Annotated in this window: 46 protein-coding genes and 2 tRNA genes (1 of these 48 cut by a window edge); 30 read left to right on the forward strand and 18 right to left on the reverse strand. The window is 59.2% G+C overall.

Translation table 11 applies throughout. The annotated features are described in order from the left end of the window. From rlmE to BM026_RS19375, 16 genes are all read left to right on the forward strand, one after another. Positions 1-25, forward strand: partial view of a 23S rRNA (uridine(2552)-2'-O)-methyltransferase RlmE gene (rlmE, locus tag BM026_RS19300; protein WP_010206606.1) — the 3' end only. It extends 626 nt beyond the left edge of the window; only the last 25 of its 651 coding nucleotides appear in the window; its start codon lies beyond the left edge, outside the window; it ends in the stop codon at positions 23-25. Between the two features lie 200 nt (positions 26-225). Continuing rightward, positions 226-2,136, forward strand: a complete 1,911-nt coding sequence (ftsH, locus tag BM026_RS19305; protein ID WP_058427653.1) for an ATP-dependent zinc metalloprotease FtsH — start codon at positions 226-228, stop codon at positions 2,134-2,136. Between the two features lie 8 nt (positions 2,137-2,144). Then, on the forward strand, positions 2,145-2,996 hold the full coding sequence (folP, locus tag BM026_RS19310; RefSeq protein ID WP_071489995.1) for a dihydropteroate synthase: 852 nt from the start codon (positions 2,145-2,147) through the stop codon (positions 2,994-2,996). Positions 2,997-3,012: 16 nt separating this feature from the next. Further along, positions 3,013-4,350, forward strand: coding sequence for a phosphoglucosamine mutase (gene glmM, locus BM026_RS19315; RefSeq protein ID WP_093125940.1), 1,338 nt, complete (start codon positions 3,013-3,015; stop codon positions 4,348-4,350). Between the two features lie 66 nt (positions 4,351-4,416). Then, positions 4,417-5,172 carry a triose-phosphate isomerase gene (gene tpiA / locus BM026_RS19320; protein ID WP_058427650.1) on the forward strand — a complete coding sequence of 252 codons (756 nt, stop codon included), beginning with the start codon at positions 4,417-4,419 and terminating at the stop codon, positions 5,170-5,172. A gap of 4 nt (positions 5,173-5,176) precedes the next feature. Beyond that, complete coding sequence (gene secG / locus BM026_RS19325) at positions 5,177-5,560, forward strand: preprotein translocase subunit SecG (RefSeq protein WP_003194191.1); 384 nt, start codon at positions 5,177-5,179, stop codon at positions 5,558-5,560. Between the two features lie 22 nt (positions 5,561-5,582). After that, a tRNA-Leu gene (locus BM026_RS19330) sits at positions 5,583-5,668 on the forward strand. A 96-nt stretch (positions 5,669-5,764) separates the two neighbouring features. Continuing rightward, a tRNA-Met gene (locus BM026_RS19335) sits at positions 5,765-5,841 on the forward strand. A gap of 140 nt (positions 5,842-5,981) precedes the next feature. After that, a complete protein-coding gene (gene rimP, locus BM026_RS19340) occupies positions 5,982-6,440 on the forward strand; it encodes a ribosome maturation factor RimP (RefSeq protein ID WP_003235029.1) in 459 nt (152 codons plus the stop codon). 47 nt (positions 6,441-6,487) lie between these two features. Beyond that, positions 6,488-7,969: a transcription termination factor NusA gene (gene nusA / locus BM026_RS19345; RefSeq protein WP_025857112.1), complete on the forward strand. Its 1,482-nt coding sequence runs from the start codon at positions 6,488-6,490 to the stop codon at positions 7,967-7,969. 27 nt (positions 7,970-7,996) lie between these two features. After that, positions 7,997-10,522, forward strand: coding sequence for a translation initiation factor IF-2 (infB, locus tag BM026_RS19350; protein WP_071489997.1), 2,526 nt, complete (start codon positions 7,997-7,999; stop codon positions 10,520-10,522). 159 nt (positions 10,523-10,681) lie between these two features. Then, a complete protein-coding gene (rbfA, locus tag BM026_RS19355; RefSeq protein WP_003176137.1) occupies positions 10,682-11,077 on the forward strand; it encodes a 30S ribosome-binding factor RbfA in 396 nt (131 codons plus the stop codon). Between the two features lie 3 nt (positions 11,078-11,080). Beyond that, on the forward strand, positions 11,081-11,998 hold the full coding sequence (truB, locus tag BM026_RS19360) for a tRNA pseudouridine(55) synthase TruB (RefSeq protein WP_043051764.1): 918 nt from the start codon (positions 11,081-11,083) through the stop codon (positions 11,996-11,998). A gap of 115 nt (positions 11,999-12,113) precedes the next feature. Then, positions 12,114-12,383, forward strand: a complete 270-nt coding sequence (rpsO, locus tag BM026_RS19365; protein ID WP_003177875.1) for a 30S ribosomal protein S15 — start codon at positions 12,114-12,116, stop codon at positions 12,381-12,383. 194 nt (positions 12,384-12,577) lie between these two features. Further along, a complete protein-coding gene (pnp, locus tag BM026_RS19370; protein ID WP_092248380.1) occupies positions 12,578-14,683 on the forward strand; it encodes a polyribonucleotide nucleotidyltransferase in 2,106 nt (701 codons plus the stop codon). 295 nt (positions 14,684-14,978) lie between these two features. Further along, positions 14,979-15,599 (forward strand): BON domain-containing protein, encoded by a 621-nt coding sequence (locus BM026_RS19375; RefSeq protein ID WP_071489999.1) that lies wholly within the window; start codon positions 14,979-14,981, stop codon positions 15,597-15,599. A gap of 162 nt (positions 15,600-15,761) precedes the next feature. Here BM026_RS19375 and BM026_RS19380 read toward each other — a convergent pair whose 3' ends face one another. The 14 genes from BM026_RS19380 to dksA all read right to left on the reverse strand — a co-directional run bounded on the left by BM026_RS19380 (position 15,762) and on the right by dksA (position 35,171). Further along, positions 15,762-18,680 carry a DUF748 domain-containing protein gene (locus BM026_RS19380; protein WP_093529759.1) on the reverse strand — a complete coding sequence of 973 codons (2,919 nt, stop codon included), beginning with the start codon at positions 18,678-18,680 and terminating at the stop codon, positions 15,762-15,764. 88 nt (positions 18,681-18,768) lie between these two features. Continuing rightward, entirely contained in the window at positions 18,769-19,785 is a 1,017-nt protein-coding gene (locus BM026_RS19385) for a class I SAM-dependent rRNA methyltransferase (protein WP_092248390.1), read from the reverse strand. 57 nt (positions 19,786-19,842) lie between these two features. Continuing rightward, the gene (locus tag BM026_RS19390) at positions 19,843-20,712 is read right to left on the reverse strand and encodes an oxygenase MpaB family protein (protein ID WP_071490002.1); all 870 of its coding nucleotides are present in this window, start codon (positions 20,710-20,712) and stop codon (positions 19,843-19,845) included. A 16-nt stretch (positions 20,713-20,728) separates the two neighbouring features. Continuing rightward, positions 20,729-22,666 carry an acetate--CoA ligase gene (gene acs, locus BM026_RS19395; RefSeq protein WP_093529761.1) on the reverse strand — a complete coding sequence of 646 codons (1,938 nt, stop codon included), beginning with the start codon at positions 22,664-22,666 and terminating at the stop codon, positions 20,729-20,731. Between the two features lie 105 nt (positions 22,667-22,771). Further along, positions 22,772-24,436, reverse strand: a complete 1,665-nt coding sequence (gene pgi, locus BM026_RS19400; protein ID WP_071490004.1) for a glucose-6-phosphate isomerase — start codon at positions 24,434-24,436, stop codon at positions 22,772-22,774. A 224-nt stretch (positions 24,437-24,660) separates the two neighbouring features. Beyond that, complete coding sequence (gene panC / locus BM026_RS19405; protein WP_092248396.1) at positions 24,661-25,512, reverse strand: pantoate--beta-alanine ligase; 852 nt, start codon at positions 25,510-25,512, stop codon at positions 24,661-24,663. Then, positions 25,509-26,309 carry a 3-methyl-2-oxobutanoate hydroxymethyltransferase gene (panB, locus tag BM026_RS19410; protein ID WP_093514393.1) on the reverse strand — a complete coding sequence of 267 codons (801 nt, stop codon included), beginning with the start codon at positions 26,307-26,309 and terminating at the stop codon, positions 25,509-25,511. The genes panC and panB overlap by 4 nt, the downstream gene beginning before the upstream one ends. Positions 26,310-26,523: 214 nt before the next feature. Then, positions 26,524-27,021: a 2-amino-4-hydroxy-6-hydroxymethyldihydropteridine diphosphokinase gene (gene folK, locus BM026_RS19415; RefSeq protein WP_092248403.1), complete on the reverse strand. Its 498-nt coding sequence runs from the start codon at positions 27,019-27,021 to the stop codon at positions 26,524-26,526. 2 nt (positions 27,022-27,023) lie between these two features. Continuing rightward, on the reverse strand, positions 27,024-28,418 hold the full coding sequence (locus BM026_RS19420) for a polynucleotide adenylyltransferase PcnB (protein WP_071490008.1): 1,395 nt from the start codon (positions 28,416-28,418) through the stop codon (positions 27,024-27,026). A 708-nt stretch (positions 28,419-29,126) separates the two neighbouring features. Then, positions 29,127-30,557, reverse strand: a complete 1,431-nt coding sequence (locus tag BM026_RS19425) for a sigma-54-dependent transcriptional regulator (protein WP_092248406.1) — start codon at positions 30,555-30,557, stop codon at positions 29,127-29,129. Between the two features lie 22 nt (positions 30,558-30,579). Next, the gene (locus tag BM026_RS19430; protein WP_166794333.1) at positions 30,580-33,534 is read right to left on the reverse strand and encodes a sensor histidine kinase; all 2,955 of its coding nucleotides are present in this window, start codon (positions 33,532-33,534) and stop codon (positions 30,580-30,582) included. Further along, positions 33,518-33,694 (reverse strand): hypothetical protein, encoded by a 177-nt coding sequence (locus BM026_RS19435; RefSeq protein WP_003176118.1) that lies wholly within the window; start codon positions 33,692-33,694, stop codon positions 33,518-33,520. The genes BM026_RS19430 and BM026_RS19435 overlap by 17 nt, the downstream gene beginning before the upstream one ends. A 62-nt stretch (positions 33,695-33,756) precedes the next feature. Continuing rightward, positions 33,757-34,644 carry a tRNA glutamyl-Q(34) synthetase GluQRS gene (gene gluQRS, locus BM026_RS19440; RefSeq protein ID WP_092248409.1) on the reverse strand — a complete coding sequence of 296 codons (888 nt, stop codon included), beginning with the start codon at positions 34,642-34,644 and terminating at the stop codon, positions 33,757-33,759. Positions 34,645-34,727: 83 nt separating this feature from the next. After that, on the reverse strand, positions 34,728-35,171 hold the full coding sequence (gene dksA / locus BM026_RS19445) for an RNA polymerase-binding protein DksA (protein WP_058427634.1): 444 nt from the start codon (positions 35,169-35,171) through the stop codon (positions 34,728-34,730). 319 nt (positions 35,172-35,490) lie between these two features. On the opposite strand from dksA, the gene BM026_RS19450 reads away from it, so the two are divergent. Next, on the forward strand, positions 35,491-36,663 hold the full coding sequence (locus tag BM026_RS19450; RefSeq protein ID WP_093514394.1) for a pyridoxal phosphate-dependent aminotransferase: 1,173 nt from the start codon (positions 35,491-35,493) through the stop codon (positions 36,661-36,663). After that, positions 36,663-37,373 (forward strand): DNA/RNA nuclease SfsA, encoded by a 711-nt coding sequence (gene sfsA, locus BM026_RS19455; protein WP_093514395.1) that lies wholly within the window; start codon positions 36,663-36,665, stop codon positions 37,371-37,373. The genes BM026_RS19450 and sfsA overlap by 1 nt, the downstream gene beginning before the upstream one ends. Here sfsA and BM026_RS19460 read toward each other — a convergent pair. Next, on the reverse strand, positions 37,370-37,687 hold the full coding sequence (locus tag BM026_RS19460; RefSeq protein ID WP_071490014.1) for a Rieske (2Fe-2S) protein: 318 nt from the start codon (positions 37,685-37,687) through the stop codon (positions 37,370-37,372). The two genes, sfsA and BM026_RS19460, sit on opposite strands and share 4 nt — an antisense overlap. 155 nt (positions 37,688-37,842) lie before the next feature. Here BM026_RS19460 and BM026_RS19465 point away from each other — a divergent pair, with 155 nt between their 5' ends. Genes BM026_RS19465 through BM026_RS19475 form a run of 3 tightly spaced genes read left to right on the forward strand, consistent with a single transcriptional unit; the run spans position 37,843 to position 40,522 of the window. Then, positions 37,843-38,721 carry a heme/hemin ABC transporter substrate-binding protein gene (locus BM026_RS19465; protein ID WP_092248415.1) on the forward strand — a complete coding sequence of 293 codons (879 nt, stop codon included), beginning with the start codon at positions 37,843-37,845 and terminating at the stop codon, positions 38,719-38,721. Then, entirely contained in the window at positions 38,718-39,755 is a 1,038-nt protein-coding gene (locus tag BM026_RS19470) for a FecCD family ABC transporter permease (RefSeq protein ID WP_071490016.1), read from the forward strand. Before BM026_RS19465 ends, BM026_RS19470 begins: the two co-directional genes overlap by 4 nt. Next, positions 39,755-40,522, forward strand: coding sequence for a heme ABC transporter ATP-binding protein (locus BM026_RS19475; protein ID WP_093125991.1), 768 nt, complete (start codon positions 39,755-39,757; stop codon positions 40,520-40,522). Before BM026_RS19470 ends, BM026_RS19475 begins: the two co-directional genes overlap by 1 nt. Before the next feature lie 245 nt (positions 40,523-40,767). Here BM026_RS19475 and BM026_RS19480 read toward each other — a convergent pair whose 3' ends face one another. From BM026_RS19480 to BM026_RS19490, 3 genes are all read right to left on the reverse strand, one after another. Further along, complete coding sequence (locus tag BM026_RS19480; RefSeq protein WP_092248424.1) at positions 40,768-41,040, reverse strand: TfoX/Sxy family protein; 273 nt, start codon at positions 41,038-41,040, stop codon at positions 40,768-40,770. Between the two features lie 192 nt (positions 41,041-41,232). Continuing rightward, positions 41,233-41,577, reverse strand: a complete 345-nt coding sequence (locus BM026_RS19485; RefSeq protein ID WP_093514396.1) for a pentapeptide repeat-containing protein — start codon at positions 41,575-41,577, stop codon at positions 41,233-41,235. A 93-nt stretch (positions 41,578-41,670) separates the two neighbouring features. Beyond that, a complete protein-coding gene (locus BM026_RS19490; protein WP_093529763.1) occupies positions 41,671-43,227 on the reverse strand; it encodes a bifunctional aminoglycoside phosphotransferase/ATP-binding protein in 1,557 nt (518 codons plus the stop codon). Positions 43,228-43,345: 118 nt separating this feature from the next. On the opposite strand from BM026_RS19490, the gene mrcB reads away from it, so the two are divergent. The 9 genes from mrcB to msrQ all read left to right on the forward strand — a co-directional run bounded on the left by mrcB (position 43,346) and on the right by msrQ (position 53,164). Continuing rightward, positions 43,346-45,670: a penicillin-binding protein 1B gene (mrcB, locus tag BM026_RS19495; protein WP_071490021.1), complete on the forward strand. Its 2,325-nt coding sequence runs from the start codon at positions 43,346-43,348 to the stop codon at positions 45,668-45,670. Positions 45,671-45,686: 16 nt separating this feature from the next. Beyond that, entirely contained in the window at positions 45,687-46,421 is a 735-nt protein-coding gene (locus tag BM026_RS19500; protein ID WP_093126001.1) for a tetratricopeptide repeat protein, read from the forward strand. Further along, a complete protein-coding gene (locus tag BM026_RS19505; protein ID WP_071490023.1) occupies positions 46,421-46,750 on the forward strand; it encodes a YqcC family protein in 330 nt (109 codons plus the stop codon). Before BM026_RS19500 ends, BM026_RS19505 begins: the two co-directional genes overlap by 1 nt. 431 nt (positions 46,751-47,181) lie before the next feature. After that, positions 47,182-48,906 carry an acetolactate synthase 3 large subunit gene (locus BM026_RS19510; RefSeq protein WP_071490031.1) on the forward strand — a complete coding sequence of 575 codons (1,725 nt, stop codon included), beginning with the start codon at positions 47,182-47,184 and terminating at the stop codon, positions 48,904-48,906. Positions 48,907-48,908: 2 nt separating this feature from the next. Then, positions 48,909-49,400 carry an acetolactate synthase small subunit gene (gene ilvN / locus BM026_RS19515; RefSeq protein WP_003176102.1) on the forward strand — a complete coding sequence of 164 codons (492 nt, stop codon included), beginning with the start codon at positions 48,909-48,911 and terminating at the stop codon, positions 49,398-49,400. Positions 49,401-49,447: 47 nt separating this feature from the next. Continuing rightward, positions 49,448-50,464: a ketol-acid reductoisomerase gene (gene ilvC, locus BM026_RS19520; protein ID WP_003176099.1), complete on the forward strand. Its 1,017-nt coding sequence runs from the start codon at positions 49,448-49,450 to the stop codon at positions 50,462-50,464. Positions 50,465-50,609: 145 nt separating this feature from the next. Continuing rightward, positions 50,610-51,467, forward strand: a complete 858-nt coding sequence (gene pssA, locus BM026_RS19525; protein ID WP_058427621.1) for a CDP-diacylglycerol--serine O-phosphatidyltransferase — start codon at positions 50,610-50,612, stop codon at positions 51,465-51,467. 63 nt (positions 51,468-51,530) lie between these two features. Beyond that, positions 51,531-52,544 carry a protein-methionine-sulfoxide reductase catalytic subunit MsrP gene (gene msrP / locus BM026_RS19530; RefSeq protein WP_093126009.1) on the forward strand — a complete coding sequence of 338 codons (1,014 nt, stop codon included), beginning with the start codon at positions 51,531-51,533 and terminating at the stop codon, positions 52,542-52,544. After that, positions 52,544-53,164, forward strand: coding sequence for a protein-methionine-sulfoxide reductase heme-binding subunit MsrQ (gene msrQ / locus BM026_RS19535; RefSeq protein WP_093529765.1), 621 nt, complete (start codon positions 52,544-52,546; stop codon positions 53,162-53,164). The genes msrP and msrQ overlap by 1 nt, the downstream gene beginning before the upstream one ends. Positions 53,165-53,602: the final 438 nt, after the last annotated feature.

The raw sequence follows: 53,602 nt of genomic DNA on the forward strand, positions 1-53,602 counted from the left end.
CGCCGCCAGTGATGAGCGTCTTTGAGGGTTTGAAGGGAGTCGATAGGTTTTTTTATATCGCTTTCGTCACGAAGCTTTACGAATATTGTGTAGTCAAAGTTTCACAAAGGGTTACAGACGGCGCCTGCCAGTGTTGTAGGTAATGTAGTAAGTTAGGCCGGTGAATATCATGCGAAGCGCGCGCCAGTAGCGGAGCTTGCTTCAGAGGGTAGTTAATTGAACGATATGGCAAAGAATCTGATCCTGTGGTTGATCATCGCGGCTGTCCTGGTGACGGTGATGAACAACTTCTCCAGCCCTAACGAGCCGCAGACCCTCAACTATTCCGACTTCATCCAGCAAGTTAAGGATGGCAAGGTCGAGCGCGTAGCGGTTGATGGCTACGTGATCACCGGTAAACGCAACGATGGCGACAGCTTCAAGACCATTCGTCCGGCCATCCAGGACAACGGTCTGATCGGTGATCTGGTGGATAACCACGTGGTCGTCGAAGGCAAGCAGCCTGAGCAGCAGAGCATCTGGACCCAGTTGCTGGTAGCCAGCTTCCCGATCCTGGTGATCATCGCGGTGTTCATGTTCTTCATGCGCCAGATGCAAGGTGGTGCGGGAGGCAAGGGCGGACCGATGAGTTTCGGCAAGAGCAAGGCACGCCTGCTCTCCGAAGACCAGGTGAAAACCACGCTGGCTGACGTTGCCGGTTGCGACGAAGCCAAGGAAGAAGTGGGCGAGCTGGTCGAGTTCCTGCGCGATCCGGGCAAGTTCCAGCGATTGGGCGGCCGCATTCCTCGTGGTGTGCTGATGGTTGGCCCTCCGGGTACCGGTAAAACCTTGCTGGCCAAGGCGATTGCCGGCGAAGCCAAGGTGCCGTTCTTCACCATTTCCGGTTCCGACTTTGTCGAGATGTTCGTCGGTGTGGGCGCCAGCCGTGTTCGTGACATGTTCGAGCAGGCTAAGAAACATGCGCCTTGCATCATCTTCATCGATGAAATCGACGCCGTCGGTCGCCATCGTGGCGCCGGCATGGGCGGCGGTCATGATGAACGTGAGCAGACCCTCAACCAGTTGCTGGTTGAGATGGACGGCTTTGAAATGAACGACGGCATCATTGTGATCGCTGCTACCAACCGTCCGGACGTGCTGGACCCTGCATTGCTGCGTCCAGGCCGCTTCGACCGTCAGGTTGTGGTGGGCTTGCCGGATATCCGTGGTCGCGAACAGATCCTGAAAGTACACATGCGCAAAGTACCAATGGGTGATGATGTGGCTCCGGCCGTGATTGCCCGTGGTACTCCTGGCTTCTCCGGTGCCGATCTGGCCAACCTGGTCAACGAGGCCTCGTTGTTCGCTGCCCGTACCGGCAAGCGTATCGTGGAGATGAAAGAGTTCGAATTGGCCAAGGACAAGATCATGATGGGCGCCGAGCGCAAGTCCATGGTCATGTCCGAGAAAGAGAAGCAGAACACCGCTTATCACGAAGCCGGTCACGCCATTGTCGGTCGTGTTGTGCCTGAGCACGACCCGGTCTACAAAGTGTCGATCATCCCGCGTGGTCGGGCGCTGGGTGTCACGATGTTCCTGCCGGAAGAAGACCGTTACAGCCTGTCCAAGCGCGCACTGATCAGTCAGATCTGCTCGCTGTACGGCGGTCGGATTGCCGAAGAGATGACCCTTGGCTTCGACGGCGTCACCACCGGCGCTTCCAACGACATCATGCGTGCCAGCCAGATTGCACGGAACATGGTGACCAAGTGGGGCTTGTCGGAAAAACTCGGTCCGCTGATGTATGCCGAAGAAGAAGGCGAAGTGTTCCTGGGGCGTGGCGGTGGTGGTCAAAACGCCAGCTTCTCCGGTGAGACAGCCAAGCTGATCGACTCCGAGGTGCGCAGCATCATTGACCAGTGCTACGGCACGGCCAAGCAGATCCTCACGGATAACCGCGACAAGCTGGATGCCATGGCGGATGCGCTGATGAAGTACGAGACCATTGATGCCGACCAGATCGACGACATCATGGCCGGCCGCACGCCGCGTGAACCTCGCGATTGGGAAGGCGGTTCTGGCACCTCTGGCACTCCACCCGTGGTTCAGAATGAACGCCCTGAAACCCCGATTGGCGGCCCGGCAGCTGATGTCTAAGGTTTGAAATGACTTCTGTGTTGTCCTCCACCCGGTTGCCTTGCGGCAACCGGGTTCTTGATTTGGCCCATACGCATGTCATGGGCATTCTCAATGTAACCCCCGACTCTTTCTCTGATGGCGGCCGCTTCAGTCAGCGCGATGCTGCATTGCGTCATGCAGAGGCCATGGTGGCGGCGGGAGCGACCCTGATTGATGTCGGCGGTGAGTCGACTCGGCCTGGTGCTCGACTGGTTTCTCCCTTGGAGGAGCTGGAGAGGGTCGCGCCAATAGTTGAACGCATTGCGCGTGAACTGGACGTGATCATCTCGGTTGATACATCAACCCCGGCGGTAATGCGCGAAACTGCACGCCTGGGGGCGGGAATGATTAACGATGTCCGCTCCCTTCAGCGTGACGGTGCGCTTGATGCGGCAGCGGCCACCGGTTTGCCGGTGTGTCTGATGCATATGCTGGGTGAGCCGAGCAATATGCAGGACAGTCCTCACTATGATGATCTTGTTGGTGAGGTGAGTGGATTTCTTGCCGAGCGGGTTGCGCACTGCGTTGCCGCCGGGATTGCTGTGGAAAAGATCGTCCTCGATCCCGGTTTCGGCTTTGCCAAGACCCTGCAGCACAATCTAAGTCTGTTCAAGCATATGGAGTCCTTGCATGCCCTTGGTCGGCCTCTTCTGGTCGGCGTTTCGCGCAAGAGCATGATAGGGCTTGCGCTGAATCGCCCGGTGGGTGAGCGACTGTACGGTGGTCTTGCACTGGCGGCGCTTGCAGTCACCAAGGGTGCGCGTATCTTGCGGGTGCATGATGTTGCCGAGACGGTGGATGTGGTGCGTATGATTGCCGCGGTAGAATCAGCCGAATAAGAATGATGGAGCACTTATGACTAAAAAATATTTTGGCACCGACGGTATTCGCGGTCGGGTCGGCGAGTTTCCGATTACTCCTGATTTCATGCTCAAGCTCGGCTGGGCCGCAGGTATGGCGTTCCGCAGCATGGGCGCGTGCCGCATCCTGGTGGGCAAGGACACTCGGATTTCGGGTTACATGTTCGAGTCGGCGCTGGAGGCGGGGTTGTCTGCCGCGGGTGCCGATGTGATGCTGCTGGGGCCGATGCCGACGCCGGCCATCGCTTACCTGACGCGCACCTTTCACGCTGAAGCCGGTATCGTGATCAGTGCTTCGCATAATCCTCATGATGACAACGGCATCAAGTTCTTCTCGGGTCAGGGCACCAAGCTGCCGGACGAGATCGAGTTGATGATCGAAGAGCTCCTGGATGCGCCGATGACGGTGGTTGAGTCCAGCAAGCTTGGCAAGGTGTCGCGTATCAACGACGCCTCCGGCCGATACATTGAGTTCTGCAAAAGCAGCGTGCCAAGCAGCACCAATTTTGCCGGCCTGAAGATTGTGGTCGATTGCGCCCATGGTGCGACCTACAAGGTGGCGCCGAGCGTATTCAAGGAGTTGGGCGCAGACGTGACAGTGCTGTCGGCCCAGCCTAACGGGTTGAACATCAACGAGAACTGCGGCTCCACCCATATGGAGCAGTTGCAGGCCGCTGTACTTGCCGGGCATGCCGACCTGGGTATTGCCTTTGATGGTGATGGTGATCGTGTACTGATGGTGGATCACACGGGTGTCATTGTTGATGGTGATGACCTCCTGTTCATCATTGCTCGCGACCTGCACGAGCGTAACAAGCTGCAGGGCGGTGTCGTCGGTACGCTGATGAGTAACCTGGGGCTTGAACTGGCCCTGGCGGATCTGGGTATTCCGTTCGTGCGTGCCAATGTCGGTGACCGCTATGTGATCGCGGAACTGCTTGAGCGCAACTGGCAGGTAGGTGGTGAGAATTCCGGACACGTAGTCTGCTTCCAGCACACCACGACAGGCGATGCGATCATTGCTGCGCTGCAGGTGCTTATGGCCATGAAGCGTCGTGAAGAAAGTCTGGCCCAGGCGCGCCAGGCCGTGCGCAAGTGCCCGCAAGTATTGCTGAACGTGCGTTTTGCGGGCGGCTCAAATCCTATTGAGCATCCGGCTGTCAAAGAGGCATGTGAGCGTGTAACCCTGGCAATGGAGGGGCGTGGCCGTGTGTTGTTGCGCAAGTCCGGCACAGAGCCGTTGGTGCGTGTCATGGTCGAAGGTGATGACGAAACACAGGTTCGCGGCCATGCCGAAGACCTGGCAAAACTGGTAACTGAAGTTTGCGCCTGAATTCGGCTTGCCAGTGATGATGTGGTTGGGTAACATCTGCGCCCACTTTGACCGACGAGGTACAGCATGCGTCGCACTATGGTAGCTGGTAACTGGAAGATGCACGGTACCCGCGCCAGTGTCGCTGAGCTGATCAATGGCCTTCGTCACTTGGCCTTGCCGAGCGGTGTTGATGTCGCGGTTTTCCCGCCTTGCTTGCATATCACCCAAGTGGTTGATGGCTTGAAGGGCAAGTCGATCCAGGTCGGCGCGCAGAATTCTGCGGTGGAAGCCATGCAAGGCGCATTGACCGGTGAGATTGCACCGAGCCAGTTGGTCGATGCGGGTTGTTCCTATGTGCTTGTCGGGCACTCCGAGCGCCGTCAGATGATGGGCGAGCGTGATGGAACACTCAATCGCAAGTTCGCAGCAGCACAGGCTTGTGGCTTGATTCCGGTGTTGTGCATAGGGGAAACCCTGGAGCAGCGCGAATCGGGCAAGACTCTTGAAGTTGTCTCGCGTCAGCTGGGCAGCATCATCGAGGAGTTGGGTGTTGGTGCGTTTGCAAAGGCAGTAATCGCTTACGAGCCGGTCTGGGCCATTGGTACCGGGCTGACTGCTACACCGCAACAAGCGCAGGATGTGCACGCAGCCATCCGCGCGCAGTTGGCGGCAGAGAATTCTGAAGTCGCACAAGGTGTGCGTCTTCTATACGGCGGCAGCGTGAAGGCGGCCAATGCGGTCGAACTGTTCGGCATGCCGGATATCGATGGGGGGCTCATTGGTGGAGCTTCCCTGAATGCAGATGAGTTCGGTGCGATCTGTCGCGCCGCGGGAAACTGAAAAAATGCTGGAAACAGTCGTAGTCGTTTTTCATCTGTTGGCTGCTCTGAGCGTAGTTGCTCTGGTTTTGCTGCAACAGGGTAAAGGTGCGGATGCTGGTGCGTCTTTCGGTGCAGGTGCTTCAAATACTGTGTTCGGAAGCCAAGGTTCCTCTACCTTTCTTAGTAAGTTTACTGCTATACTTGCCGCCGGTTTCTTCATAACCAGCTTGGGGTTAGGTTACTTTGCTAAAGAGAAAGCTCATGTGCTGACTCAAGTAGGTCTCCCGAACCCAGCAGTGTTGGAAGTACCAAAAGCAAAACCGGCTTCTGATGATGTCCCGGTGCTTCAAGAGCAAAAGTCGGCTACTCCAGCGACTGACGTGCCTCCAGCTCAAGAGCAGAAGTAAGAAGGGTTGTAAACGCTGTATTGCCGAGGTGGTGGAATTGGTAGACACGCAACCTTGAGGTGGTTGTGCCCATAGGGTGTAGGGGTTCGAGTCCCCTTCTCGGTACCAATTGTCAGGAGAGCCCGCTGTTGCGGGCTTTCTTGTAGGTGGAAGGTTACATTGACCCTGTAAGGGATCGGTCGTATACTTCCGCCCCAGCTTTGTCGCGGGGTGGAGCAGTCTGGTAGCTCGTCGGGCTCATAACCCGAAGGTCGTCGGTTCAAATCCGGCCCCCGCAACCAGTTTTAGCGGAGCCCCTTTTAAGGGGCTTTTTGTTAGCTGGACACTTTCAACGCCGCTGTTCGACGGCGTTTCAAGGATGGGCGTTTCGCCCATTTTTTTATTTTGCACAGCATGCACATACATGCACGAGGGGGTTCAGGTGTCGAGCAAGCTAGAAGAGTTGCAGGCCTTGTTGGCCCCGGTGGTCGTGGCCCTAGGCTATGAATGCTGGGGTATTGAGTTTTCGGCTCAAGGTCGCCACTCAATGTTGCGCGTTTATATCGATAAAGAGGGCGGCGTGCTGGTGGACGATTGTGCCATTGTCAGCCGGCAGATCAGCGGTGTGCTGGATGTTGAAGATCCGATCTCCGTTGAATACACCCTCGAAGTTTCCTCGCCAGGCATGGAACGCCCACTGTTCACTATTGATCAGTTTGCAAAATTTGCCGGTGAACAAGTGAAGATCAAGCTGCGATCTCCCTTTGAAGGGCGACGCAACTTTCAGGGCCTTCTGCGCGGTGTAGAAGAACAGGATGTCGTGGTGCAGGTAGAAGACCATGAATTCCTGTTGCCGATCGATATGATCGACAAGGCCAACATTATTCCCAGTTTTGACTGAGACGCGGATCCCGCGGATCCAATGGCTTGCGAAAGGCGAGGCGTACGATGAGCAAAGAAGTACTGCTGGTTGTTGAGTCGGTATCCAATGAAAAGGGCGTACCGGCAAACGTGATTTTTGAAGCGCTGGAGCTGGCCCTGGCCACTGCTACCAAAAAGCGTTTTGAAGACGAAGTTGATCTGCGTGTGGAAATCAACCGCCACACCGGTGCCTATGAGACTTTCCGTCGCTGGACGGTCGTCGAAGAAGCCGATCTTGATGATCCGGCCATCGAAACCTGGCCAAGCAAGGTTGCCGAAACGCATCCTGGTGCCAAGGTCGGTGATGTCGTCGAAGAAAAGATCGAATCGATCGAATTCGGCCGTATCGCTGCACAGACCGCCAAACAGGTCATCGTGCAGAAGGTTCGCGAAGCCGAGCGCGCTCAAGTCGTTGACGCCTATCGCGAGCGCCTGGGTGAAATCATCTCCGGCACCGTGAAAAAAGTCACCCGCGATAACGTGATCGTCGACCTGGGCAACAACGCCGAAGCGTTGCTGGCTCGCGAAGACATCATTTCCCGCGAAACCTTCCGTGTCGGCGTGCGCCTGCGTGCGCTGCTCAAGGAAATCCGCACCGAGAACCGCGGCCCGCAGCTGATCCTGTCGCGTACCGCACCGGAAATGCTGATCGAGCTGTTCCGTATCGAAGTGCCGGAGATCGCCGAAGGCCTGATCGAAGTCATGGCTGCGTCCCGCGATCCGGGTTCGCGCGCCAAGATCGCGGTCCGCTCCAAGGACAAACGCATCGACCCGCAGGGCGCGTGCATTGGTATGCGCGGTTCGCGTGTTCAGGCAGTGTCGGGCGAGTTGGGTGGTGAGCGTGTGGACATCGTGCTGTGGGACGATAACCCGGCGCAGTTCGTCATCAACGCCATGTCGCCGGCTGAAGTGGCGGCAATTATCGTTGACGAGGATGCCCATGCCATGGACATCGCCGTTGGCGCAGACAATCTGGCTCAGGCCATTGGTCGTGGTGGTCAGAACGTGCGTCTGGCCAGCCAACTGACCGGTTGGACCCTGAACGTGATGACCGAATCGGACATCCAGGCTAAGCAGCAAGCTGAAACCGGTGACATCCTGCGCAACTTCATCGAAGAGCTCGAAGTCGATGAAGACCTGGCGCAGGTGCTGGTAGATGAAGGCTTCACCAGCCTGGAAGAGATTGCCTACGTACCGTTGGAAGAAATGCTCAACATCGACGGCTTTGACGAAGACACCGTCAACGAGCTTCGCGCTCGGGCCAAGGATCGTTTGTTGACTAAAGCCATCGCTACTGAGGAAAAGCTGGCAGACGCCCATCCGGCCGAAGACCTGCTCTCGCTTGAGGGTATGGACAAGGATTTGGCGATGGAACTGGCGGTGCGCGGCGTAATTACCCGCGAAGACCTGGCCGAGCAGTCTATTGACGATCTGCTCGACATCGACGGCATTGACGATGATCGTGCCGGCAAGTTGATCATGGCCGCCCGAGCCCATTGGTTCGAGTAACTAGGCGCGGCCTGAGGAGAGAAGTGCATGACGCAAGTCACGGTGAAACAACTGGCCGATGAGGTCAAAACACCGGTAGAGCGCCTGTTGCAGCAGATGCGTGAGGCAGGTCTGCCGCACACCGCCGCCGATGAAGGTGTGAGCGATAGTGAGAAGCAGTCTTTGCTGACTCACTTGAAGAGCAGCCACAAGGCGAAAGTGGAAGAACCGCGCAAGATTACATTGCAGCGCAAAACCACCAGCACCCTGCGTGTTGCTGGTAGCAAGAGCATCAGCGTTGAAGTACGCAAGAAGAAAGTCTTCGTACAGCGCAGCCCGGAAGAAATCGAAGCCGAGCGCAAACGCGAACTGGAAGAACGTCGCGCAGTAGAAAATGCTGCTCGTCAGAAGGCTGAAGAAGAAGCCAAGCGTCGCGCCGAAGAAGAAGCGCGTCGCCAGCCTGCTGCTGCGCAACCTGCTGCCACTGAAGCGGTCGCCGCGCCTAGCGCTCCAGTTGAAGCTGTGCGTGAGGCCGCTCCGGTTGCCGCTGCACCAGCACCGGCTGCTGACGCCCGTAAACGCGACGAACCTCGTCGTCCGGACAAACCACGTGCCGACGATAACAATCGTCGCGGTGGTGGTGGCGATGGCGAGCGCAAAAACGCTCCGCATCGTGCCTCGGTCAAAGAGAAAGCGCCTGCTCCACGCGTTGCCCCACGTACTACCGACGAAGAAAGCGATGGCTTCCGTCGTGGTGGTCGCGGCAAGGCCAAGCTGAAGAAACGCAACGCCCACGGTTTCCAGAGCCCAACCGGCCCTGTCGTGCGTGAAGTGAAGATCGGCGAGACCATCACTGTGGGCGATCTGGCCCAGCAGATGTCGGTCAAGGCTGCTGAAATCATCAAGTTCATGTTCAAGCTGGGCACACCGGCCACCATCAACCAGGTTCTGGATCAGGAAACTGCCCAACTGGTTGCTGAAGAACTGGGCCACAAAGTGACCCTGGTCAGCGACACCGCCCTGGAAGATTCCCTGGCCGAGTCCCTGAAGTTTGAAGGTGAGGCGGTTTCCCGTGCACCGGTTGTGACCGTAATGGGCCACGTTGACCACGGTAAAACCTCCCTGCTCGACTATATCCGTCGTGCCAAGGTAGCCGCAGGCGAAGCCGGCGGTATCACCCAGCACATCGGCGCGTACCACGTTGAAACCGACCGTGGCATGGTGACGTTCCTCGACACCCCTGGTCACGCTGCGTTTACCGCAATGCGTGCCCGTGGTGCCAAGGCGACCGACATCGTGATCCTGGTGGTTGCAGCGGACGACGGCGTGATGCCACAAACCATCGAAGCCGTTCAGCATGCCAAGGCAGCTGGCGTTCCGCTGGTAGTCGCTGTGAACAAAATCGACAAGCCGGGCGCCGATCTCGATCGCATCCGTAGCGAACTGTCGGTTCACGGCGTGACATCCGAAGAGTGGGGTGGCGACACTCCATTCGTACCGGTTTCCGCGAAGATGGGTACTGGTGTTGACGAACTGCTCGAAGCCGTTCTGCTGCAAGCCGAAGTTCTGGAACTGACTGCCACTCCATCGGCTCCTGGCCGTGGCGTTGTAGTTGAGTCCCGTCTGGACAAGGGCCGTGGCCCGGTTGCGACTGTTCTGGTTCAAGACGGTACCCTGCGCCAAGGCGACATGGTGCTGGTCGGTTCGAACTACGGCCGTGTACGTGCCATGCTCGACGAGAACGGCAAGCCAATCAAGGAAGCCGGCCCGGCTATCCCGGTCGAGATCCTCGGCCTGGACGGTACACCGGACGCTGGTGACGAGATGAGCGTGGTTGCCGACGAGAAGAAAGCCCGTGAAGTGGCTCTGTTCCGTCAAGGCAAGTTCCGTGAAGTCAAGCTGGCTCGTGCTCACGCCGGCAAGCTGGAAAACATCTTCGAGAACATGGGCCAGGAAGAGAAGAAGACGCTTAACATCGTCCTCAAATCTGACGTACGTGGTTCCCTCGAAGCGTTGAACGGCGCTTTGAACGGCCTGGGTAACGACGAAGTACAAGTGCGCGTTGTCGGTGGCGGTGTCGGTGGTATCACCGAGTCCGACGCCAACCTGGCACTGGCTTCCAACGCTGTACTGTTCGGCTTCAACGTGCGTGCCGATGCTGGCGCTCGCAAGATCGTCGAGCAGGAAGGCCTGGACATGCGTTACTACAACGTCATCTACGACATCATCGAAGACGTCAAGAAAGCCCTCACCGGCATGCTTGGCAGCGACGTCCGGGAGAACATCCTGGGTATTGCCGAAGTACGTGACGTGTTCCGCTCGCCGAAATTCGGCGCGATCGCCGGCTGCATGGTGGTTGAAGGCACTGTGTACCGTAACCGTCCAATCCGTGTACTGCGTGAAGACATCGTTATCTTCGAAGGCGAGCTGGAATCCCTGCGCCGCTTCAAGGATGACGCTTCCGAAGTACGTGCCGGCATGGAATGCGGTATCGGCGTCAAGAGCTACAACGACGTCAAGGCTGGCGACAAGATCGAAGTCTACGAGAAGGTTCAGGTTGCTCGCAGCCTCTAACTCGCGCACTTCAGGAGCCACGCAACGCGTGGGCATGCAATTGCCCCGCGCAGCGTACGGACTCTAAACGCAACGCCCGGTCTGGCTTTTGTCAGGCCGGGCGTTTGCCGCTTTCAGACCCCACGGGTTTCACCGTGTGGCAGTAACAGGTAACAAGACATGGCAAAAGAATACAGCCGTACCCAGCGTATCGGCGATCAGATGCAGCGCGAGCTGGCCCAATTGATCCGTCGCGAAGTCAAAGACCCACGCGTTGGCCTGGTCACCATCACCGCCGTTGAAGTGAGCCGTGACGTGGGTCACGCCAAGATCTTCATCACCGTGATGGGGCAGGACAACAGCGAAGAAATCGCGCAAAGCATCAAGGTGCTCAACTCGGCTGCAGGCTTCCTGCGCATGCAGTTGGCCCGTGAAATGAAGCTGCGCAGTGTTCCTCAGCTGCACTTTCACTACGATGAGAGCGTCGTGCGGGGTGCACATCTGTCGGCCCTGATCGAGCGCGCCGTGGCTGAAGACAGCCAGCACCCGTCCACACCTGAAGACGCCAAGGAGTAAGCGGTGGCTCAGGTCAAACGTATCCGTCGCAACGTCAGCGGCATCATTCTGCTCGACAAGCCCATTGGTTTTACCTCCAATGCCGCGTTGCAGAAGGTCCGCTGGCTGCTCAATGCCGAAAAGGCCGGGCACACCGGCAGCCTCGATCCACTGGCCACCGGCGTGTTGCCGTTGTGCTTTGGCGAGGCCACCAAGTTCTCCCAATACCTGCTCGACTCCGACAAGGGTTATGAAACCCTGATGCAACTGGGCAAGACCACCACCACGGCCGACGCCGAAGGTGATGTTTTGCAGGTTCGCGAAGTGACCGTTGGTCGTGCTGATATTGAAGCTGCTTTACCCGCTTTTCGTGGGGAAATCAGTCAGATACCGCCGATGTACTCGGCGCTCAAGCGTGATGGCCAGCCTCTTTACAAGCTGGCACGTGCGGGCGAAGTAGTGGAGCGCGAACCGCGTTCTGTTACTATTGCGCGCTTGGAATTGCTCGCCTGTGAAGGCGACACCGCCCGGTTGGCCGTGGACTGCAGCAAAGGCACCTATATCCGTACCCTGGTGGAAGATATTGGTGAAAAGCTCGGTTGCGGCGCGTACGTTGCAGAACTGCGGCGCACCCAGGCCGGTCCTTTCAGCCTGGCCCAGACGGTCACGCTGGAAGAGTTGGAAGCGGTACACGCCGAAGGCGGCAATGAAGCAGTTGATCGCTTCCTGATGCCATCGGACAGCGGTTTGCTCGATTGGCCATTGCTGCACTTCTCGGAGCACAGCGCGTTCTACTGGCTCAACGGCCAGCCGGTACGTGCCCCGGATGCCCCGAAGTTCGGCATGGTGCGGGTACAGGATCATAACGGTCGCTTTATCGGTATCGGTGAAGTGAGCGAAGACGGGCGCATCGCGCCGCGTCGACTGATTCGGTCAGAATGACCGAACGAGTGTGGCTGTTAACAGGCACGGTCAACACTCATTTTTAGATACAGGGATTTGTCCCTGGCCTGTTGAAACTGCCCTTTGGGTGGTTTCCTGAAAAAAGGATTGCCTCATGGCTCTCGACGTTCAAGAAAAAGCACAAATCGTTGCTGACTATCAGCAAGCTGTTGGTGACACTGGTTCGCCAGAAGTGCAAGTTGCACTGCTGACCCACAACATCAACAAGCTGCAAGGTCACTTCAAGGCCAACGGTAAAGACCACCACTCGCGTCGTGGTCTGATCCGCATGGTAAACCAGCGCCGTAAGCTGCTGGACTACCTGAAAGGCAAGGATCTGGGTCGTTATCAGACTCTGATCGGTCGCCTGGGTCTGCGTCGCTAATAAGCGATTGCGCTAGAGGTTGGTTGTCTGCCGTGTGCCAGTGGGATTCCCGCTGGCCCATGGCAGGCTCCCAGCCTCAAGTTTTATCTGGACACACGTTTTACCCTGGACGAGCGTCGGGCCGATTCCCGGCATTGCCCAAGAATTTCGCAAGAAGACAAGTTCCCCAAGAGCCACAAAGAAGGTAGGACACCGTGAACCCGGTTATCAAAAAATTCCAGTTCGGTCAGTCGACCGTTACCCTCGAGACAGGCCGTATCGCCCGTCAAGCCTCCGGCGCAGTGCTGGTTACCGTTGATGACGACGTTACCGTACTGGTGACCGTTGTTGGCGCCAAGACCGCTGACCCGAGCAAAGGCTTCTTCCCCCTGTCCGTTCACTACCAGGAAAAGACTTACGCTGCCGGTAAGATCCCTGGCGGTTTCTTCAAGCGCGAAGGCCGTCCTTCCGAGAAAGAAACCCTGACTTCCCGACTGATCGACCGTCCGATCCGTCCGCTGTTCCCAGAAGGCTTCATGAACGAAGTGCAGGTTGTCTGCACCGTCGTTTCCACCAGCAAGAAGACCGATCCGGACATCGCTGCGATGATCGGTACCTCGGCGGCCCTGGCCATCTCCGGTATTCCTTTCGATGGCCCGATCGGCGCAGCCCGCGTAGCGTTCCACGAAAGCACCGGCTACCTGCTGAACCCGACTTACGAGCAACTGAAAGCATCGAGCCTGGACATGGTCGTTGCCGGTACCTCGGAAGCCGTGCTGATGGTTGAATCGGAAGCCAAAGAGCTGACCGAAGACCAGATGCTGGGCGCCGTACTGTTCGCCCACGACGAGTTCCAGGCTGTCATCAAGGCTGTCACCGAACTGGCTGCCGAAGCGGCCAAGCCAACCTGGAGCTGGGCTCCACAGGCTGAAGCCACCGAACTGCTGGGCGCTATCCGCTCCGAGTTCGGCGCTGCCATCTCCGACGCCTACACCATCACCGTCAAGGCCGACCGTTATGCTCGCCTGGGCGAGTTGAAGGACCAAGTTGTCGCCAAGCTGTCCGGTGAAGAAGGCCAGCCTTCCGCCAGCGACGTCAAAGCGGCTTTCGGTGAGATCGAATACCGCACCGTCCGCGAAAACATCGTTAACGGCAAGCCACGTATCGACGGTCGCGACACTCGTACCGTGCGCCCGCTGAACATCGAAGTCGGTGTTCTGCCGAAGACTCACGGTTCGGCCCTGTTCACCCGTGGTGAAACCCAGGCGCTGGTCGTTGCGACCCTGGGTACCGCCCGTGACGCACAGTTGCTGGACACCCTGGAAGGCGAGAAAAAAGACCCGTTCATGCTGCACTACAACTTCCCTCCGTTCTCGGTGGGCGAGTGCGGTCGCATGGGTGGTGCTGGTCGTCGCGAAATCGGTCACGGCCGTCTGGCCCGCCGTTCGGTCCAGGCCATGCTGCCTGCCGCTGACGTGTTCCCGTACACCATCCGTGTTGTGTCGGAAATCACCGAGTCCAACGGTTCCAGCTCCATGGCTTCCGTTTGCGGTGCTTCCCTGGCACTGATGGACGCCGGTGTGCCGATGAAGGCGCCGGTTGCCGGTATCGCCATGGGCCTGGTTAAAGAAGGCGAGAAGTTCGCCGTCCTGACCGACATCCTGGGCGACGAAGACCACCTGGGCGACATGGACTTCAAGGTAGCCGGTACCGCCAAAGGTGTGACCGCGCTGCAGATGGACATCAAGATCAAGGGCATCACCGAAGAGATCATGGAAATCGCCCTGGGCCAAGCCCTGGAAGCGCGCCTGAACATCCTCGGCCAGATGAACCAGATCATTGGTCAGTCCCGTACCGAACTGTCGGAAAATGCTCCGACCATGATCGCGATGAAAATCGACACCGACAAAATCCGTGATGTTATCGGTAAAGGCGGCGCGACCATTCGTGCGATCTGCGAAGAAACCAAGGCTTCGATCGATATCGAAGACGACGGCTCGATCAAGATCTTCGGCGAAACCAAGGAAGCGGCTGAAGCAGCACGTCAGCGCGTCCTGGGCATCACTGCCGAGGCCGAGATCGGCAAGATCTACGTCGGTAAGGTTGAGCGCATCGTCGACTTCGGCGCATTCGTCAACATCCTGCCGGGCAAAGACGGTCTGGTGCACATCTCCATGCTGAGCGACGCTCGGGTTGAGAAAGTCACCGACATTCTGAAGGAAGGCCAGGAAGTGGAAGTGCTGGTACTGGACGTGGACAACCGCGGCCGTATCAAGCTGTCCATCAAGGACGTAGCAGCAGCCAAGGCTTCGGGCGTTTAATCACCCAAGGCTTCAGGTTGAAAAAGAGGACTCTTCGGAGTCCTTTTTTTTTGGATGCAGGAAAGTACCTAAAAATCAGGCGCTTAAATGAGAGCAAAAGCCGCAACTTGCATGCAGGCACGTGCGGCATCATGCAAGTTGCACGAATCCGAAATTTTCTTTTTTTTATAAGTTGTTGTTTATAAAGGATTTTATTGGTGATTCGGACTTGGCACACTGCCTGCAATAACCCTGTTAACGCTGCAGCATCAAGGTTCACACACTGCAGACTTTTAATAAAACAGGAGTTACTCGTATGAAGAAGTTCGCTCTCGCTACTGCTACCGCTCTGACCCTGGCCATGGGTGCCAACGTTGCCTTTGCCCAGACTTCCCAAGCGCCAATGACCCTTGCAGCGGGTGAAGCCACCAAGGCGAAAGAAGCTACTTCCGACACTTGGATCACTACCAAAGTCAAAGCTGACCTGCTGACCGAAAAAGGTATTCCAGGTTCCGACATCAAGGTTGAAACCAACAAAGGCGTGGTTTCTCTTTCTTCTGATGTCGCTATCTCGGACTCGCAAAAAGCGACTGCCGTAGCCATCACCAAAAAAATCAAAGGTGTAACCGCTGTTTCGGCTGACGGCCTGCTGGCTGGCGGCGCGACCAAGGCGGACAACATCGACAAAACCAAAAGCGCAGCAGCAGGCGCTAAAGAGTCCACCTCCGATACCTGGATCACCACTAAAGTAAAAGCTGACCTGGTAACCGAGAAAGGCATTCCTGGTACCGACATCAAAGTCGAAACCAATAAAGGTGTAGTGTCCCTGTCTTCGACCACCCCGGTCACTGAAGCTCAGAAAACTACCGCGGTGAACATCACCAAGAAAATCAAAGGCGTTAAAGCTGTATCGGCCGACGGCCTGAAAGCAGAGTAACCCTTGGAGTTTCGTCTGAACGAGACGGCGGCGGCTTAGGGTGAGTTAGATATCCACCCGATGCACCTCTGGAGTTCATGCGACCGACCACACGGATGTGGTCATTACAGGCCCCGGCACTTGTGTCGGGGCCTGTTCTATTGTGGGCGGTTCCTACAGGGATTATTCGGCATCCAGGTGCATTGGCGTAATGACGCGACCATCTTTCTCCGCCTGGCCCAGATTGGCATCAATGAAGTACACCCGGTCATCTTCCAATTGGCCTTTATCCACCAGGTAATCCTTGATGGTGCTGGCACGGTCCTGGCCAAGTTGGCGTAGCAGTACGTCGCTGCCACTCCAGAATTTGATCACGCCGTCGCGAAGCTTCACGCTGCGCTCATCGCTGCTCAGGTCCTTCCATTCGGCCGGCGGTTGTTGTTTCAGGCGGGTGCGGTAGATGCCTTCCAGCAAGGGGGCTTTTTCCTTCTCGGGTACGACGAGCAACGACGCCTGGGCGGGTACTTTGTCACCGCGACGTTGAAGAATCTTGTAGTAGTTGTACTGGTATTCACGCTCTAGCCGCTGGGCCGCAAGGAATGGCCCATCGCTGCTGGCTGCGGCGGTGCCTTCGATTTCCAGGCGCAGGGTAGGACGCTCTTTCAGCGCTTTGGCCAGTGTGTTCAAGGCGCTTTCGGCATCCTTGTTCAACTCGCTGGAACCGGCGGCGAACGACACATTACCGAGATCTTCCGAGCCGCCACCGGTCACCAACCCACCGATAAACTTGAAAGGCGCCGTTGCCGCGCGTACCACGAGGTTACGCAGGGTCTGCCATACGATCGGCATCACGCTGAATTGCGGGTTGTTCAAGTCACCGGTTACCGGCAATTCGATGGAGATCTTGCCATCACTGTCCTTGAGCAAAGCGACGGCCAGGCGAATCGGCAAGTCCACGGCATCGGCGCTGTCGACTTTCTCGCCCAATTGCAATTGCTCAACCACCACCTTGTTCTCGGCCTTCAACTGGCCTTTGGTGATTACGTAGTGCAGGTCGAGGTTCAGTCGTCCCTTGCGGATACGGAAGCCAGCGAACTTGCCGGAGTAAGGCGTCAGGGTGGTCAGTTCGACACGCTTGAAGCTGGTCGCAATGTCCAGCGCCGCCATCGGGTCGAACGGGTTCACGCTGCCCTTGATAGTCACTGGCGCATAGCGATCAACCTTGCCCTTGATATCGACGCTGGCCGGTTTGGCCTGCCGACTGTCGATAGTGCCGATCTGACCGTTGAGCTGTTGAATCGCGGTGGCGAAGTTGGGGGTAAGGCTGAAATCGGCAAAATTGGCCGAGCCGTCATTAATCGCAATCTGCCCGATGCGGATGCCCAGGGGCTTGTCCTTGCTGGCGGGTTTGGAACCTTTGTCGGGCGCTTGTGGAATCAGCAGGTCATCCACGTTGGTGGTTCGGTCGTCGTTGATCATGAAGCGCGCATACGGCTGCAGCAGGTTGACCTTGTCGATCGACAGGCTGTCGCCGTGCTGGTAGTTCACGCCTTCGAGCACCAGGCGCTGCCATTTGAGAAAGTCGCGGGTCTTGAGGGTATCCAGGGTGTGCAATTGATCGACCTGAGCCCGGCCGGTGACCTGCAACTTCAGCGGATCGGTGCTTTTGAGGTTCACATCAAGATTGCTGCCGAGCATACCGCTGCGCAGTTCCAGGCGAATGAACGGGCTGATGTAGGACTGGGCCACCCGCAGGTCGATGTCCTGGGTATTCACTTTCAGCCTGGCACTGACCGGGTCGAGGTTGACCTCGCCGGTCGCCTGGAGCTTGCCTTGCTTGCCCACGCCGGAGTCGACCTTCACGGTAAACGGGCTCCGGTTGAGGCTGTCGAAATTCTGCATGTCGACGTTCAACGGGCCGAGTTCCAGCGCTACTGCTGGCTTGGCCTGTCGATCGGCCAGGTGCACCTGGTAGTTACGCAGTTGCACGTCCTTGAGCAGCACTTGCCACGGTTTGCTTGGCGCGGCGGGTTCGGCTTTTGGCGAGTCGGCGGTGGCGGGTGCGTTTTTCGCTTCGGGCGCCTTGGCCGGTTTGCTCGGCTGGCTGGCGAACAGTTTCTGCCAGTCCAATTGCCCGTCAGCCTCAAGGGCTGCCCAGGTCTCCAGTTTGTTACTGCGGATCTTGCCGACCACCACTTGCTGCTTGGCCAGGTCCACCGTGGTCTCGCTGACGTCCAGGCGCTCCAGGCGCACCAATGGGCGGCCGTCCGGTGCCTTGATGGCAAAGGGCGCGATGCTGGCGGCGGTGTTGGTCAGGTTCAGCTCGGTCTCTTTGGCCAGGCTGAATTTGTACTCGGTGCTGAAGTTGAGCACGCCGTCTTCAAGCACCAGTGGCAGCGCGTCACGTACGTAGGGCCACCAGGCTTTCATCTTGCCGTTGGTGACCTTCAACGTGCCTTCGGAAGTGATCGGCACCAGGCTGAAATTGCCTTTCCAGTCGATCTGTCCACCTGCGGGGCCGGCTGCGACCAGGGTCATGTCGGCATTGTCTTCGGGCAGGGTGCTGAGGTTCTTCAGCTCGAAGTCGAGTGTGTCGTAGAGGAATTCGATGGGCTCGCTGGGGCGCAAGTCTTCGAAATGCACATAGCCGCCGGCCAGCTTGATGCTGTCGATACGCAGAGGGAACGGTTTGGCATCCGGATTGGTCGGTGTTGGCTCGCTGGGCGGCAGTTTGAACAACTGCGCCAGGTTGAGTTGGCCGGACTTGTCGAACAGCAGCTCGGTCTTGGGCTTGTCCAGCTGTATATCGGCCAGGTGCAGGGCGCGGGTCCAGAGGCTGTCGATCTGCAGGTTGGCGTAGAGGCGTTCGAACCCGACTTGTTCCTTGCCGGGTTCACCGATCTTCAGGCCCCACAGGGTCAGTTCCAGGCTGAACGGGTTGAGCTCGATTCGCTCGATCCGCGCTGGCACCGTGGCGTAATTGGCCAACTGCTGGTTGGCGATGCGAAGGGCGATGCCGGGGAGAATCAAAAAGCCCAGCAAGCTGTACAGGGCAAGGGCGGTCAACAAGGCGCCAGCGGCGCGAATCAATCCTTTGGGCATGGGGCGGCGCCATCTATGTCAAACAGGAGTGCCTTGGAGTATGGCACGGGTTTTCGGTTCCGAAGAGCAAGGGCCTTTGAGAAACGTCTTACAGTTGGAGTAGCAGGGTTTTCAGGGGCGGTTGCTGATCCTGGGACGGGAAGTCCGCTCCAGGCGTCATGATTTTCCAGTCACGCACCGGGCGCCCGGCTTTTTCCGCGCAGCGCAGCACCTGTTCGCGCCAATCCTCCATGCTGACTTTCGCCAGGTTGTTGCAGCAGATCAGCACGCCATTGTCAGCGGTGGCCAGCAGGGCTGGCTTGAGCAGGCTCTGGTAGTCGCGCAGCAGGTCGACGGTGCCGAACGCGCTCTTGGCCCAGGCCGGTGGATCCAGCAGCACCAGGTCGTATTGACGTTGCTCCAGGCGCGGATAACTCGGCAGCTTTTGCCCACGGCGCTGGGTGATCGGCAGGCCTGCCAATTGGCGAATCGCCGGGAAGTAGTCGGACTGTACGAACTCCATGCTCGGCAATTGCGGGTTCAGCAAGCCGTTTTCGCGACCGACCGCCAGGTTGCCCTCGGCAAAGTCCAGGTTGCACACCTCGCGGGCGCCACCGGCGGCTGCGCTCAGGCCCACGCCGCAGGTGTAGGCGAACAGGTTGAGCACGCTTTTTCCGGCGCTGTTGGCCTTGACCCAGCCGCGGGTGTTACGCAGGTCGAGGAACAGCAGCGGGTCCTGCCCGGCATGCCGCCCACGCACGCGGTAACTGAGGCCCCACTCGTGGCCAACCAGGTCCTGCAGTGCGGCGGGTTCGGCGCGATACACCGTGTCTTCGCGGTCGATGCGCGAATTGCCACGGGCGCGATCGTTGTACACCAGCAACAACTCCAGGCCCATGTACTGGTTGACCTGTTGATGCAGGTCCAGCAGGTCGGCGGTTTCCAGGGATTGGTGGAAACTCTGCACCAGCAACTGCGGGCCGTAGCGGTCGATGGTCAGGCCCCCGGCGCCTTCCTGGCTGCCATGGAACAGCCGGTAACAGTCGGTGCCCTGTGCGTGCAACTCGCTGATCAGGTCTTGGCGATGATCGAGGGCGGCGCGCAGCGCCTGATTCAAGGGAGACATGGAGCGCGCCTTGCTGGGGAATTGAGGGCGCGAAGTTTAACAGCTATGCGCCGTCGCCTACATCAACCCCATCCGGCGATGGGCGCGTTGCACAGAGCCATTGCGCATCGCCCAGCGCAACATCGGGGCACTGCGTTTGACGCCAGCACGGATCATCTGACGTTGCAGCGGGCTCTGGTGCTGGTCGAGCATCGCGCTGGCCCAATCCGGCAGCAGGTCGATCCCGGCGCGCATCATCAAGCTGCCAAATGGCTTGGCCAGCAGGCTGGGGGAGGGAGCATTCAGCAGTAGCCGCAGTACTTCGCGGCTGCGATCGTCGCACAGCAATTGCGGGCGGATGCGAGCCAGATAATCCGAAACGTCCTGCCGAGAACGCGGAACATGCCGCGCACCCAGCTGTTCAGCGACCAAGGCAATTTCACTGTAGTAACGGTCCTGGTCGCGACCGGACAGGTGCGGGTTGCAATAACGCAAGTGAGCGGCCAGGAAGTGACTGACCTCCGCCACATGCACCCAGGTCAGCAATTCCGGGTCGCTGGCCGCATAAGGCCGGCCATCCGGGGCGTGGCCGACCACCTGCAAGTGAATGGTGCGGACTTTTTCGATCAGCCATTCGGCGTCTCTGCGCGAGCCGAACGTCGTGCCCGAAATGAACTGCGAGGTCCGCCGCAAGCGCCCAAGCATGTCCTGGCGAAAGTTGGAATGGTCCCACACGCCCGCCAGGGCCAACGGATGCAAGGCTTGCAGCATCAAGGCGCTGATGCCGCCGATGAGCATACTGCTGAAGTCGCCATGCACTTGCCAACTCACCGAGTCGGGCCCGAACAAGCCTGGGTCGCCCTTGGGGTTTTCCAGGTCCAGTTGGCCCAGCGACAGGCCGGTCAGGCTCATCAACTGGGTTTCGATACGGCTGCGGATAAATTCCATGGCGACGTGGGGTTTCCTATCGGTTCAGGCGTTTGTCGATCAAACCGTCGACCACGCTCGGATCGGCCAGGGTCGAGGTATCACCCAGGCTGTCCAGTTCGTTGCAGGCAATCTTGCGCAAGATCCTGCGCATGATTTTGCCGGAACGGGTTTTCGGCAAGGCCGGGGCCCATTGGATCAGTTCCGGCTTGGCGAAGCTGCCAATTTCTTTGCTGACCAGATCCAGCAGGTGTTTTTTTAACGCATCGCTGGGTTCCACGCCATTCATGGGGGTGACAAAGGCATAGATGCCCTGGCCTTTGACATCATGGGGATAGCCCACCACGGCGGCCTCGGCCACCTGGTCGTGCAGCACCAGGGCGCTTTCTACCTCGGCAGTGCCGATGCGATGGCCTGACACGTTGATCACATCGTCGATGCGCCCGGTGATCCAATAATCGCCGTCTTCATCGCGGCGTGCGCCGTCACCGGTGAAGTAGTAGCCGGGGTAGGGTTTGAAGTAGGTGTCGACCATGCGCTGCGGATCGCCGTACACACTGCGGATCTGCCCCGGCCAGCTGGCTTTGATCGCCAGTACGCCACTGCCGGCGCCGCTGAATTCCTTGCCGTGTTCATCGAGGAGTACCGGCTTTACGCCGAACATTGGCTGGGTCGCGCACCCTGGCTTGATTCGCTGGGCGCTGACCAGTGGGCTGAGCATGATGCCGCCGGTCTCGGTCTGCCACCAGGTATCCACAATCGGGCAGCGCTGTTCGCCCACGGCATTGAAGTACCAGTCCCAGGCCTCCGGGTTGATCGGTTCGCCGACGCTGCCCAGCAGGCGCAGGCTGGCGCGCGAGGTGTTTTCCAGCGGGCCGTGGCCTTCGCGCATCAGCGCGCGCAGGGCGGTGGGCGCGGTGTAGAAGATGTTGACCTGGTGCTTGTCGATCACCTGCCAGAAGCGCGAACTGTCCGGATAGCTCGGCACGCCCTCGAACATCAGCGAGGTCGCGCCATTGGCCAGCGGGCCGTACACGATGTAACTGTGGCCGGTGACCCAGCCCACATCGGCGGTGCACCAGAACACTTCACCGTCGCGGTAATCGAGCACGTACTTGAAGGTCATCGCCGCTTGCAGCAGATAGCCGCCGGTGGTGTGCAGCACGCCCTTGGGTTTGCCGGTACTGCCGGAGGTGTAGAGGATGAAGAGCGGGTCTTCGGCGTCCATCGGCTCGGGCGGGCAGTCGCTGCTGGCCGCATCCAGGGCTTGTTGATACTTGAGGTCGCGACCTTCGCTCCAGCCAACGGTCGCTCCGGTGCGCTCCACTACCAGCACCGTGCTCACATTCGGACAACTGGCCAGGGCCTTGTCGACATTCTGCTTCAGTGCAACGGGCTTGCCGCCGCGCACGCCTTCGTCTGCGGTGATCACCGTGCGGCAGTCGGCATCGAGAATACGGTCACGCAAGGCATCCGGCGAGAAACCACCAAACACCACGGAGTGCACCGCGCCAATCCGTGTGCAGGCGAGCATGGCGTAGGCGGCCTCCGGGATCATCGGCATGTAGATGCATACCCGGTCGCCTTTCTTCACGCCACGGCTTTTCAGCACATTGGCCAGGCGGCTGACGTTCTGGTGCAGTTGGAGGTAGGTGATTTTTGAAGATTTTGTCGGATCATCGCCTTCCCAGATGAAGGCCGGCTGATCAGCGCGTTGCGCCAGGTGACGGTCGATGCAGTTGTAGCTGACGTTGAGTTGACCACCGGCAAACCATTGGGCGGCGCCGGTGTGGATGTCTGAGCGTTGAACGGTGTGCCAGGGGGTTATCCAGTCGAGAAAGTGCTCGGCCTGTTCAGCCCAGAAGGTATCCGGCTGTTCGATGGATTGGCGGTAGAGGCGCTGATAGTCCTCTTGACTGAGTTGCGCAGCCCGGCGGACGGCATCGGCGGTGGGGAACGTGCTGATATCGAACATGAGCGATCCTTATTCTTGTTTTTGCGACAAGTCATAAAGATGCACCCGGCAGGGGTAGGGTTCAAGGCCAACCTCCAAATGGACGTTGGCCTTGCAAAAACTGGATCAGCCGCGGTGACGACCGCGGAAGTAATTGATCAGGCCCTGGGTCGAAGCGTCCTCGGCCGAGGTCTCTTCGGCGCCGGTCAGGCGGTTGTAGACGCCCTTGCCCAGCTCCTTGCCCAGCTCCACACCCCATTGGTCGAAGGCGTTGATACCCCAAATCACGCTCTGTACGAACACTTTGTGCTCATACATGGCTACCAGGGCACCCAGGCGACGCGGGCTGATGCGTTCGACCACGAGGGTGTTGCTCGGGCGGTTGCCCGGAATCACCTTGTGCGGTGCCAGCTTCTGCACTTCGTCTTCCGGGATACCTTTGTCGCGCAGCTCGGCTTCCGCTTCGGCGCGGGTCTTGCCGAGCATCAGCGCCTGGCTCTGGGACAGGCAGTTGGCGTACAGCCATTGATGGTGGTCGGACACCGGGTTGAAGCTGACGATCGGCACGATAAAGTCGGCCGGGATCAGTTGGGTACCCTGGTGCAGCAACTGGTGGTAAGCGTGCTGGCCGTTGCAGCCAACGCCGCCCCAGATCACCGGGCCGGTATCGGTAGCGACGGGCGTACCGTCCTGGCGCACGCTCTTGCCGTTGGATTCCATGTCCAGCTGTTGCAAGTGTTTGGTGATGTTACGCAGGTAGTGGTCGTACGGCAGGATCGCGTGGCTCTGCGCGCCCCAGAAGTTGCCGTACCACACGCCCAGCAAGCCCAGCAGCACCGGCATGTTCTGTTCGAACGGGGCGTTCTGGAAATGCTGGTCCATGGTGTAGGCACCGGACAGCAGTTCCTTGAAGTTGGACATGCCGATGGCCAGGGCGATCGGCAAGCCGATGGCCGACCATAGCGAGTAACGGCCGCCGACCCAATCCCACATCGGGAAGATGTTTTCTTCGCGAATTCCGAAGGCCACGGCCGCCGCGTTGTTGCTCGACACGGCGATGAAGTGGCGATACAGCTCGGCTTCCGAGCCACCCTGGGCCAGGTACCAGGCACGGGCGGCCTGGGCGTTTTTCAGGGTTTCGAGGGTGTTGAAGGATTTCGACGAGACGATGAACAGCGTGGTCTCGGCGCGCAGCTTCAGGGTCAGCTCGTGGAACTCGCTGCCGTCGATGTTCGCCAGGTAGTGGCAGCGCACGCCTTTGTGGGCGTAGGACAGCAGCGCTTCGGAGACCAGCTCCGGGCCGAGGAACGAGCCACCGATACCGATGTTCACCACGTCGGTGATCGGCTTCTCGGTGTAGCCACGCCACAGGCCGTCGTGGATGCGGCCGACCAGGTCGGTGATCTGGTTCAGCACTTTGTGCACGTCCGGCATGATGTTCACGCCGTTGACCGACAGCTTGTCACCCACCGGACGGCGCAGTGCGGTGTGCAGCGCTGGGCGGCCTTCCGACGAGTTGACTGGTTCGCCTTTGTACAGCGCGTCAATCGCTTCCTTGAGGTGGACCTCTTTGGCGAGGTTTACCAGCAGGTCACGGGTTTCGCCGGTGATCAGGTTTTTCGAGTAATCGAGGAAAAGTCCGCAGCTGCTCAAGGTGAACTGGGAAAAACGCTGAGGATCGGCATTGAACGCTTCGCGCATGCTGAAATCCTGCATGGCTTGGCGATGTTGATTGAGCGCTTGCCAGGCGGGCAGAGCGGTAACGTCATGAGGGGTGCGGTAGTACGCCATCGCTGCGGGTTTCCTTTTATTACGGGGACTGCCTTTAGGACACTTATTTGCCTGGAACATCCAGTCTTTGATCAAGCAATGGGTTCCAGACAGCGCTAACCATAGCGCAGGGCGATTACATTAAACCTAGCGTGTCGATATGTCTTGGCTTTGTCTGCGCTAAGGCCGGTACTTTTTTATACCGGCACTTTTTATTTACGCAGTGAGGAGGGCAACTGGAAGGGTCAGTCGAGGATCAGATGCAGGTTATCGATGAGACGGGTGGCCCCCAAGTAGGCGGCGACCAGGATCACGATATCCCGGTCTTCGGCCGTGGCCGGGCGCAAATGCACGCCTTGGCGCACTTCGAGGTAGTCCAGGCGCAGCCCGGCGGCTTCGATCTGGCGGACCTGTTCGGCGCGCAGCTTGGCGAAGTCATGGTCACCGGCCTTGATAGCAGCGCCTATCTGGCTGAGGCTGCGGTACAGCACCGGCGCAATGGCGCGCTGTTCGTCGCTGAGGTAGCCGTTGCGCGACGACAGCGCCAGGCCGTCGTCGGCGCGCACGGTGGGCTCGCCGATGATCTGGATCGGCATGTTCAGGTCATGCACCATGGCGCGGATCACGGCCAGTTGCTGGTAATCCTTCTGGCCAAACACGGCCATGTCCGGCTGCACCATGTTGAACAGCTTGCTGACCACCGTCGCCACGCCTTCGAAATGCCCGGGACGGCTGGCGCCACACAGGCCTTCGGACAGTTGCGGCACGCTGACACGGGTCTGGCCGGTCATGCCGCCTGGGTACATTTCCTCGACGGTAGGTGCGAACAGCAGGTTGCAGCCGGCTTGCAGCAACTTTTCCTGATCGGCGGCCAGGGTGCGGGGGTATTTGTCCAGGTCTTCGCCGGCGCCAAATTGCAGCGGGTTGACGAAGATGCTGGCGACCACGAAATCCGCCTGCTGGGCGGCCTTGGTCACCAGGGTGGCGTGGCCGCTGTGCAGGTTGCCCATGGTCGGCACAAAGCCGATACGCTTGCCGGCGCTGCGGGCATGGGTTACGGCGGCCCGCAGTTCACGTACGGTTTTAACGGTGTTCATGCAGAGAACCCATGTTCGGCGGCCGGGAAGGTCACGCCTTTGACTTCGGCGACGTAGGCGCTCAAGGCGTCATGGATGCTGGTCTGGCCAGTCATGAAGTTCTTCACGAACTTCGGCACACGACCGCTGATCGACAGGCCGAGCATGTCGTGCAGCACCAGCACCTGGCCATCGGTGGCCGAACCTGCGCCGATACCAATTACTGGCACTTTCACGGCCTGGGTGATTTCTGCCGCCAACTCGCTCGGCACACATTCGAGCAGGATCATGGCCGCGCCGGCCTGTTCCAGGGCGATGGCGTCCGCACGCATCTGGCGCGCCTGGGCCTCATTCCGGCCCTGGACCTTATAGCCGCCAAGGATGTTCACGGACTGCGGCGTCAGTCCCATGTGCACACACACCGGCACGCCGCGTTCCGCGAGCAGGCGGATCGACTCGGCGAGCCATAACGCGCCTTCAATTTTGATCATGTGCGCGCCGGCTTGCATCAGCTTGCCGGCATTCTGGAAGGTTTGTTCGAGCGTCGCGTAACCCATGAACGGCAGGTCGGCGATGATGAAGGCGCCATCGTTACCGCGCTTGACGCTGGCGGTGTGGTACGCAAGTTCATCGGTGGTGACGGGCAGGGTGCTGTCATTCCCTTGAAGAACCATGCCCAGGGAGTCGCCCACCAGCAGCACTTCAACCCCGGCCTGGCAACTGGCGTGGGCGAACGTGGCGTCGTAGCAGGTCAGCATGGCGATTTTTTCACCTTTGAGCTTGAGGCTCTGCAAGGTGGTCAGGGTAATGTCTGGCATGAAAAGGGTCCTCGTTCAGGCGCTTGGAAACAGCGAGTAACGCGCGTGAGTCTTCGTTTATACAGGCGCACTGTCTTGAGAGCAGTGCTTATAAGGCCTGGATTGCGCCCTTCAGCGCCGGGTTGGCGGCAGCGGGACGCCTATAGTCGTGAGGAGGACACGGGAAGTCAATTGGATGTGTTACCGCATTGTTACGATGACGGTGTTACCGCTGTTACTGACGCGATTCAGCAACGGTGAGCCGTTCAAGACCGACAAACGGGCAGGCTTCAAGCAGTTCGTTGAGGGTTTGGCCATCGGGTAACGCCAGGCTGGCGGGCGCCAGTTCGGCCAACGGGTACAGCACAAAAGCCCTCAGGTGCATCTGGTAGTGCGGCACCTTGAGACGCGGTTCGTCGATCAGGCGATCGCCAAACAGCAGGATGTCCAGGTCAAGCGTGCGCGGGCCCCAGCGCTCGAGGCGTTCGCGGCCCTGGTCATTCTCGATGGCTTGCAGCGCATCCAGCAGCTCAAGAGGGGCGAGGTTACTGTCAAGGGCAGCCACTGCATTGGTATAGCGCGGTTGGCCCGGGAGCAGGGAGTCACTTTGATAGAAGGCAGAGACACCGGCGACGTGCGTGCCGGGCAATTGCGCCAGTGCTTCGATAGCGCTGCGCAATTGCTGATCCGGGGCCGCCAGGTTGCTGCCCATGCCGATGTAGATGCGTTCCACGCTTATTCGCCCGAGGCGTCGGCCGCGCTGCGCTTGCGCTTGCTGCTGCTACGGCGACGCTTCTTCGGCCCGGCGCCTTCGCCATCGCCTTTGCTGCCGAGGTCACGGATCATGTCGCGGCGTTCGCTGTCATTGGCGTCCTGGTAGTCGGTCCACCATTCGCCCAGGCCGTCGGTCTGCTCGCCGGCGCTTTCACGCAACAACAGGAAGTCGTAGCCGGCGCGGAAACGCGGGTTGTCCAGCAACAGGTCGGCACGTTTGCCACTGCGGCGTGGCAGGCGCTCCTGCATGTCCCAGATCTCACGGATCGGTATGGTGAACCGTTTTGGAATGGCGATGCGCTGGCACTGCTCGGCGATCAGCTCATGGGCGGCTTCCTGCATGGCCGGGATCGGCGGCATGCCACGCTCCTGCAGGCGCAGCACGCGCTTGGGCAGGGCCGGCCACAACAGGGCGGCAAACAGAAACGCCGGGGTGACTGGTTTGTTCTGCTTGATGCGCAGGTCGGTGTTGATCAGTGCTTCGCTGATCAGGGTGTGGGTGTACGTCGGGTTGTATTCCAGCGCCTCGGCGCTGGCCGGGAACAGTGGGTCGAACAACTGCAGGTCGACGAGCATTTCGAAGGTGTCGGCGGCGTAGCCCGAGAGGAACAGCTTCAACACTTCTTCGAACAGGCGCGCCGAAGGGATCTCCCGCAGCATCGGTGCCAGTTCGCGAATCGGCGCGGCGGTGTGTTTCTCGATGCCGAAGTTGAGCTTGGCGGCAAAACGCACCGCACGCAGCATGCGCACCGGGTCTTCCTGGTAGCGCTGGACCGGGTCACCGATCAGGCGGATCAGGTTGTTGCGGATATCGTGTACGCCATTGGCGTAATCGAGAATGCGCTCGCTGACCGGATCGTAATACAAGGCATTGATGGTGAAGTCGCGGCGCTGCGCGTCTTCCTCGAGGGTACCGTAGACGTTGTCACGCAGGATGCGCCCGCTTTCGTTGCGGGAGGACTGATTGGTGTCTTCCTCTTCATCGTTTTGCGGGTGGCCGGCGCGAAACGTCGCAACTTCGATGATTTCGCGACCGAAGTGGATATGCACCAGCTTGAAACGCCGGCCGATGATCCGCGCATTGCGAAATTCGGCACGCACTTGCTCAGGCGTGGCGCTGGTGGCGACGTCGAAGTCCTTGGGCGTGATATTGAGCAGCATGTCGCGTACACAACCGCCCACCAGATAAGCCTGGTAGCCGGCGTTCTGCAAACGTTCGACGATATTCACGGCATAACGGCTGAATTGAGCGCGTTGCAGCGAATGCTGGCTGCTGTTGAGCACTTCAGGCGTGCTGCGTTTGTGTTGCGTACGACGCAAGGGAGAACGGAATGACTGGAACAACTTCTTCAGCATGGGATGCACTGTTTGAAGGAATGTTCGGCCATAACGAAGAATGACCGCATGATGGGCGGGGATTCTAGCATTTAGTCAGGGGATGGTGTAGGAACAAGCTGCAAGCCCCAAGCCAAAAGCTTCAAGAGGTTGCTGGGTGGTCAAATGGCGGAAACTACAAGGGGAGCCGAAGCTCCCCCAGAAGTAGTTGCGTGCTCTATTTTTATTATGGATTGCGGGCTTCTTGTTTTTGTTGATCGCCCTCGCCATGAAGCTTCACCTTCATGACACTCCCAATCGGGAGTCAAGAGCAAACGGATTGCTTTGGTCGCTGTGTTGCTGATCTACGATCCAACCAGTTCAGGCTCTGCCTTAGGGCAGTTTTTGTTGTTCTCGGCCTGGTTGCGGGGCAAGCCCCAAATGCAACGCCTCTCCAAAAGAATCAGTTAGCTGCGCCTCCGCCGTGTTGTTTTTGTTATGCGTGAGTCGATTCGTCTTATTTTTATTGTCTTGTACAAAGCTTGTTATTGTTTTTGTACTAAGCATATAGCAGGGTGCGTGCCAACTTTTGCACCGCCCAGCAAAACCGGGGGGTTGAGGTGGTATCGGGCTTTTGACGGCCCAAAAAAAACCGGGGCTTCGTTACCGTAAGCCCCGGCTTTTGTTACGCGAAATATCCGCGGTAACAGTTTTTTCACATCTGCGGGTGTTACCTGTGGGGGCGCGCCCTCAACTCTCGCTGGCCACGCCGGTCTTGCGCCGCGGAATGCCCAGGCGCTGGCGACGTTCCCACAGGCATTTACGGCTCACGCCCAGCTTGCGCGCCAGTTCGGTCTCGGTCATATGGTCCTGGTGCTCAAGGACGAAATGCTGGAAGTAATCTTCCAGTGACAGATCTTCCGTCGGCTCGTGGCTGGTGTTGCTACCGCCGCCCTGTTGTGGGGCCAGGCCGATGAAGTCGTCGTCCTCCAGATCGCTCAGCTCAATGTCGATACCCAGCAGCTCGGCGGAAATCTCCGGGCTCTCCGACAGGATCACCGCACGCTCGACCGCATTTTCCAGCTCCCGCACGTTACCCGGCCACGAGTAATGGCGAATCGCCTGCTCGGCGTCCGGGGCAAACTTCAGGTCGGTACGGTTGATGCGCGCGCTCTGGCGCAGCAGGAACGCGTTGGCGATCTCATTGACGTCGGCGCCACGCTCACGCAGGGCCGGCAACTTGAGGGCGATCACGTGCAGGCGGTAATACAAGTCTTCACGGAACTGGCCGATCTTGGCCAGGCTCTTCAGGTCCCGGTGGGTCGCGGCGATCAGTCGAACATCGACCTTCTGCGATTGCACCGAGCCCACACGGCGAATCTCGCCTTCCTGCAACACGCGCAGTAACCGCGCCTGGGCTTCCAGAGGCAGTTCGCCGATTTCGTCGAGGAACAGCGTGCCGCCGTCCGCCGCTTCCACCAGGCCCGCACGCCCGGCGCTGGCGCCGGTAAACGCGCCTTTTTCGTGGCCGAACAGTTCGGACTCGATCAGGGATTCAGGGATCGCCGCGCAGTTCACCGAGATCATCGGCGCCTTGGCACGCTTGGACAGGTTGTGCAGGGCGCGGGCCACCAGTTCTTTACCGGTGCCAGACTCGCCCTGGATCAATACATTGGAGTCGGTGGGCGCGACTTTGCGGATCTTGCTGTACAGGTCCTGCATGGGTGGGCAGGAACCGATGATGCCGATCTCGCCGTTGCTGTTGTCGACGCCTGGCTTGTCATTGGTTTTGCTCGCCGGTCGTTGCTCGGCCGGCGCGCTGCTGGCCGACTGGCGGTCGCGCAGGATACGGGCCACCGCCTGGAGCATCTCGTCATGGTCGAATGGCTTGGCGATGTAATCCACCGCGCCCATCTTCATGGAGTCCACCGCCGACCGCAGGCTGGCGTAGCTGGTCATGATCAGCACCGGAGTGCCCTGGCCCAGTTTGATCAACTCGGTACCAGGCGCGCCAGGCAGGCGCAGGTCGCTGACAATCAGGTCGAACGTGGGAATGCTGAACCGCTCCTGGGCTTCCTGCACCGAGCCGGCTTCGCTGACCTGGTACTGATTTCGTTCAAGCAGGCGACGCAAGGCAGAGCGGATAATGGTTTCGTCTTCGACGATCAAAATGTGCGGCATTGATTCAATTCTCTCGACGGTCTCAGTTCACAGCGGACGTCGCTTCGACATGACGCGGCAAGGTCACCCGAATACGGGTGCCGCGTTGGCTTTCGGTGTCAGCCGGGCTGTCGATGGTGATTTGTCCATAATGCTCTTCAACGATGGAATAGACCAGTGCAAGGCCCAGACCGGTACCTTCACCTGGGTCCTTGGTGGTGAAGAAGGGTTCGAACAATCGGTCCATGATGTTCTGTGGAATACCGCTGCCTTCATCTTCGACGATCAGATCGACCGTATGTTCGAAAGCCTCGGTCTTGACGCGCACCGCACCGCCGGCCGGGGTGGCGTCACGGGCGTTGGACAGCAGGTTGATCAGCACTTGGGCGAGGCGTTGGGAGTCGCCGTCGACCCAATGGTCGGGGTCGCATAAATTGAAGAACTGTACTTCGAAATTGCGCCGGTTCAAGGCCAGCAGCCCAATGGCGTCCTGTGCCACCTCGGCCAGGCACACGGCTTCGTCGTGGTTCTGGTGGGCGCCGGCGTGGGCAAAGCTCATCAGCGACTGCACGATGCGCGAAACACGCTTGGTCTGTTCGAGGATCTGCCCGCTGATTTCGGTGATTTCGCCGTCGTCTTCACGCTCTTCCCGCAGGTTCTGCGCCAGGCAGGCAATACCGGTGATCGGATTGCCGATTTCATGGGCCACGCCCGCCGCCAACCGACCGATACTGGCCAGGCGCTCGGAGTGCACCAGCTTGTCTTCGAGCATCTGGGTTTCGGTCAGGTCTTCCACCAGCAGCACCAGACCACTGTTACCGGGGGCCAGGGGTTCGTCGATGGCGGCTTTGTGCAGGTTGAGCCAGCGGGTCTGGCCGTCGAGGGCCAGGTGCTGCTTGTGCAGGTGTTCGTCGGGCAGGTTGATGAAGCCTTGCAACAGTTCTTTCCAAGGCTCGCCCAGTGTATTCAGGCGTGAGCCGACTACGCGTTGCGCCGCGATACCGGTGAGTTCTTCCATGGCCTTGTTCCACATCAGGATCTCTTGATCCTTGGCCAGGGAGCAGACGCCCATCGGGAGTTCCTGCAGGGTCTGGCGGTGGTAGCGACGCAGGGCATCGAGTTCGGCGGCCAGGCCTGTGAGGCGGGAGTGGTAGTCCTCCAGCCGGCTTTCGATGAAATGGATGTCTTCGGTTACGTAGTTTTCGCCGCCGGCCTTGTAGGGCAGGAAGGTTTCCACCATGTCCTGGGACACGCTCGGCCCCATCAATCCGGACAGGTTGGCTTCGATACGGTCACGCAGGCGGCGCAGGGCGTACGGGCGGCGCTCATCGAACGGCAGGTAGAGATCGCGCAGCGCCTGCTCGACTTCCTTCTGTGCCGCCTTGGCACCCAACGGCTTGGCCAGTTGCGTGGCGAATTCCTGGGGTGAGGCGGCATGCAATTCACGTCGTTGCGGACGGCGTACGTTATCCACCGCGCAGGCTTCGGCGGCGCTGGTTTCTTCCGGGCTGGCGTTTGTAAACAGTGAGATCAGGGTGAACATCAAGACGTTGGCGGCCAGCGACGCAATCGCGGCCATGTGCCAACTGGTGTCATCCAGCACGTAGATCATGTTCAGCAACGGGATGTAGAAGCCCTGCAGGTTGCCGACCAGCGGCAGCAGCATGGTCACGACCCACACCAGGATCCCCGCCAGCAGCCCGGCGATGAAGCCACGGCGATTGGCGGTCGGCCAATACAGTACCGACAGCACGCCCGGCAGGAACTGCAAGGTGGCGACAAATGCAACGATCCCCAGATTGGCCAGGTCTTGACCCGCGCCCAGCAGCAGGTAGAAACCATAGCCGGCCATGATAATCGCGACGATCAGCGCGCGCCGTGTCCATTTCAGCCAGCGGTAGATATTGCCCTCGGCCGGTGGTTGATACAGCGGTAACACCAGGTGGTTGAGTGCCATCCCCGAGAGAGCCAGGGTGGTCACGATGATCAACCCGCTGGCAGCCGATAGCCCCCCGACGTACGCCAATAGCGCCAAGGCCGGGCTATTCGCGGCTATGCCGATGCCCAGGGTGAAATACTCAGGATTGGTGGTGGCCCCCAGTTTCAGACCGGCCCACAGGATCAGCGGCACCGCCAGGCTCATCAACAGCAGGAACAACGGCAAACCCCAGCTGGCGCTGACCAGCGAGCGCGGGTTGAGGTTCTCGGTAAAGGTCATGTGGTACATGTGCGGCATCACGATCGCCGAGGCGAAGAACACCAGCAGCAGTGTGCGCCAGGGGCCTTCCTGCAATGGCGTATGCAGGGCGGCGAGGGCGGTCTGGTTCTGCAGCAGCCACAGTTCCAGCTGTTGCGGGCCGTCGAACACGCCGTAGAGCGCGTACAGGCCAACGCCGCCGATGGCGATCAGCTTGATCACCGACTCGAAGGCAATCGCGAACACCAGGCCCTCGTGCTTTTCGCGGGTGGCGATATGGCGTGAGCCGAAGAAAATCGTGAACAGCGTGATCAGCGCGCAGAAGGCCAGGGCCACCCGATGTTGCACCGGTTCGCGGGTCAGGATGCTGATGGAGTCCGCCACCGCCTGGATTTGCAGGGCCAGCAACGGCAGCACGCCGATCAGCATGAAAATGGTGGTCAGCGCGCCGGCCCAGGTGCTGCGAAAGCGGAAGGCGAACAGGTCGGCCAGGGAGGACAGTTGGTAGGTGCGGGTGATCTTCAGTATCGGGTACAGCAGCACCGGTGCCAGCAGAAACGCACCGGACACCCCGAGGTAGCTGGAAAGAAAACCGTAACCGTATTGATAGGCCAGGCCTACGGTGCCATAGAACGCCCAGGCGCTGGCGTAAACGCCAAGGGACAAGGTGTAGGTCAGCGGATGGCGAATGATCGCCCGCGGAATCATTCCACGCTCACTGATCCAGGCCACCCCGAACAGCGCGGCCAGGTAGGCGGCGCTGATCAGCAGCATCTGGGTGAGGCTAAAGCTCATCGGCATCTTTTTGGCTCTGCAGGATGAAAGTCACGACGATCAGGATCAGCCACAGCAGATAAGGGCGATACCAGGCGCCCGTGGCGTCGATCCACCAATCCATGATGGCGGGGGAAAACAGGTAGATCCCGACGACCAGCAGCAGGACCAATCGATAGATGTACATGTTGGCCTCTGATTGAAAAACTGCGGCGATGGTAACGGATGCCGGCCAAGCTGCAAGCGCCTTCAGCTCAATTGCGCTTCTGCCAGCGTGAGTGTGTGCGGTATCCGCGTGGCGTCCCAGTGCTGGATGCCCCAATCCAGCAGTTCCCGTGGGCTGGCGTGGAGCAGCTCGTCACCGGGTTGCTGCCCGAGGGCGCGCAGGGCCCTTAATAGCAAAGGCGTGGCCTGGTCGGGTGTCAACGGCGGGGAACGATAGGATTTGCCCAATTTGTTACCGTCCGGCTGGACGATCAGTGGCACATGCAGGTAGCGCGGTTGGCGCAGGCCGAGCAGTTCCTGCAGGTAGAGCTGGCGCGGCGTGGAGTCGAGCAGGTCGGCGCCGCGCACGATGTCGGTAACACCTTGCCACGCATCGTCGAGGACGACTGCCAATTGATAAGCATAGAGGCCATCGCGGCGACGGATGACGAAATCGCCTACATCGCGACCCAGGTGCTGTCGGAATTCGCCCTGGACGCGGTCGGTAAAGTGGTAAGCAAGCTCAGGAACACGCAAACGGATGGCGGCATCTTGCTGATCGTGGCCGGCATTGCGACACAGGCCCGGGTAGATGCCGTTGTAGGCCTCCAGTTGTTTACGTGAGCAAGTGCAGGCGTAGGCGAGGCCGTGGTTGAACATATCGTTCAGTACTTTGGCATAGGCTTCGTGCCGTTCGCTTTGTCGGACCAGTTCGCCGTCCCACTCAAACCCGTAGCTTTCCAGTGCATGCAGGATCGCAGCCTGGGCGCCGGGCTCTTCGCGGGGCGGGTCGAGGTCTTCCATGCGCATCAGCCAGCGGCCGTGGTTGGCGCGGGCGTCGAGGTAGGAGGCGAGCGCGGCGACCAGTGAGCCGAAATGCAAGTGGCCGCTGGGCGTGGGGGCAAAACGCCCGATATAGGTAGAGGCTGTCATGGGCCGGATACTACTGGAAATTCGCTAAACCCCAGAAACAAAAATGGGGCGTTCGCACGCCCCATTCGTTCAGCTCGGCTGGATTACTTGCCGACCTGTTTTTCCTTGATTTCGGCCAAGGTCTTGCAGTCTACGCAGAGGTCTGCGGTTGGGCGGGCTTCCAGGCGACGAATACCAATCTCGACACCGCAGGATTCGCACCAGCCGTATTCTTCGTCCTTGATCAGCTGCAGCGTCTTGTCGATCTTCTTGATCAACTTGCGCTCGCGATCACGGGCGCGCAGTTCCAGGGCGAATTCTTCTTCCTGGCTCGCGCGGTCGGCCGGGTCAGGGAAGTTGGCTGCTTCGTCCTTCATATGGTCAACCGTACGGTCGACTTCCTGCATCAAGTCCTGTTTCCACTTGTTCAGGATCTTGGTGAAGTGCTCGCGCATGGGCTCGCCCATGTACTCCTCACCTTTCGTCTCTACGTAAGGTTCGAAGCCGTTGAGGCCTTGAGTCTGCTGTTGCTTTGCTTGGGTGGACATGAATAGACCGCCTCTCACTCTTCTAATCCATTGCGCAGGATTGCAACGTCACCGACACCTGCCGGCCCTGCGGCTGCAAGCGGGCGAACTTACCAGATAGATTCGGGGTGCGCCACTCCCGGTTGTCGAGGCCCACCGCAAAGGGGTTGCAAACTGCGACTGCCCGCCATTGCTGGGTATGTGTTGCCTCGAATGTAGATTTTAGTCGGTTTGCACGCGCTTGCCCGGACTGCACATGCCGCCGGGCAGGCAATAGAACATGTTTTACGGCGCGGGTTCGGTAGAATCCAGATTTTGTCCTCACCGTTAAGGAAGGCTAATGGCCCAGCCCTACAGTGCGCGCAGTCGCGCCATCGAACCTTTTCATGTCATGGCATTGCTGGCGCGGGCCAATGAGCTGCAGGCCGCCGGCCATGATGTGATCCACCTGGAAATCGGCGAGCCGGATTTCACCACCGCCGAGCCGATCATCCAGGCCGGCCAGGCGGCATTGGCCAATGGTAAGACCCGTTACACTGCAGCCCGTGGCCTGCCAGAGCTACGCGAAGCCATCAGCGGTTTTTATCAGCAGCGTTACGGCTTGAACGTGGATCCCGAGCGCATTCTTATCACTCCTGGCGGGTCCGGCGCGTTGCTGCTGGCCAGCAGCCTGCTGGTGGACCCGGGCAAGCATTGGCTGCTCGCAGACCCTGGTTACCCTTGCAATCGCCACTTCCTGCGCCTGGTAGAGGGCGCGGCGCAACTGGTGCCGGTAGGCCCGGAGGTGCGCTATCAGTTGACCGCCGACCTGGTGGCCAGGCACTGGGATCAGGACAGTGTGGGCGCGCTGGTGGCCTCGCCAGCCAACCCGACGGGGACGATCCTCACCCGTGGCGAATTGGCCGGGCTTTCTGCGGCCATCAAGGCGCGCAACGGCCACCTTGTGGTGGATGAGATCTACCATGGCCTCACTTACGGCACCGACGCAGCCAGCGTGCTGGAAGTCGACGACGACGCCTTCGTCCTCAATAGTTTTTCCAAGTATTTCGGCATGACCGGCTGGCGCCTGGGATGGCTGGTTGCACCCCCGGCGGCAGTGGGCGAGTTGGAGAAGTTGGCGCAAAACCTCTACATCAGTGCTCCCAGCATGGCCCAACACGCGGCGCTGGCGTGTTTCACCCCACAGACCCTGAGCATTCTCGAAGAGCGCCGTGCCGAATTCGGTCGCCGTCGCGATTTCCTGTTGCCCGCCCTGCGCGAGCTGGGGTTTGGCATCGCCGTTGAGCCGGAGGGGGCGTTCTATTTGTACGCCGATATCAGCGCATTTGGCGGTGATGCCTTCGCATTTTGCCGCCATTTTCTCGAAACCGAGCATGTGGCTTTTACGCCTGGCTTGGACTTTGGCCGCTACCAGGCCGGTCATCATGTGCGTTTTGCCTACACGCAGAACCTCGATCGGCTACAAGAAGCGGTGGAGCGGATCGCCCGTGGTCTGCGGAGCTGGCAAGGCTGATGCGCTTTAATCCTCCCCTTGAAGAAGCGCGACTGATTCGCCGCTACAAGCGTTTTCTCACCGATATCGAGACCGTTACCGGCGAGTTGCTGACCATTCACTGCCCCAACACGGGCTCAATGCTCAATTGCATGGTGGAAGGTGGGCAGGTCTGGTTCAGCCGCTCCAATGACCCCAAGCGCAAATTGCCCGGCACCTGGGAAATCGCCGAGACGCCTCAGGGCCGCTTGGCCTGTGTGAACACGGCGCGGGCCAATCAATTGGTCGAGGAGGCGCTGCATGCAGGGGGGATCACTGAGCTCAATGGCTTTACCGCGTTGAAACGCGAAGTGCCTTACGGCCAGGAGAAAAGCCGCATCGACTTTCGCCTGGATTATCCCGACGGCGCGGCCTATGTCGAAGTCAAAAGTGTGACCCTGGGCTATGACGGCTCTGCGGTTGCGGCGTTTCCCGACGCGGTGACCCAGCGCGGCGCCAAGCATTTGCGTGAGCTGGCGCACCTGGCGCGGGAGGGTGTGCGCGCGGTGCAGCTGTACTGCGTCAATCTCTCGGGGATTGAGGCTGTGCGACCGGCGGTGGAAATCGACCCCGGTTATGCCGCAGCCCTGCGTGAAGCCAAGGCGGCAGGGGTGGAAGTGCTGGCGTATGGCGTGCGTGTGACCTGCGAAGAAATCTGTGTAGGCCGGCGCCTGGACGTGCTGCTCGACTAGAGTTCCACCCATAGGCCTTGAGCGTCTTCGCAGCCGCGCAGGGCGGTCAGGCTCTGCCCGGCGCAAGGGCCGGCGATGCATTCGCCATTCTCGATCAGGAACAGGGCGCCGTGAGTCGCACACTGGATCAGGCTGGCGCTGTCGTCGAGAAACTGGTCGGGTTGCCATTCCAGTGGAATGCCACGATGGGGGCAACGGTTGATGTAGAAGTACGCAACGCCGTCGCGACGCACGGCCAGCAGCTTGCACCCGTCGATATCAAAACCGAGGCTGCTGTTGGGCGCGAGTGCGGTGGAGGGGCAGAGAAACTTCATTTCACTCCTTAAGTGCCTTGACGTTCAAATGCAAACAATTATCAAATGCCGGCTCGCCCGTCAGCTGACCGGGCGCTCAATACGATGCCAGACGGGCGTTTGCTGTCACATCAATGAGTGCTTGAGCGGCCCTGCCCTTGGAAGGAAACCCTGTTATGCGACTGAGTACCAGCGCTATTGCGCTCGTTGTCGGACTGCTGGTCAACCACGGGGCGCAAGCCTCTGAACTGCCACAACGCTGGGTGAGTGCCGGTGGGGCGCTGTCGGAATGGGTGACGGCCCTGGGCGGCGAGTCGAAACTGGTCGGGGTGGACACTACCAGCCAGCATCCCGAGTCCCTCAAGGCGTTGCCGAGCATTGGTTATCAGCGGCAATTGTCGGCGGAAGGCATTTTAAGTCTGCGCCCGCAGGTGCTGGTCGGCACCGAAGAAATGGGGCCGCCGCCGGTGCTGGCGCAGATTCGCAGTGCAGGCGTGCAGGTGGAAATGTTCTCGGCGCAGCCGGACCTGCCAACGTTGAAAGACAATCTTCAACACCTGGGTAAGTTGCTGGGCAGCGAGGCCAAGGCCACCGAATTGTTTACCGGATATGAGCAGGCGCTGGATCAGCAGAAACGCTGGGTGACCAAGGCCCAGTCCACGCAAAAGGCGCCAGGCGTGTTGTTGTTGCTCGGGCATGCAGGCGGCAAGCCGCTGATCGCGGGCAAAGACACGGCGGCCGACTGGATGTTGCAACAGGCGGGCGGGCGCAATCTGGCGGTCCATGAAGGTTACAAGCCGTTTTCGGTGGAGTCGTTGGCGGGCTTGAGCCCGGATGTACTGGTGTTTGCTGACCGTGCCTTGACCGCAGACGCAGCGCGTGCGGCACTGTTCAAGGAAAACCCGATCCTGGCGTCCACGCCGGCGGCCAAGAGCGGGCGAGTGTTTGAGGTCGATCCCACCCTGTTGGTCGGCGGACTTGGGCCGCGTATGCCGCAAAGCCTCGCGGACCTGTCTGCCGGGTTTTACCCGTCCCAGGCCAAACCAGCCCCATGACCACTCCGGTAAAACCGAAAACGCTGTTTGTTGGGTTGGCGTTGTTGTGTGTCTTGGCGATCTGGCTTTCGCTGGCGCTGGGGCCAGTCAGCTTGCCTCTGTTGGATACGCTCAAAGCCGCCTTGCGCTTGATGGGGCTGCCGATTGAGCCCCAAGGGCTGGAGCAGGCTGAGCTGATCCTGGGGCAGATCCGTTTGCCACGCACGCTGCTGGGCTTGGCTGTCGGCGGGGTATTGGCCTTGTCGGGGGTGGCGATGCAGGGGTTGTTCCGCAATCCTCTGGCGGATCCAGGTTTGGTCGGGGTCTCCAGCGGTGCTGCGCTGGGGGCGGCGGTGGCGATTGTCGGTGGTTCGTTTTTCGGTGGTTTGCCGGATGCCGTTGGACCTTACCTGTTGTCACTTTGCGCATTCCTGGGAGGGCTGGGTGTGACGGCACTGGTATATCGCTTGGGGCGGCGCAACGGCCAGACCAACGTCGCGACGATGCTGCTCGCGGGCATTGCCCTTACGGCTCTCGCCGGTTCGGCGGTGGGCCTGTTCACCTATCTGGCCGACGACGCCACCTTGCGCACCCTGACATTTTGGAACCTGGGCAGTCTCAACGGCGCCAGCTATTCGCGGTTATGGCCGCTGTTGCTCGTGAGCGCGGGTGTGGCGCTGTGGTTGCCGCGCCGGGCCAAGGCGTTGAATGCCCTGTTGCTCGGTGAGTCGGAGGCCAGTCATCTCGGCATCGATGTGGAACGGCTCAAGCGCGAGTTGGTGTTGTGCACGGCGCTGGGCGTGGGGGCGGCGGTTGCCGCAGCGGGCATGATCGGTTTCGTGGGGCTGGTGGTGCCGCATCTGGTGCGCTTGTTGGCGGGGCCGGATCATCGTGTGCTGTTACCGGCATCGGTCTTCGCGGGTGCGAGCCTTTTGTTGTTTGCCGATCTGGTCGCACGGCTTGCCTTGGCACCGGCTGAGTTGCCGATCGGTATCGTTACAGCGTTTATCGGTGCGCCGTTCTTTCTTTTCCTGTTGTTGCGGGGGCGTGCCTGATGCTTCGTGTGGAAGACCTGCACATCCGTCGCGGGCGCAAAACCGTATTGGCAGATATCACACTCGACCTGTTGCCGGGTGAAGTGCTCGGCGTGTTGGGCCCCAATGGTGCAGGCAAAAGTACGCTGCTCGGTGCGTTGTGCGGCGAGTTGCATCCCGACCAAGGCACAGTGTGCCTGGATCAACGTCCTTTGCAGGCGTGGAGTGGGGCACGACGAGCACAGCGCCTGGCGGTATTGCCGCAAAGCTCGACGTTGGACTTCGCTTTCCGTGTCGAAGAGGTTGTCGGCATGGGCCGCTTGCCTCATCAGACCGGGCGCGTGCGCGATGACGAGATCATCGAGGCGGCCTTGCAGGCGGCTGACGTCGGGCACTTGAGCGGTCGCAGCTACCTGGCGTTGTCCGGTGGCGAGCGCCAGCGGGTGCACCTGGCGCGCGTGCTTGCACAATTATGGCCAGGTGAAGCGGGGCAGACGTTGTTATTGGATGAGCCGACGTCAATGCTGGACCCTTTGCATCAACACACGACCTTGCAGGCCATTCGTACCTTCGCCGATCGTGGGGCGGCGGTGCTGGTGATCCTTCATGACTTGAACCTCGCAGCCCGTTACTGTGACCGTATTCTGTTGCTGGAGGCGGGGCGTCCGCATGCCTTGGATACGCCGGCGCAAGTGATGCAGCCTGAGCCCCTGAAAGCTGTTTTTGGTCTGGATGTGCTTGTGCAGGCTCATCCCGAGCGTGGGCATCCTCTGATCATTGCGCGCTGAATTCGACTTTTCCATAGGCAAAAAAAGACCCGGCAAAAGCCGGGTCAAATAACCGTGATTAGCCTGATGAGGAGATAATCTGAGAGTCCGAACCAATGGTCTTTCAGTTATCGGCTGATCTCGCGACCAGTTGTGATAATCATAACGATTCTCATTTGAGAGTCAACCTTTGTTTTCTCGGTGTCTTGGGGTTTTCTCAAACGCCCGTTCGGAATGTCTATAAACAGGGGGGCCTGATAGTCGATCTAATTCTTTTGGCGCGTTGAAAGAGCGTCGAGTTGACGGTTCAGCGCTTCCTTGCGCTCGGCAGGAATGTCATTCCAGTGCACGTCCATCAATGCCCCTTCGATGGCATACAGCAGCACTTTCGATGCACGAAACCCGCGCGTTCGCACGGCCCGGTAGGCATCAACCGCACCCAGGCGACGCAAGTCGGACGCGCTGTGGATGCCCACCGCATGCAGCCACTGTGCTGATGTCTTGCCAAGGTTTTTCAGGTGTTGCAGCTCATCGTTCATCAAGCCTCCTTGCGACGGCCGAATGGTGCGGTGGGTATGTGACCAGGCAAGCCTGAACAGAAGTGTAGCGGTCAGTAGGAAAAGCGTAGTTCTTTAGTCGGAAACGGCCTAAAGACGTATAAGCATGACCAGGTCAGGCAGGCGGGAAGTCCCCGGCACGCCTGCGCGAAACCGGGGCGGAAGCAGAGGGTTTCAGCGAGTGCGATAGCGCAGGCGTGTGCCGAAATTGACCGACATGAGAATCTCGTCAGCGCTCAGTTCGGGCGGGAAGTATGTGCCGGAAATCTGCGCGTGGGCCAGGCTGGCGCCCTCCAGCGGGCAGTCGCGCAGGTCCAGCCCGCGTAAATCGGCAGATCGGAAATAGGCGTCGGTAAAGTCCACGCCTGCCGTGTCCAGTTCGCGCAGATCCAGCCCACGGAAGTCGCCACCGCGCATGTCGATGGCACCGTCTTTTGGACGTTCCCGGTTGAAGCCTCGCACATCGTCTTTATGCAGGAGCGAGTAAAGCGGCGTATCAAGAAGCTTGGGCTGACTCATGACGGCAACTCCCGTTGGATGTATGGCGCCATTATAGTGCCACTATTGCTTGGTCGCGTGGCCCAAGTAGGCGACACGACCAAGAAATTTTTCTTACAGGCCCGGCAGGCGCTGGCGGATATGCGCCACCAGTGCATCGAGGGTCCCGCTTTCATTGGTCTCGACGCGCTTGCTGAGGAGCAACTCCTCAGCGGTGAGTGGCTCGCGATTGGCTTGCTGTTCTTTGATAACAGTCAGTGTCGCGTCGGAAGGGTCGTTGTTGTCCTCCTGACGTTGCGCCAGCCAACTGGCGATAACTGCTTGTGGGGCGTTGCAATCCAGAATCAGGAAAGGCGCACCCGTGGCTTCGGCAACAGTGGCGGCCGCATCGCGTTGTTCACGTTTCAGGAAGGTCGCATCCAGCACGACCGGGTAGCCGGCGCGCAGCACGGTATCGGCGATTTCATTCAGGCGTGCGTAGGTCGCAGCACTGGCGTCGGCCGCATAGATACCGGCCTGTGGTGTGTTTTCCACGTGCTGCTCGCCAAACAGGCGCTTGCGCTCCACGTCCGATCGCAGGCGCACGGCACCCAGTGCCTCCACCAGGCGCATGGCCACATGGCTTTTACCGACAGCCGAAACGCCGTGGGTAATGGCCAGGAAGCGCGATGGAATGGTGCTGTAGCTTTCCGCCAGGTTGGCATAGTTGCGGTATTGGCGCAGAGTCGTGGCGCGCTGCACCGGGCTGGCTTCGCTCGGCATGCTGAACAGCGCGATCTTGGCGCGGACCAGGGCGCGATAGGCTTTGTAGAAGTTCAGCACTTCCAGGCCCTGATAGTCACCGGTCAATTCCAGATACTGGCTGATGAAGCGGCGTGCCAGGGACTTGAGTCCACGGTCTTCCAGGTCCATGGCCAGGAAGCCGGTATCGGCGTACACATCGGTGAAACGGAAGGGCTCGTTGAATTCGATGCAATCGAAGATCACCACGTGGCCGTCGATCAACGTTGCATTACCCAGGTGAATATCACCGTGGCATTCGCGGGTGAAGCCGTCCAGCTTGCGCTGGGAAAACAGTGGCTTGAGACGCTCGAAGCTGCTTTCGGCCCAGGCCTGCAGGGCTTCCAGCTGGGTCAGGTCAGTCTTGTCGCTGAGGAATGGACGGATCTGGTCGAAGTTCTGGCGAACCGGCGCCATTACCTCATCCGGCGTGCCGGCCGGGTGTTCCTGCGGCACTTTCGGTGCGCAGAGGTGGAAGTGCGCGATCTGCTTGGCCATCTCATCGATGTGTGCGCTGGTCAATTCGCCGTTGGCTTGCAGGGTGCTGAGCAGTTGGCTCTGCGGAAACTGGCGCATTTTCAGTGCGTATTCGATCACCGGGCCATCGCCACCCAACTGCGGGGCTTCGGCTGTGCCGGTGATCGGCAACACTTCAAGATACAAATCTTCGGTCAGACGCTGATTGAGGCGCAGCTCTTCGTTACAGAAGTGGCCGCGCTTTTCCAGGTCGGTAAAATCCAGAAATCCGAAGTTCATCGGCTTTTTCAGCTTATAGGCGTAAGGACCGGTCAGTACGACCCAGGAAATATGGGTCTCGATGACTTGGAACGCTTCAACCGGATGGGGGTATAAAGCCGGATTTTGCAGGGCAGCGATCAGGGACTGGCTCACGGGCGATCCTTCAGAGTCTGGGGAAAAGCATGGCGGGCATTATGGCTGCTGCGACCGCTTGTGCAAACCGCTGTCCGGCTCATGTTGATCATCAATAAAGTGCGTATAATCCGCCGCCATGACTCGAACCCGATCTCCCCGTTCCCGTAAAAAACCTCCTTCCCGTGGCCTGCGCCCCTGGCTTGGCTGGGCGCTCAAGCTTGGCCTGGTAGGCCTTGTGGTGCTTGCCGGCTTTGCGGTCTACCTCGACGCTGTGGTGCAGGAGAAGTTCTCCGGCAAACGCTGGACCATTCCGGCCAAGGTGTACGCGCGCCCGCTGGAATTGTTCGCAGGCCAGAAGCTGAGCAAGGATGACTTCCTGACCGAACTCGACGCCTTGGGCTATCGTCGTGAGCCCGTGAGCAACGGTCCGGGTGCAGCGGCTGTCAGCGGAAATACCGTCGACCTGAACACCCGTGGCTTCCAATTCTATGAAGGCCTCGAAAAAGCCCAGCCGGTGCGTGTGCGTTTCTCCGGCGATTACGTCGCCGAGTTGTCGTCCCTCAATGGCTCGAAGCTGCCTGTGGTTCGCCTGGAGCCGCTGATGATCGGCGGCATTTACCCGAAGAACCTTGAAGATCGCATCCTGATCAAACTTGATCAGGTGCCGCCTTACCTGCTGGAAACCCTGGTAGCCGTTGAAGACCGTGATTTTTACCATCACTGGGGGGTCTCGCCGAAGTCGATCGCCCGCGCAGTCTGGGTGAATACGTCCGGCGGCAAGATGACCCAGGGCGGCAGTACGCTGACGCAACAATTGGTCAAGAACTTCTACCTGACCAACGAACGCAGCCTGACCCGCAAGCTCACCGAAGCCATGATGGCGATGCTGTTGGAGTTGCATTACAGCAAGCAGGAAATCCTCGAGGCGTACCTCAACGAAGTATTCGTCGGCCAGGACGGTCAGCGCGCGGTGCATGGTTTCGGTCTGGCCAGCCAATTCTTCTTTGGCCAGCCGCTGTCCGAACTGAAGCTGCACCAGGTTGCGTTGCTGGTGGGCATGGTCAAGGGGCCTTCCTACTACAACCCGCGTCGCAACCCCGAGCGTGCGCTGGAGCGTCGCAACCTGGTGCTGGATGTTCTAGAGCAGCAAGGTGTTGCCACCGCCGAACAAGTTGCCGCCGCGAAGAAAATGCCACTGGGTGTCACCACCCGCGGCAAGTTGGCAGACAGCTCCTTCCCGGGCTTTATCGACCTGGTCAAGCGCCAGTTGCGTGAAGACTACCGTGACGAAGACTTGACCGAAGAAGGCCTGCGGATCTTCACCAGTTTCGATCCGATCCTGCAGATGAAAGCCGAAGCGTCGGTCAATGACACGTTCAAGCGAATGACCGGCCGCAAAGGCGCGGATGAAGTCGAAGCGGCCATGGTCGTGACCAACCCGGAAACCGGTGAGGTCCAGGCCCTGGTCGGCAGCCGCCTGGCCAGCTTCGCCGGTTTCAACCGCGCCCTGGATGCCGTGCGACCTATTGGTTCGTTGGTCAAGCCGGCGGTCTACCTCACGGCCCTGGAAAAACCGAGCAAGTACACCCTGACCAGTTGGCTGTCTGACGACCCGCTGTCAGTAAAAGGCGCTGACGGGCAGGTGTGGACGCCACAGAACTTCGATCGCCGTTCTCATGGGACAGTGTTCCTGTACCAAGGGTTGGCGCACTCCTACAACATCTCCACTTCGCGTCTCGGCCTCGAAGTGGGAGTGCCGAATGTCCTGAAGACCCTCGCGCGCCTGGGCATTACGCGTGAGTTCCCGGCATTTCCATCGATCCTGCTGGGTGCCGGCGCAATGACCCCAATGGAAGTCGCGACGATGTACCAGACCCTGGCCAACGGTGGTTTCAATACGCCGATGCGCGGGATCCGAAGCGTGCTGACGGCTGAAGGCGAGCCGCTCAAGCGTTATCCGTTCCAGATCCAGCAGCGTTTCGATGCGGGCTCCATCTACTTGATCCAGAACGCCATGCAGCGTGTGATGCGTGAGGGTACTGGTAGTTCGGTCTATAAGGTGCTGCCGTCCAACCTGACACTGGCGGGTAAGACCGGTACCAGTAACGATTCGCGCGACAGTTGGTTTGCGGGTTTTGGCCAGGATGTGCTGGCGGTGGTTTGGATGGGGCGTGACGACAACGGCAAGACACCGTTCACCGGTGCCACCGGTGCGCTGCAGGTCTGGACCAGTTTCATGCGCAAGGCCGACCCGCTGCCGTTGAACATGCCGCAGCCGGACAACATCGTGCAGGCCTGGATCGATCCGCACACCGGGCAGGGGTCCGATGCCAACTGTCCGGGCGCGGTGCAGATGCCGTATATTCGCGGCAGCGAACCGCCACCCGGCGCCGCATGCGGTGGCAGTGCCCCTGCTGACGCGGAATCGGTGATGGATTGGGTCAAGGGCTGGATGAATTAAGCAAAGAGGGTTTCAAGTGAACAAGTGGTGGATTCCAGCTATTACAGCTCTGGCTTTGCTCAATGGTTGCGCCAGCGTGCAGCGCGGCTCCATTCCCGTGGTGGACTCGAGCACGACCGTGTCCAATAACGACCGGATCTCGGCCAACGGCGGGTTCCGCCAGACCGTGACCAACCGTCCCGCCCAGGCCAAGCCGCAAGCTGTGCCGCAGGATTCAGGTGTGGTGGTGATGGTGCCGGGTGGTGGCGCAGCGACGTCGGCGCCGATCAGCGCCGAGCCGTGGACCCCGGGGCCAAGCACCTCCGGTCCGATTGACGCGACCCCGATTCAGACGGCCCCGATCAACCAGGGCACCTACAACATGCCATCCACCCCGAGCGGCATTCCATCGTCCTCCAGCGCCGGCGGCCTGTCGGCTGACGAGCAATTGGATGGCCCGGTACTGGCCTTGCTGACCACTGCACAGCAGCAGCAGGCGAGTGGCGACCTGAATGGTGCGTCGTCGAGTCTCGAGCGCGCCCAGCGCGTTGCGCCGCGTGAACCGCAAGTGCTGTATCGCCTGGCCCAGGTGCGCATGGCCCAGGGCGATGCGCCGCAGGCCGAGCAATTCGCGCGTCGTGGCCTGACCTTGGCCAATGGTCGTCCCGACCTGCAAGCCAGCCTGTGGGCCTTGATTGGTGACGCGCGCGCCGCACAAGGCGACGCCGCCGGTGCCGCCCAGGCGCGCCAGAAAGCCAAGGTCAGTCTCTGATGGATGCACGGTTTCCCGCGATTGCCGAACAGTTATTGCTGATCGAGCGAGAGTTGCGTGTGCAGGGCTGGTGGGACGAGGTGTCCCCCAGCGTCGAGGCGCTCAGCAGTGTCGAACCCTTTTCGGTGGACACCCTGGACTTTCACCAGTGGCTGCAATGGATATTCCTGGTACGCATGAAGCAGATCCTCGAACAGGACCTGCCGCTGCCCAATGCGTCGGGCATTCTGGAAATGGCCGAGATGGTCTACGCCGATCGCCCGCTGGAAAGCCTTGGCTTACGCAATGCGCTGAAAAAGTTCGATCAACTGATCGTCGACGCTCGTTAATTGCCTGACTGCCGGCTTTTTCGGCAGTCTTGCGCATATTTCTACCGCTTGACGACATTCAGGCGAGTTTTATCCCTCCTCAAAGCCCTTTCTTCTACGTTCTCATGCGCTTAGTTGGAAAAAAGCGCAATTATTGCTTGACTTGAAGGGCCTGAAACAGAAGAATCCAAAGTCCGCTGTATCGGGACTGCCAGAAGCAGGCCCGCTCAGCAGATCATGAGGCGCACATCCGCGCCGACCTGTTACACCCGCAACGCGTTACCTCGCGCTGGGTGGGAAAAGCCCGCAACACTTGGGACGATCCCAATACTTGCTCAGTCAGTGCTGACGTAGTCGGCGACCACCGTCGCTCATGCTCTGTTGAGAAGTAAACCTATTAAGACCCGTCGGTTTTCAACGGACGGTATTCTGGCGTTTTAGAGGTGAACAACGTGGAGCTTTTATCTGGCGGTGAGATGCTCGTCCGCTTTTTGCGTGACGAAGGCGTCGACTATATCTACGGGTACCCAGGTGGTGCTCTGCTGCATGTTTACGACGCACTGTTCAAGGAACCGGCTGTTACCCACATCCTGGTTCGCCACGAACAGGCCGCGACCCATATGGCTGACGGTTATGCCCGTGCCACCGGTAAAGCCGGCGTGGTACTGGTAACGTCCGGCCCTGGCGCAACCAATGCCATCACCGGCATCGCGACTGCGTATATGGACTCTATCCCGATGGTGGTCATTTCCGGCCAGGTGCCCAGCACCATGGTGGGGACCGATGCATTCCAGGAAACCGACATGATCGGTATCTCCCGGCCGATCGTGAAACACAGCTTCATGATCAAGCATCCTTCGGAAATCCCGGAAGTCATGAAAAAGGCCTTCTACCTCGCACAGTCCGGTCGTCCGGGTCCTGTGGTGGTCGATATCCCCAAGGACATGACCAACCCGGCCGAAAAATTCGAATACATCTTCCCGAAGAAAGCCAAGCTGCGCTCCTACAGCCCGGCGGTCCGCGGGCACTCGGGGCAAATCCGCAAGGCGGCAGAAATGCTGTTGGCGGCCAAGCGCCCAGTGCTGTACTCGGGGGGGGGGGTGATCCTGGGCGGCGGTTCTGCACAGCTGACCGAACTGGCCAAGCTGCTCAACCTGCCGGTCACCAACACCCTGATGGGCCTCGGCGCCTTCCCGGGTACGGACCGTCAGTTCGTCGGGATGCTCGGCATGCACGGCAGCTACACCGCCAACCTGACCATGCACCATGCCGACGTGATCCTGGCCGTGGGTGCGCGGTTCGATGACCGTGTGATCAACGGTGCGAGCAAGTTCTGCCCGAATGCCAAGATCATCCATATCGACATCGACCCGGCGTCCATCTCCAAGACCATCAAGGCCGACGTGCCGATCGTAGGTCCTGTTGAAAGCGTGTTGACCGAAATGGTTGCCGCGCTCAAGGACATCGGCGAGGCGCCGAACAAGGAATCCGTTGCCAGCTGGTGGAAGCAGATCGACGAATGGCGCGGTGATCGCGGCCTGTTCCCTTACGACAAGGGTGACGGCAGCATCATCAAGCCACAAACCGTGATCGAGACCCTGTGCGAAGTGACCAAGGGCGACGCCTTTGTGACCTCCGACGTGGGCCAGCACCAGATGTTCGCCGCGCAGTACTACAAGTTCGACAAGCCTAACCGCTGGATCAACTCCGGTGGCCTGGGCACGATGGGCTTTGGTTTTCCTGCGGCCATGGGCGTGAAACTGAGCTTCCCCGACACCGACGTCGCGTGCGTCACCGGTGAAGGCAGCATTCAGATGAATATCCAGGAACTGTCGACGTGCCTGCAGTACGGCCTTCCCGTGAAGATCGTCTGCCTGAACAACGGCGTGCTGGGCATGGTTCGTCAATGGCAGGACATGAGCTACAACAGCCGTCACTCCCATTCCTACATGGAGTCGTTGCCGGATTTCGTAAAATTGGTTGAAGCCTATGGCCACGTCGGCATTCGCATCACTGATTTGAAAGATCTGAAGCCGAAGATGGAAGAGGCGTTCGCCATGAAGGACCGCCTGGTATTCATCGATATTCAGGTGGATACCAGCGAGCACGTCTACCCGATGCAGATCAAGGACGGCTCTATGCGCGACATGTGGCTGAACAAGACGGAGCGTACTTAATCATGCGGCACATTATCTCCCTGCTTCTGGAGAACGAACCCGGCGCTCTGTCTCGTGTTGTCGGCCTGTTTTCGCAGCGTAACTACAACATCGAAAGCCTGACCGTGGCTCCGACCGAAGACCCGACCCTGTCGCGTCTGACGTTGACCACTGTGGGCCACGATGAGGTGATCGAGCAGATTACCAAGAACCTCAACAAGCTGATCGAAGTGGTCAAGCTGGTCGACCTGTCGGAGAGTGCCCACATCGAGCGCGAGCTGATGCTGGTTAAAGTCAAGGCTACGGGTGCCCAACGTGCCGAGATCAAGCGCACGACCGACATCTATCGCGGGCAGATCGTCGATGTGAGCGCCAGCGTTTATACCGTTCAACTGACCGGTACAAGCGACAAGCTGGACAGCTTCATCCAGTCGATCGGGACGGCCTCGATTCTGGAAACGGTACGCAGTGGTGTCACCGGGATTGCCCGTGGCGACAAAGTACTCAGCATCTAACCCAAATTAGCGAATGGCCTTACGGCCTGGATATATAGAGGAACCTCATGAAAGTTTATTACGATAAAGATTGTGACCTGTCGATCATCCAGGGCAAGAAAGTCGCCATCATCGGCTACGGTTCCCAGGGCCACGCTCAAGCGTGCAACTTGAAAGATTCCGGCGTTGACGTGACCGTTGGTCTGCGCAAAGGCTCGGCCACTGTTGCCAAGGCTGAAGCCCACGGCCTGAAAGTGACTGACGTCGCTTCCGCTGTTGCTGCTGCCGACCTGGTCATGATCCTGACCCCGGACGAGTTCCAGTCCGCGCTGTACAAGAACGAAATCGAGCCGAACATCAAGAAGGGCGCCACCCTGGCCTTCTCCCACGGCTTCGCGATCCACTACAACCAGGTCGTGCCACGCGCCGACCTGGACGTGATCATGATCGCGCCAAAAGCGCCGGGTCACACTGTACGTTCCGAGTTCGTCAAGGGCGGCGGTATTCCTGACCTGATCGCGATCTACCAGGACGCATCGGGCAACGCCAAGAACGTGGCACTGTCCTACGCCGCTGGCGTGGGTGGCGGTCGTACCGGCATCATCGAAACCACCTTCAAGGACGAGACTGAAACCGACCTGTTCGGCGAGCAAGCCGTACTGTGCGGTGGTACCGTCGAATTGGTAAAAGCCGGTTTCGAAACCCTGGTTGAAGCTGGCTACGCGCCGGAAATGGCCTACTTCGAATGCCTGCATGAACTGAAGCTGATCGTTGACCTCATGTACGAAGGCGGTATCGCCAACATGAACTACTCGATCTCCAACAACGCCGAATACGGCGAGTACGTGACTGGCCCGGAAGTGATCAACGCCGAGTCCCGTCAGGCCATGCGCAACGCCCTGAAACGTATTCAGGACGGCGAATACGCCAAAATGTTCATCAGCGAAGGTGCTACCGGCTACCCTTCGATGACCGCCAAGCGTCGTAATAACGCCGCTCACGGTATCGAAGTCATCGGCGAGCAACTGCGTTCCATGATGCCGTGGATCGGTGCCAACAAGATCGTCGACAAAGCCAAGAACTAAGTCGTACGTATCAAGGGAAAACGCGGCCTAGGCCGCGTTTTTTCGTTTGGGCGGCGGGTTCTGGTATAAAGCTGCATCGTTTGCGGGCGAACACTCGCCGCAAGTATCTGTCGAACTTTTTTCACACCGTTGCAAGGTAAAGTCCATGAGCGAACGTCCCGAAGAGCCAAGCCAGGCTCCTGACGCCGAAAGCCTGCTGCCGATCGATGAACATGTCGAAGAAGGGCATGACGCGGAAGGTCGCAAGGTCCGGCATCGTGGCATCTATCTTCTGCCCAACCTGTTCACCACGGCGAACCTGTTTGCCGGGTTCTATTCCATCATCAATTCCATGAGCGCGCAGAGTGCTCTGGCGGCGGGTGATGCGGCGAGTGCCAGCAAGTATTTCGGTTTTGCTGCCATCGCAATCTTCGTGGCCATGGTGCTCGACGGCCTTGATGGCCGTGTGGCGCGCATGACCAACACACAAAGCGCCTTCGGTGCCGAGTACGACTCGCTGTCGGACATGGTTGCGTTTGGTGTCGCCCCCGCGTTGCTGGCGTTTGCCTGGGCGTTGGGTGATATGGGTAAGGTTGGCTGGATGGTTGCCTTCATCTATGTCGCCGGTGCTGCCCTGCGCCTGGCGCGCTTCAACACCCAGGTTGGGACCGCCGACAAGCGTTACTTCATCGGTCTGGCCAGCCCTGCTGCTGCGGGTGTGGTGGCAGGTATCGTCTGGGCTTTCAGTGATTACGGCATCCAGGGTTCGAAAATGTCGTTCCTGGTGGCCTTGATGGTGGCCGCTGCCGGCATGCTGATGGTCAGCAACATCAAGTACAACAGCTTCAAGGAACTGGACTTGAAGGGGCGTGTACCTTTCGTGGCAATTCTGGCGGTAGTGCTGGTATTTGCCGTGGTGTTCAGTGATCCACCGCGCATCCTGTTGCTGGCGTTCCTGGTGTACGCCGCTTCGGGGCCGGTTCAATACCTGCTGCATCTGCGCCGCGACAAAACATTGCCTTAATGTAATTTCCCCCATACTCCGCAGTCTATTGGTGCATCAGTCCTCCAATGCTGCGGAGTTGCCATGTTAATCAAATTACCCAAAGCGTCCGATTGCCACGAGTCGGATGTCACGCCTGAATCCTTCTATTTCTCTCGCCGTAGCTTGCTCGGTGGTGCGCTTGCCGGCATTGCAGCCAGTAGCTTGCCGCGTTGGGCCAGTGCTGACGAGGCCTCGCGTTATGCCGATGTTGAAGCGGGCAAGGCGCCTGGCTGGTTTACCGAGAAACTGCCAGGCACAAAATGGCAGGCCATCACGGTGAAGGACGAGGCGATCACGCCTTTCAAAGACGCTACGCACTACAACAACTTCTATGAGTTCGGTACAGGTAAGGGGGACCCGGCCACGAATGCCGGTTCACTCAAGACCGAGCCGTGGAGCGTTGTCATTGATGGTGAGGTTGCCAAGCCAGGCCGTTATGCCCTGGAGGACTTCATCAAGCCCTATCAGTTGGAAGAGCGGATCTACCGTCTGCGCTGTGTAGAGGCCTGGTCGATGGTTATTCCATGGATCGGTTTTCCCATCTCGGCGCTGCTCAAGCAAGTTGAGCCGACTTCGAAGGCCAAATACATCCGTTTTGAAACCCTCCAGGATCCCAAGAGTATGCCGGGGCAGCGTTCGAGTTTTGGCTTGATCGATTGGCCTTATGTGGAGGGCTTGCGTCTGGATGAGGCGATGAATCCTCTGGCGATCCTGGCGGTGGGTATGTATGGGCGTGAGTTGCCCAATCAGAATGGTGCGCCGCTGCGCCTGGTGGTGCCTTGGAAGTACGGCTTCAAGAGTGTGAAGTCGATTGTACGGATCAGTCTCGTGAGTGAGCAGCCGAAAACCACGTGGCAGAGCATTGCTGCTGACGAGTATGGGTTTTACGCGAACGTGAACCCTACGGTCGATCATCCACGTTGGACCCAGGCGCGGGAGCGTCGTCTGCCGAGTGGGCTGTTCAGCCCTAATGTACGTGAGACTCAGATGTTCAATGGGTACTCGGATGAGGTGGCTTCTCTTTATACCGGTCTCGATCTGCGGAAGAACTACTGATGCGTTACCCGATCTGGCGTGTTGGCGTCTTTATCGCAGCGGCGATTTGGCCGCTCTTCTGGCTCTATGAAGCGTGGAGTTCTGCTCTCGGGCCGGATCCGGGCAAGGTATTGGTGGATCGGCTGGGGCTCGGCACGTTGATTCTGTTACTGATTACCCTGGCAATGACACCGCTGCAGAAGCTCAGCGGTTGGGCGGGGTGGATAGCGGTGCGTCGGCAACTGGGGTTGTGGTGCTTTGCCTACGTTGTGCTGCATCTGGCGGCTTATTGTGTATTTGTGCTTGGGCTGGATTGGTCGCAGCTGGGGGTGGAGTTGCGCAAACGGCCCTACATTATTGTCGGGGCGCTGGGTTTTATTTCCCTGTTGGTTTTGGCGGTGACGTCGAATCGTTACAGTCAGCGTCGGTTGGGGGGGCGTTGGAAGAAGCTGCATCGCTTGGTGTACGTAGTTCTTGGGCTGGGTTTGCTGCATATGTTGTGGATCGTGCGAGCGGACCTCAAAGAGTGGGCTATCTATGCTTCTGTAGGTGCGTTGCTGTTGGTGCTACGGATACCGCCCGTAATGCGGCGAATCCCACGGCTTATTGCGAAAAAACCACTTTCTGCAACAAAAACGTAATTAAGGGTTGACGGCAGATTCTGGAAGTCTATAATTCGCCCCACTTCCGACGCAGTCGAAACGGAAAACTCCTTGTTAAACAAAGAGTTACGCAGAATTCGACAGCAACTTGCTTCAGTTCATCGAAGCCCAGAAGCAGTTGATAGGGCAGTGTTGTCTGGCTCTATTAACGTTTCGATCTTCTCGGTCGAAAGCGGAGAAAAAGAGGTGTTGACAGCAGCGTGTAACGCTGTAGAATTCGCCTCCCGCTAACGAGAGATCGGAAGCGCAAGTGGTTGAAGTTGTTGAAGAAATCTTCGAAAACTTCTGAAAATAATCACTTGACAGCAAATGAGGCTGCTGTAGAATGCGCGCCTCGGTTGAGGCGAAAGATCTTAACCAACCGCTCTTTAACAACTGAATCAAGCAATTCGTGTGGGTGCTTGTTGAGTCAGACTG

Source organism: Pseudomonas sp. NFPP24 (assembly GCF_900112095.1).
GTDB classification, from domain to species: domain Bacteria; phylum Pseudomonadota; class Gammaproteobacteria; order Pseudomonadales; family Pseudomonadaceae; genus Aquipseudomonas; species Aquipseudomonas extremorientalis.

Bases quoted from the DNA above. Each gene is read 5' to 3' on its own strand.
- ftsH (WP_058427653.1), top strand. From the start codon at position 226: ATGGCAAAGAATCTGATCCTGTGGTTGATCATCGCGGCTGTCCTGGTG.
- folP (WP_071489995.1), top strand. From the start codon at position 2,145: ATGACTTCTGTGTTGTCCTCCACCCGGTTGCCTTGCGGCAACCGGGTT.
- glmM (WP_093125940.1), top strand. From the start codon at position 3,013: ATGACTAAAAAATATTTTGGCACCGACGGTATTCGCGGTCGGGTCGGC.
- tpiA (WP_058427650.1), top strand. From the start codon at position 4,417: ATGCGTCGCACTATGGTAGCTGGTAACTGGAAGATGCACGGTACCCGC.
- secG (WP_003194191.1), top strand. From the start codon at position 5,177: ATGCTGGAAACAGTCGTAGTCGTTTTTCATCTGTTGGCTGCTCTGAGC.
- nusA (WP_025857112.1), top strand. From the start codon at position 6,488: ATGAGCAAAGAAGTACTGCTGGTTGTTGAGTCGGTATCCAATGAAAAG.
- infB (WP_071489997.1), top strand. From the start codon at position 7,997: ATGACGCAAGTCACGGTGAAACAACTGGCCGATGAGGTCAAAACACCG.
- rbfA (WP_003176137.1), top strand. From the start codon at position 10,682: ATGGCAAAAGAATACAGCCGTACCCAGCGTATCGGCGATCAGATGCAG.
- rpsO (WP_003177875.1), top strand. From the start codon at position 12,114: ATGGCTCTCGACGTTCAAGAAAAAGCACAAATCGTTGCTGACTATCAG.
- BM026_RS19375 (WP_071489999.1), top strand. From the start codon at position 14,979: ATGAAGAAGTTCGCTCTCGCTACTGCTACCGCTCTGACCCTGGCCATG.
- BM026_RS19380 (WP_093529759.1), bottom strand. From the start codon at position 18,680: ATGCCCAAAGGATTGATTCGCGCCGCTGGCGCCTTGTTGACCGCCCTT.
- BM026_RS19385 (WP_092248390.1), bottom strand. From the start codon at position 19,785: ATGTCTCCCTTGAATCAGGCGCTGCGCGCCGCCCTCGATCATCGCCAA.
- BM026_RS19390 (WP_071490002.1), bottom strand. From the start codon at position 20,712: ATGGAATTTATCCGCAGCCGTATCGAAACCCAGTTGATGAGCCTGACC.
- acs (WP_093529761.1), bottom strand. From the start codon at position 22,666: ATGTTCGATATCAGCACGTTCCCCACCGCCGATGCCGTCCGCCGGGCT.
- pgi (WP_071490004.1), bottom strand. From the start codon at position 24,436: ATGGCGTACTACCGCACCCCTCATGACGTTACCGCTCTGCCCGCCTGG.
- panC (WP_092248396.1), bottom strand. From the start codon at position 25,512: ATGAACACCGTTAAAACCGTACGTGAACTGCGGGCCGCCGTAACCCAT.
- panB (WP_093514393.1), bottom strand. From the start codon at position 26,309: ATGCCAGACATTACCCTGACCACCTTGCAGAGCCTCAAGCTCAAAGGT.
- BM026_RS19420 (WP_071490008.1), bottom strand. From the start codon at position 28,418: ATGCTGAAGAAGTTGTTCCAGTCATTCCGTTCTCCCTTGCGTCGTACG.
- BM026_RS19425 (WP_092248406.1), bottom strand. From the start codon at position 30,557: ATGCCGCACATTTTGATCGTCGAAGACGAAACCATTATCCGCTCTGCC.
- BM026_RS19430 (WP_166794333.1), bottom strand. From the start codon at position 33,534: ATGCCGATGAGCTTTAGCCTCACCCAGATGCTGCTGATCAGCGCCGCC.
- BM026_RS19435 (WP_003176118.1), bottom strand. From the start codon at position 33,694: ATGTACATCTATCGATTGGTCCTGCTGCTGGTCGTCGGGATCTACCTG.
- gluQRS (WP_092248409.1), bottom strand. From the start codon at position 34,644: ATGACAGCCTCTACCTATATCGGGCGTTTTGCCCCCACGCCCAGCGGC.
- dksA (WP_058427634.1), bottom strand. From the start codon at position 35,171: ATGTCCACCCAAGCAAAGCAACAGCAGACTCAAGGCCTCAACGGCTTC.
- BM026_RS19450 (WP_093514394.1), top strand. From the start codon at position 35,491: ATGGCCCAGCCCTACAGTGCGCGCAGTCGCGCCATCGAACCTTTTCAT.
- sfsA (WP_093514395.1), top strand. From the start codon at position 36,663: ATGCGCTTTAATCCTCCCCTTGAAGAAGCGCGACTGATTCGCCGCTAC.
- BM026_RS19460 (WP_071490014.1), bottom strand. From the start codon at position 37,687: ATGAAGTTTCTCTGCCCCTCCACCGCACTCGCGCCCAACAGCAGCCTC.
- BM026_RS19465 (WP_092248415.1), top strand. From the start codon at position 37,843: ATGCGACTGAGTACCAGCGCTATTGCGCTCGTTGTCGGACTGCTGGTC.
- BM026_RS19470 (WP_071490016.1), top strand. From the start codon at position 38,718: ATGACCACTCCGGTAAAACCGAAAACGCTGTTTGTTGGGTTGGCGTTG.
- BM026_RS19475 (WP_093125991.1), top strand. From the start codon at position 39,755: ATGCTTCGTGTGGAAGACCTGCACATCCGTCGCGGGCGCAAAACCGTA.
- BM026_RS19480 (WP_092248424.1), bottom strand. From the start codon at position 41,040: ATGAACGATGAGCTGCAACACCTGAAAAACCTTGGCAAGACATCAGCA.
- BM026_RS19485 (WP_093514396.1), bottom strand. From the start codon at position 41,577: ATGAGTCAGCCCAAGCTTCTTGATACGCCGCTTTACTCGCTCCTGCAT.
- mrcB (WP_071490021.1), top strand. From the start codon at position 43,346: ATGACTCGAACCCGATCTCCCCGTTCCCGTAAAAAACCTCCTTCCCGT.
- BM026_RS19505 (WP_071490023.1), top strand. From the start codon at position 46,421: ATGGATGCACGGTTTCCCGCGATTGCCGAACAGTTATTGCTGATCGAG.
- ilvN (WP_003176102.1), top strand. From the start codon at position 48,909: ATGCGGCACATTATCTCCCTGCTTCTGGAGAACGAACCCGGCGCTCTG.
- ilvC (WP_003176099.1), top strand. From the start codon at position 49,448: ATGAAAGTTTATTACGATAAAGATTGTGACCTGTCGATCATCCAGGGC.
- pssA (WP_058427621.1), top strand. From the start codon at position 50,610: ATGAGCGAACGTCCCGAAGAGCCAAGCCAGGCTCCTGACGCCGAAAGC.
- msrP (WP_093126009.1), top strand. From the start codon at position 51,531: ATGTTAATCAAATTACCCAAAGCGTCCGATTGCCACGAGTCGGATGTC.
- msrQ (WP_093529765.1), top strand. From the start codon at position 52,544: ATGCGTTACCCGATCTGGCGTGTTGGCGTCTTTATCGCAGCGGCGATT.